This is a genomic window from Aquitalea sp. FJL05, from assembly GCF_003852595.1.
Classification (GTDB): domain Bacteria; phylum Pseudomonadota; class Gammaproteobacteria; order Burkholderiales; family Chromobacteriaceae; genus Aquitalea; species Aquitalea aquatilis.
Map to the genome: position 1 here is coordinate 112,582 of NZ_QAJS01000017.1, position 53,325 is coordinate 165,906.

The 53,325-nt window shown below is 60.5% G+C and carries 62 protein-coding genes, 1 other RNA gene, 1 pseudogene and 1 riboswitch (1 of these 65 only partly in view); of the genes and pseudogenes, 41 read left to right on the top strand and 23 right to left on the bottom strand.

All coding sequences use genetic code 11. The annotated features are described in order from the left end of the window. Positions 1-130 precede the first annotated feature (130 nt). The 3 genes from DBR44_RS19530 to DBR44_RS16110 all read right to left on the bottom strand — a co-directional run bounded on the left by DBR44_RS19530 (position 131) and on the right by DBR44_RS16110 (position 1,884). Entirely contained in the window at positions 131-283 is a 153-nt protein-coding gene (locus tag DBR44_RS19530) for a hypothetical protein (RefSeq protein WP_158604626.1), read from the bottom strand. 11 nt (positions 284-294) lie between these two features. Then, positions 295-735 carry a translesion error-prone DNA polymerase V autoproteolytic subunit gene (locus tag DBR44_RS16105; protein WP_342773795.1) on the bottom strand — a complete coding sequence of 147 codons (441 nt, stop codon included), beginning with the start codon at positions 733-735 and terminating at the stop codon, positions 295-297. Between the two features lie 348 nt (positions 736-1,083). Beyond that, a complete protein-coding gene (locus tag DBR44_RS16110; protein WP_124645035.1) occupies positions 1,084-1,884 on the bottom strand; it encodes a helix-turn-helix transcriptional regulator in 801 nt (266 codons plus the stop codon). Positions 1,885-2,117: 233 nt separating this feature from the next. Between DBR44_RS16110 and DBR44_RS16115 the strand changes: the two genes are divergently transcribed. The 4 genes from DBR44_RS16115 (at position 2,118) to DBR44_RS19535 (ending at position 6,581) form a co-directional block, all read left to right on the top strand. Continuing rightward, entirely contained in the window at positions 2,118-3,611 is a 1,494-nt protein-coding gene (locus DBR44_RS16115) for an aldehyde dehydrogenase (RefSeq protein ID WP_124645036.1), read from the top strand. Positions 3,612-3,638: 27 nt separating this feature from the next. Continuing rightward, a complete protein-coding gene (locus tag DBR44_RS16120; RefSeq protein WP_124645037.1) occupies positions 3,639-5,021 on the top strand; it encodes an aspartate aminotransferase family protein in 1,383 nt (460 codons plus the stop codon). Between the two features lie 147 nt (positions 5,022-5,168). After that, on the top strand, positions 5,169-6,263 hold the full coding sequence (locus tag DBR44_RS16125) for a polyamine ABC transporter substrate-binding protein (RefSeq protein WP_124645038.1): 1,095 nt from the start codon (positions 5,169-5,171) through the stop codon (positions 6,261-6,263). Positions 6,264-6,413: 150 nt separating this feature from the next. After that, positions 6,414-6,581, top strand: coding sequence for a hypothetical protein (locus tag DBR44_RS19535; protein ID WP_158613635.1), 168 nt, complete (start codon positions 6,414-6,416; stop codon positions 6,579-6,581). A gap of 89 nt (positions 6,582-6,670) precedes the next feature. Here DBR44_RS19535 and DBR44_RS16130 read toward each other — a convergent pair whose 3' ends face one another. From DBR44_RS16130 to argE, 4 genes are all read right to left on the bottom strand, one after another. After that, entirely contained in the window at positions 6,671-7,060 is a 390-nt protein-coding gene (locus DBR44_RS16130; protein WP_124645039.1) for a phasin family protein, read from the bottom strand. A gap of 193 nt (positions 7,061-7,253) precedes the next feature. Next, positions 7,254-9,119: a radical SAM protein gene (locus tag DBR44_RS16135; RefSeq protein WP_199731083.1), complete on the bottom strand. Its 1,866-nt coding sequence runs from the start codon at positions 9,117-9,119 to the stop codon at positions 7,254-7,256. Between the two features lie 149 nt (positions 9,120-9,268). Beyond that, positions 9,269-9,607: a thioredoxin family protein gene (locus DBR44_RS16140; protein ID WP_124645040.1), complete on the bottom strand. Its 339-nt coding sequence runs from the start codon at positions 9,605-9,607 to the stop codon at positions 9,269-9,271. Positions 9,608-9,720: 113 nt separating this feature from the next. Then, positions 9,721-10,878 (bottom strand): acetylornithine deacetylase, encoded by a 1,158-nt coding sequence (gene argE / locus DBR44_RS16145; protein ID WP_124645041.1) that lies wholly within the window; start codon positions 10,876-10,878, stop codon positions 9,721-9,723. A 181-nt stretch (positions 10,879-11,059) separates the two neighbouring features. Between argE and DBR44_RS16150 the strand changes: the two genes are divergently transcribed. The 3 genes from DBR44_RS16150 (at position 11,060) to DBR44_RS16160 (ending at position 13,972) form a co-directional block, all read left to right on the top strand. Then, positions 11,060-11,962, top strand: coding sequence for a LysR family transcriptional regulator (locus DBR44_RS16150; RefSeq protein ID WP_124645042.1), 903 nt, complete (start codon positions 11,060-11,062; stop codon positions 11,960-11,962). A gap of 137 nt (positions 11,963-12,099) precedes the next feature. Further along, positions 12,100-13,143, top strand: a complete 1,044-nt coding sequence (locus DBR44_RS16155; protein ID WP_199731078.1) for an ABC transporter substrate-binding protein — start codon at positions 12,100-12,102, stop codon at positions 13,141-13,143. 60 nt (positions 13,144-13,203) lie between these two features. Next, positions 13,204-13,380: riboswitch (yybP-ykoY riboswitch) on the top strand. Between the two features lie 4 nt (positions 13,381-13,384). Next, positions 13,385-13,972, top strand: coding sequence for a TMEM165/GDT1 family protein (locus DBR44_RS16160; RefSeq protein ID WP_124645043.1), 588 nt, complete (start codon positions 13,385-13,387; stop codon positions 13,970-13,972). A 91-nt stretch (positions 13,973-14,063) separates the two neighbouring features. On the opposite strand, the gene fliD (DBR44_RS16165) is transcribed toward DBR44_RS16160, so the two are convergent. From fliD (DBR44_RS16165) to DBR44_RS16180, 4 genes are all read right to left on the bottom strand, one after another. Next, positions 14,064-15,431: a flagellar filament capping protein FliD gene (gene fliD, locus DBR44_RS16165; protein ID WP_124645044.1), complete on the bottom strand. Its 1,368-nt coding sequence runs from the start codon at positions 15,429-15,431 to the stop codon at positions 14,064-14,066. A gap of 170 nt (positions 15,432-15,601) precedes the next feature. Continuing rightward, positions 15,602-17,080 carry a flagellar filament capping protein FliD gene (gene fliD, locus DBR44_RS16170; RefSeq protein WP_233578619.1) on the bottom strand — a complete coding sequence of 493 codons (1,479 nt, stop codon included), beginning with the start codon at positions 17,078-17,080 and terminating at the stop codon, positions 15,602-15,604. Positions 17,081-17,308: 228 nt separating this feature from the next. After that, complete coding sequence (locus DBR44_RS16175; protein ID WP_124645045.1) at positions 17,309-18,592, bottom strand: FAD-binding oxidoreductase; 1,284 nt, start codon at positions 18,590-18,592, stop codon at positions 17,309-17,311. 162 nt (positions 18,593-18,754) lie between these two features. After that, positions 18,755-18,985: a hypothetical protein gene (locus DBR44_RS16180; protein ID WP_124645046.1), complete on the bottom strand. Its 231-nt coding sequence runs from the start codon at positions 18,983-18,985 to the stop codon at positions 18,755-18,757. Positions 18,986-19,322: 337 nt separating this feature from the next. Between DBR44_RS16180 and DBR44_RS16185 the strand changes: the two genes are divergently transcribed. The 3 genes from DBR44_RS16185 (at position 19,323) to DBR44_RS16195 (ending at position 22,289) form a co-directional block, all read left to right on the top strand. Then, positions 19,323-20,342 (top strand): transporter, encoded by a 1,020-nt coding sequence (locus DBR44_RS16185; protein WP_124645047.1) that lies wholly within the window; start codon positions 19,323-19,325, stop codon positions 20,340-20,342. Between the two features lie 145 nt (positions 20,343-20,487). Further along, positions 20,488-20,829 carry a zinc ribbon domain-containing protein YjdM gene (locus tag DBR44_RS16190; RefSeq protein ID WP_124645048.1) on the top strand — a complete coding sequence of 114 codons (342 nt, stop codon included), beginning with the start codon at positions 20,488-20,490 and terminating at the stop codon, positions 20,827-20,829. 122 nt (positions 20,830-20,951) lie between these two features. Further along, complete coding sequence (locus tag DBR44_RS16195; RefSeq protein ID WP_158613636.1) at positions 20,952-22,289, top strand: MATE family efflux transporter; 1,338 nt, start codon at positions 20,952-20,954, stop codon at positions 22,287-22,289. 15 nt (positions 22,290-22,304) lie between these two features. Here the strand turns inward: DBR44_RS16195 and DBR44_RS16200 are convergent, their stop codons facing one another. The 4 genes from DBR44_RS16200 to DBR44_RS16215 all read right to left on the bottom strand — a co-directional run bounded on the left by DBR44_RS16200 (position 22,305) and on the right by DBR44_RS16215 (position 24,742). After that, positions 22,305-23,639 (bottom strand): Y-family DNA polymerase, encoded by a 1,335-nt coding sequence (locus DBR44_RS16200; protein WP_124645050.1) that lies wholly within the window; start codon positions 23,637-23,639, stop codon positions 22,305-22,307. After that, complete coding sequence (locus DBR44_RS16205; RefSeq protein WP_124645051.1) at positions 23,639-24,067, bottom strand: LexA family transcriptional regulator; 429 nt, start codon at positions 24,065-24,067, stop codon at positions 23,639-23,641. Before DBR44_RS16205 ends, DBR44_RS16200 begins: the two co-directional genes overlap by 1 nt. Before the next feature lie 144 nt (positions 24,068-24,211). After that, a complete protein-coding gene (locus DBR44_RS16210) occupies positions 24,212-24,400 on the bottom strand; it encodes a hypothetical protein (protein ID WP_124645052.1) in 189 nt (62 codons plus the stop codon). 78 nt (positions 24,401-24,478) lie between these two features. Continuing rightward, the gene (locus tag DBR44_RS16215; RefSeq protein WP_124645053.1) at positions 24,479-24,742 is read right to left on the bottom strand and encodes a hypothetical protein; all 264 of its coding nucleotides are present in this window, start codon (positions 24,740-24,742) and stop codon (positions 24,479-24,481) included. Between the two features lie 220 nt (positions 24,743-24,962). Here DBR44_RS16215 and DBR44_RS16220 point away from each other — a divergent pair, with 220 nt between their 5' ends. Continuing rightward, on the top strand, positions 24,963-25,598 hold the full coding sequence (locus tag DBR44_RS16220; RefSeq protein ID WP_233578620.1) for a YkgJ family cysteine cluster protein: 636 nt from the start codon (positions 24,963-24,965) through the stop codon (positions 25,596-25,598). Positions 25,599-25,606: 8 nt separating this feature from the next. Here the strand turns inward: DBR44_RS16220 and DBR44_RS16225 are convergent, their stop codons facing one another. Further along, a complete protein-coding gene (locus DBR44_RS16225; RefSeq protein ID WP_124645055.1) occupies positions 25,607-26,242 on the bottom strand; it encodes a LysE family translocator in 636 nt (211 codons plus the stop codon). Between the two features lie 67 nt (positions 26,243-26,309). Continuing rightward, the gene (locus DBR44_RS19975) at positions 26,310-26,444 is read right to left on the bottom strand and encodes a hypothetical protein (protein WP_255424595.1); all 135 of its coding nucleotides are present in this window, start codon (positions 26,442-26,444) and stop codon (positions 26,310-26,312) included. A gap of 95 nt (positions 26,445-26,539) precedes the next feature. Between DBR44_RS19975 and DBR44_RS16230 the strand changes: the two genes are divergently transcribed. Together DBR44_RS16230 and ssrA are read left to right on the top strand one after the other, a co-directional pair. Beyond that, entirely contained in the window at positions 26,540-26,971 is a 432-nt protein-coding gene (locus DBR44_RS16230) for an EamA family transporter (RefSeq protein ID WP_199731085.1), read from the top strand. Positions 26,972-27,071: 100 nt separating this feature from the next. Then, positions 27,072-27,436: a transfer-messenger RNA gene (gene ssrA / locus DBR44_RS16235) on the top strand. A 136-nt stretch (positions 27,437-27,572) separates the two neighbouring features. Here the strand turns inward: ssrA and DBR44_RS16240 are convergent. The 3 genes and pseudogenes from DBR44_RS16240 to DBR44_RS19980 all read right to left on the bottom strand — a co-directional run bounded on the left by DBR44_RS16240 (position 27,573) and on the right by DBR44_RS19980 (position 29,374). Next, a complete protein-coding gene (locus DBR44_RS16240; protein WP_199731079.1) occupies positions 27,573-28,763 on the bottom strand; it encodes an Arm DNA-binding domain-containing protein in 1,191 nt (396 codons plus the stop codon). 286 nt (positions 28,764-29,049) lie between these two features. Continuing rightward, positions 29,050-29,226: pseudogene (locus DBR44_RS16250) on the bottom strand (helix-turn-helix domain-containing protein); the annotation flags it as partial. Between the two features lie 19 nt (positions 29,227-29,245). Further along, complete coding sequence (locus DBR44_RS19980; protein WP_255424596.1) at positions 29,246-29,374, bottom strand: hypothetical protein; 129 nt, start codon at positions 29,372-29,374, stop codon at positions 29,246-29,248. 226 nt (positions 29,375-29,600) lie between these two features. Here DBR44_RS19980 and DBR44_RS19985 point away from each other — a divergent pair, with 226 nt between their 5' ends. The 9 genes from DBR44_RS19985 to DBR44_RS16295 all read left to right on the top strand — a co-directional run bounded on the left by DBR44_RS19985 (position 29,601) and on the right by DBR44_RS16295 (position 37,665). Continuing rightward, entirely contained in the window at positions 29,601-29,888 is a 288-nt protein-coding gene (locus DBR44_RS19985; RefSeq protein ID WP_124645058.1) for an HNH endonuclease signature motif containing protein, read from the top strand. A 365-nt stretch (positions 29,889-30,253) separates the two neighbouring features. Further along, complete coding sequence (locus DBR44_RS16260; protein WP_148090024.1) at positions 30,254-30,925, top strand: hypothetical protein; 672 nt, start codon at positions 30,254-30,256, stop codon at positions 30,923-30,925. 14 nt (positions 30,926-30,939) lie between these two features. Further along, positions 30,940-32,610 carry a terminase large subunit gene (locus DBR44_RS16265; RefSeq protein WP_158613638.1) on the top strand — a complete coding sequence of 557 codons (1,671 nt, stop codon included), beginning with the start codon at positions 30,940-30,942 and terminating at the stop codon, positions 32,608-32,610. Continuing rightward, positions 32,607-32,774 (top strand): hypothetical protein, encoded by a 168-nt coding sequence (locus tag DBR44_RS19540; protein WP_158613639.1) that lies wholly within the window; start codon positions 32,607-32,609, stop codon positions 32,772-32,774. Before DBR44_RS16265 ends, DBR44_RS19540 begins: the two co-directional genes overlap by 4 nt. After that, complete coding sequence (locus DBR44_RS16270; protein WP_124645061.1) at positions 32,774-33,988, top strand: phage portal protein; 1,215 nt, start codon at positions 32,774-32,776, stop codon at positions 33,986-33,988. The genes DBR44_RS19540 and DBR44_RS16270 overlap by 1 nt, the downstream gene beginning before the upstream one ends. After that, positions 33,985-34,911: a S49 family peptidase gene (locus tag DBR44_RS16275; RefSeq protein WP_124645062.1), complete on the top strand. Its 927-nt coding sequence runs from the start codon at positions 33,985-33,987 to the stop codon at positions 34,909-34,911. Before DBR44_RS16270 ends, DBR44_RS16275 begins: the two co-directional genes overlap by 4 nt. A gap of 630 nt (positions 34,912-35,541) precedes the next feature. Further along, the gene (locus DBR44_RS16285; RefSeq protein WP_124645064.1) at positions 35,542-36,861 is read left to right on the top strand and encodes a phage major capsid protein; all 1,320 of its coding nucleotides are present in this window, start codon (positions 35,542-35,544) and stop codon (positions 36,859-36,861) included. A gap of 45 nt (positions 36,862-36,906) precedes the next feature. After that, positions 36,907-37,107, top strand: coding sequence for a hypothetical protein (locus DBR44_RS16290; protein ID WP_124645065.1), 201 nt, complete (start codon positions 36,907-36,909; stop codon positions 37,105-37,107). Positions 37,108-37,110: 3 nt separating this feature from the next. Beyond that, positions 37,111-37,665 (top strand): head-tail connector protein, encoded by a 555-nt coding sequence (locus DBR44_RS16295; protein WP_124645066.1) that lies wholly within the window; start codon positions 37,111-37,113, stop codon positions 37,663-37,665. On the opposite strand, the gene DBR44_RS16300 is transcribed toward DBR44_RS16295, so the two are convergent. Further along, positions 37,660-38,172, bottom strand: coding sequence for a hypothetical protein (locus DBR44_RS16300; RefSeq protein WP_233578622.1), 513 nt, complete (start codon positions 38,170-38,172; stop codon positions 37,660-37,662). The genes DBR44_RS16295 and DBR44_RS16300 overlap by 6 nt on opposite strands. 57 nt (positions 38,173-38,229) lie before the next feature. Here DBR44_RS16300 and DBR44_RS16305 point away from each other — a divergent pair, with 57 nt between their 5' ends. The 15 genes from DBR44_RS16305 to DBR44_RS16375 all read left to right on the top strand — a co-directional run bounded on the left by DBR44_RS16305 (position 38,230) and on the right by DBR44_RS16375 (position 49,406). Further along, complete coding sequence (locus tag DBR44_RS16305; protein WP_124645068.1) at positions 38,230-38,559, top strand: phage head closure protein; 330 nt, start codon at positions 38,230-38,232, stop codon at positions 38,557-38,559. Then, positions 38,546-39,019 (top strand): HK97-gp10 family putative phage morphogenesis protein, encoded by a 474-nt coding sequence (locus tag DBR44_RS16310; protein WP_124645069.1) that lies wholly within the window; start codon positions 38,546-38,548, stop codon positions 39,017-39,019. Before DBR44_RS16305 ends, DBR44_RS16310 begins: the two co-directional genes overlap by 14 nt. Then, on the top strand, positions 39,016-39,804 hold the full coding sequence (locus tag DBR44_RS16315; protein WP_158613640.1) for a DUF3168 domain-containing protein: 789 nt from the start codon (positions 39,016-39,018) through the stop codon (positions 39,802-39,804). Before DBR44_RS16310 ends, DBR44_RS16315 begins: the two co-directional genes overlap by 4 nt. Before the next feature lie 11 nt (positions 39,805-39,815). Beyond that, a complete protein-coding gene (locus tag DBR44_RS16320; protein ID WP_124645071.1) occupies positions 39,816-40,748 on the top strand; it encodes a phage tail tube protein in 933 nt (310 codons plus the stop codon). Positions 40,749-40,831: 83 nt separating this feature from the next. After that, positions 40,832-41,074, top strand: a complete 243-nt coding sequence (locus DBR44_RS16325) for a hypothetical protein (protein WP_124645072.1) — start codon at positions 40,832-40,834, stop codon at positions 41,072-41,074. A gap of 66 nt (positions 41,075-41,140) precedes the next feature. Next, positions 41,141-41,524 (top strand): hypothetical protein, encoded by a 384-nt coding sequence (locus DBR44_RS16330; RefSeq protein ID WP_124645073.1) that lies wholly within the window; start codon positions 41,141-41,143, stop codon positions 41,522-41,524. A 77-nt stretch (positions 41,525-41,601) separates the two neighbouring features. Further along, on the top strand, positions 41,602-41,877 hold the full coding sequence (locus DBR44_RS16335; protein ID WP_158613642.1) for a DUF1799 domain-containing protein: 276 nt from the start codon (positions 41,602-41,604) through the stop codon (positions 41,875-41,877). A gap of 83 nt (positions 41,878-41,960) precedes the next feature. Further along, complete coding sequence (locus tag DBR44_RS16340; protein ID WP_124645075.1) at positions 41,961-42,503, top strand: hypothetical protein; 543 nt, start codon at positions 41,961-41,963, stop codon at positions 42,501-42,503. Positions 42,504-42,558: 55 nt separating this feature from the next. Then, positions 42,559-46,173 (top strand): phage tail protein, encoded by a 3,615-nt coding sequence (locus DBR44_RS16345; RefSeq protein WP_124645076.1) that lies wholly within the window; start codon positions 42,559-42,561, stop codon positions 46,171-46,173. Next, entirely contained in the window at positions 46,170-46,559 is a 390-nt protein-coding gene (locus DBR44_RS16350; protein ID WP_124645077.1) for a hypothetical protein, read from the top strand. Before DBR44_RS16345 ends, DBR44_RS16350 begins: the two co-directional genes overlap by 4 nt. Next, positions 46,540-46,755 (top strand): hypothetical protein, encoded by a 216-nt coding sequence (locus DBR44_RS16355; RefSeq protein ID WP_124645078.1) that lies wholly within the window; start codon positions 46,540-46,542, stop codon positions 46,753-46,755. The genes DBR44_RS16350 and DBR44_RS16355 overlap by 20 nt, the downstream gene beginning before the upstream one ends. Continuing rightward, positions 46,752-47,306, top strand: a complete 555-nt coding sequence (locus DBR44_RS16360) for a hypothetical protein (RefSeq protein WP_124645079.1) — start codon at positions 46,752-46,754, stop codon at positions 47,304-47,306. The genes DBR44_RS16355 and DBR44_RS16360 overlap by 4 nt, the downstream gene beginning before the upstream one ends. Before the next feature lie 3 nt (positions 47,307-47,309). After that, positions 47,310-48,704 carry an SUMF1/EgtB/PvdO family nonheme iron enzyme gene (locus DBR44_RS20040; protein ID WP_124645080.1) on the top strand — a complete coding sequence of 465 codons (1,395 nt, stop codon included), beginning with the start codon at positions 47,310-47,312 and terminating at the stop codon, positions 48,702-48,704. 34 nt (positions 48,705-48,738) lie between these two features. Further along, positions 48,739-49,095 carry a putative holin gene (locus tag DBR44_RS16370; protein WP_124645081.1) on the top strand — a complete coding sequence of 119 codons (357 nt, stop codon included), beginning with the start codon at positions 48,739-48,741 and terminating at the stop codon, positions 49,093-49,095. Further along, entirely contained in the window at positions 49,092-49,406 is a 315-nt protein-coding gene (locus tag DBR44_RS16375) for a phage holin family protein (RefSeq protein WP_124645082.1), read from the top strand. Before DBR44_RS16370 ends, DBR44_RS16375 begins: the two co-directional genes overlap by 4 nt. Before the next feature lie 380 nt (positions 49,407-49,786). Here the strand turns inward: DBR44_RS16375 and DBR44_RS16380 are convergent, their stop codons facing one another. Both DBR44_RS16380 and DBR44_RS16385 read right to left on the bottom strand, forming a co-directional pair. Beyond that, a complete protein-coding gene (locus tag DBR44_RS16380) occupies positions 49,787-50,212 on the bottom strand; it encodes a type II toxin-antitoxin system HicB family antitoxin (protein ID WP_124645083.1) in 426 nt (141 codons plus the stop codon). Between the two features lie 51 nt (positions 50,213-50,263). Continuing rightward, complete coding sequence (locus DBR44_RS16385; RefSeq protein ID WP_124645084.1) at positions 50,264-50,443, bottom strand: type II toxin-antitoxin system HicA family toxin; 180 nt, start codon at positions 50,441-50,443, stop codon at positions 50,264-50,266. Between the two features lie 127 nt (positions 50,444-50,570). Here DBR44_RS16385 and DBR44_RS16390 point away from each other — a divergent pair, with 127 nt between their 5' ends. The 4 genes from DBR44_RS16390 to DBR44_RS16405 all read left to right on the top strand — a co-directional run. Continuing rightward, on the top strand, positions 50,571-51,047 hold the full coding sequence (locus DBR44_RS16390) for a D-Ala-D-Ala carboxypeptidase family metallohydrolase (RefSeq protein ID WP_124645085.1): 477 nt from the start codon (positions 50,571-50,573) through the stop codon (positions 51,045-51,047). Then, on the top strand, positions 51,044-51,424 hold the full coding sequence (locus DBR44_RS16395) for a hypothetical protein (RefSeq protein ID WP_124645086.1): 381 nt from the start codon (positions 51,044-51,046) through the stop codon (positions 51,422-51,424). The genes DBR44_RS16390 and DBR44_RS16395 overlap by 4 nt, the downstream gene beginning before the upstream one ends. A 194-nt stretch (positions 51,425-51,618) precedes the next feature. Further along, the gene (locus DBR44_RS16400) at positions 51,619-52,299 is read left to right on the top strand and encodes a hypothetical protein (protein ID WP_124645087.1); all 681 of its coding nucleotides are present in this window, start codon (positions 51,619-51,621) and stop codon (positions 52,297-52,299) included. A gap of 15 nt (positions 52,300-52,314) precedes the next feature. Next, a protein-coding gene (locus DBR44_RS16405) for an ImmA/IrrE family metallo-endopeptidase (protein ID WP_124645088.1) crosses the window boundary here: on the top strand, positions 52,315-53,325 show its 5' portion. It continues 93 nt past the right edge of the window; only the first 1,011 of its 1,104 coding nucleotides appear in the window; the start codon lies at positions 52,315-52,317; the stop codon falls past the right edge of the window.

Below are 53,325 nucleotides of genomic sequence, written 5' to 3' on the forward strand. Positions count from 1 at the left end.
GTAGCGGTCAGTTGTCAGCTGCTGTGTTTAGCCGGATTGATGGCTACGCTTGCCCTGCGCTTCTGCTAGGTGGGGTTGTTTACCACAAGACCGGCAGGGCGCCGGTCTTGTGGCGTTGTGCGTTGTGGCTTCAGACAAACTGCACCGGAACAAAGTAGCTGCGACCGGTACGGGACACCAGCACTTGCGGCTGGCCGGCGCGCACTTCGCGAAAGGCGCGCGGCAGGCGGCGCCAGTCCATGAACTTCATTTTGATCAGGCTTTCATCGATTTGCATTTGCATCTTGCTCTCCTTTACGAGACCGGATGGATGACATTGGTCACCACACCCCAGATAAACAGCGCCGCTTCTTCCGACACCTCAATCGGCGCGTAGGCCGGGTTTTCCGGCATCAGAAACAGCCCGCTCGCCGTTTTTTCCAGCCGCTTTACTGTCAGTTCACCATTGATGACCGCTACCACCACCTTGCCGCTGCGGGCCTGCAAGGAGCGGTCGACAATCAGCAGGTCGCCATCGTGGATGCCAGCGTTGATCATGGAGTCACCCTTGACCGTCACCATGAAGGTGCTGGCCGGGTGGCTGACCAGATGGGCGTTCAGGTCAATGTCGGCTTCCTTCAAGTCATCTGCTGCCACTGGCGAACCGGCCGGTACCCGGCTGGCAAACAGCGGCAGGGACAGCTGGCTGAGGGTGTCGGACAGGGTGCGGATATCCTGCGTGTCTGCCGTTTTCACCGAGCGCAGCTGGCGGTATTCGGCCAGCCAGCCTTCCAGCAGGGGGCGCAGTGGTTCCGGCACCCGCATGGCCACGGTCTTGTCGCCACCAAATGCGGATTTGCGCCCTGCGCCATCGCGTTTACCACCTTGGGCCATGCCGGCTTCCTTTGCTGTTGCTGTAATATTGATTGTGTACAAATTCAAATTGCTTGGCAACCTGCATTGGGAAAATGTCTTGTTTTGCCGTGGCTTACTGTGTCATTCCTGTCGCATGTCACTCTGCTGCAACAGCGAAAACCATTGAATGGCAATGCTTTTCGTCAGTGCTGGTGGACAAGGCAGACCAGGGTGATGCCCTTGCTGGCATCAATCGGCTGCGGCAGCGCTGGGGGCGGAAAACAGCAGAAACAGGCCAGCCTGATTGCTGACGCCCAGCTTGGCGTAGAGATTGCGCCGGTGCACTTTGGCGGTATCCAGCGAGATGCCCAGTTCGCGTGCCACCGCCTTGGTGGAGTGGCCGGCCAGCACCAGCAGGGCGACTTGCACTTCGCGCTCGGTGAGGTGAGGTTCACCGCGCTGCCGCAGCGCATCTTCCAGCCGCATCTGGCGTTCGGCCGGGTTGTGACGCAGCTGCTCGGCCAGATAGGCATCCAGCCGGATGGCCTTGCCCATCAGCGGCAAGAGCCAGGGGCTGAACAGCTGGCAGGCGCCGATTTCGGCATTGGTAAAGCGCCGACGGCTGCCCAGCGACAAGGACAACACGCCCTGGCCGGGTATGGGCAGCAGGAATTGCAGCTCGTCGGCCCCGACATTGCGGCTGAAGTACTGACGGAAATACTCGGTGTCACGGAATGAGTCGGGTGCCACATCATCCAGCCGGTACAGGCCGCTGGCCGGCTGCTGCTGGCTGAACGCGTAGAAGGGGTCGATGCGGTAGAGCTGGGCGCGGTAATCAGCAAACAGGTCGGCGGCGGCCAGATTGGCGGCGTGATCGGCCAGGATGTGCGGTGCTTGTTCCGGCTGAAACAGCAGTACCACCCAGGTATCGAAGGTGATGACATCGGCCAGCAGCCGCGCCAGCGCCGGCCAGAAACCGGGTTCGCCCAGTTTTTCCATCAATCGGCCCAGCCTCTGGTGAAAGGCCAGGTCTGCCACTGCAAGCTGCATGTTCATTCCTTTGTTGATGCCGTCCATCTGCCTGGATTGTCCAGATTGCCTGACATGATGCCGCAAGACAGCTTGTGTCTCGCTACCCCGCGGGGGTTAGCCAGCTAACCCATCAAGGCTATGTTGCTTGGGCAGGCCCCTGCCTAGACTGGCCGGCAATGAGTAGCAAGCCTGCCAACGGCCATCGGCCAGTTCCCGGCGCAGGCCTTGCATCCCGACAGGAGAGTAGCACGATGCATGCACGAGATACGGCTTTCTGGACGGCAAGTGCCGCCACCTTGCGGCCTGCCGCCCAGGCTTATATCAATGGCCGGCTGCAAGATGCGGCAGACGGCCGCCAGTTTGCCAGCGTTTGTCCGCATACCGGCCAGACGCTGGCCATGGTGGCACGCTGCGACCGGGCGGATGTTGATGCTGCGGTGGTTGCGGCCCGGCGCAGTTTCGACGCAGGTAGCTGGTCGCGCTGTCATCCGCGTGAGCGCAAGGTGGTGTTGCAAAGGCTGGCACAACTGTTGCGCGACAATGCCGATGATCTGGCCCTGCTGGATTGCCTGGACATGGGCAAGCCCATCTCGGACGCCCTGAATATCGATGTGCCAGCCACGGCAGGCTTGTTCGACTGGTATGCCGAAGCCTGCGACAAGTTGTATGACGAAGTTGCCCCCACCGGGCCGGATGCGCTGGCGCTGGTCACGCGTGAGCCGGTGGGCGTGGTGGCGGCGGTGATTCCGTGGAATTTCCCGCTGGACATGGCGGCGTGGAAAGTGGCCCCAGCACTGGCTGCCGGCAATAGTGTGCTGCTCAAGCCGGCCGAGCAGTCGCCGCTGTCGGCCATCCGGCTGGCACAACTGGCCAGTGAGGCCGGCCTGCCCGATGGTGTGCTGAATGTGCTGCCCGGCTATGGCGAAGAGGCCGGCCAGGCCATGGGCCTGCACCCGGATATCGATTGCCTGTCGTTTACCGGCAGTACCGAAATCGGCAAGCGCTTTCTGGCTTATTCCGCCGCTTCCAATATGAAGATGGTGTGGCTGGAGTGCGGTGGTAAAAGCCCGAATCTGGTGTTTGCCGATTGTGCCGACCTGGACGCGGCAGCGCGCAAGGCGGCCTTTGGCATCTATTTCAATCAGGGCCAGGTGTGCTCGGCCAGTTCGCGCCTGCTGGTGGAATCCAGCATCCACGACTGTTTTGTCGAAAAACTGCTGACTGAAATGGCCGCCTTCCAGCCGGGCAATCCGCTGGACCCGGCAACGCGGCAGGGGACGCTGGTGGATGCCGGCCATACCGCGCGAGTGCAGGGCTTCATTGCCAGCGGCCTGCAACAAGGTGCCAGCCTGCTCTCTGGCGGCGAACGGCTGCACATAGGCAATAGCGATTGCTATCTGCAACCCACGCTGTTCACCGGCGTCACCCCGGACATGCGCATTGCCCGTGAGGAAATCTTTGGCCCGGTGCTGTCGGTGCTGCGTTTCGACAGCGAAGCCGAGGCCATTGCCATGGCCAATGACAGCATCTATGGCCTGGCCGCAGCGGTATGGACCGACCAGCTGCGCCGCGCCCATCGCGTGGCGCGTGCCCTGCGCGCGGGCACGGTGTCGGTGAATACCGTGGATGCCCTCGACCCCGGCGTACCGTTTGGCGGCTGCAAGCAGTCCGGCTTTGGCCGCGACCTGTCCTTGCATGCGCTGGACAAGTTCAGCCAGCTCAAGACTACCTGGATCAGCCTGTAAGCCGGTGCACCCGGCATGGAGACCTCAATGCACAGTAATCAGACCACACGCAGTACCGCCGAATACCAGGCGATGGACGCGGCCCATCATATTCATGCTTTTCTCGATCAGAAAGCCTTGAACGAGGAGGGCGCACGCGTCATCACCCGTGGGCAGGGCCTGTATTTATGGGATAGCGAGGGTAAGAAATACCTGGATGGCATGTCTGGCCTGTGGTGCACCAATGTCGGTTATGGCCGGCCGGAGCTGATCGATGCAGCCACGCGCCAGCTGCAACAGCTGAGCTATTACAACCTGTTTTTCCATACCACCCATCCGGCGGTGCTGGAATTGTCCGAACGGCTGTTTGCCCTGCTGCCGGGGCAGTACAGCCATGTGATCTATACCAATTCCGGCTCCGAGGCCAATGAGGTGCTGATCCGCACCGTGCGTCGCTTCTGGGATGTGATGGGGCAGCCGGACAAGAAAATCTTCATCGGCCGCCACAACGGTTATCACGGCTCCACCGTGGGCAGCGCCTCGCTCGGTGGCATGGCCTTCATGCACGAGATGGGTAATCTGCCCATTCCCGGTGTCGAGCACATTGCCGAGCCTTACTGGTACGCCCATGGCGGCAAGCTGAGCCCGGCCGAGTTTGGCCTCAAGTGCGCGCAGGAGCTGGAGACGAAAATCCTGCAACTGGGCGCGGACAAGGTGGCTGCCTTTGTTGCCGAGCCCTTCCAGGGTGCGGGCGGGATGATTTTCCCGCCGGAAAGCTATTGGCCGGAAATCCAGCGCATCTGCCGCAAATACGATGTGCTGCTGTGTGCCGACGAGGTGATCGGTGGCTTTGGCCGCACCGGCGAGTGGTTTGCCCACCAGCATTTCGATTTCCAGCCGGATACCCTGAGCATCGCCAAGGGGCTGACCTCCGGCTACATCCCCATGGGTGGGCTGGTGCTGTCGCGGCGCATGGCCGAGGCGCTGGTCGCCAAGGGCGGGGTGTTCGCCCATGGCCTGACCTATTCCGGCCATCCGGTGGCCGCCGCCGTGGCGCTGGCCAATCTGGATGTGCTGCAGGGCGAGGGCATGGTAGAGGCGGTGAAGCAGGATACCGGCCCCTATCTGCAAGCCTGCCTGCGCCAGCTATTTGCCGAGCACCCGCTGGTGGGCGACATCCAGGGGACCGGCATGGTGGCAGCCTTGCAGTTTGCCCAGGACAAGAGCAGCCGCCAGCTGTTTGCTGATGAAGATGACATTACCTGGCGCTGCCGCAGCCACGGCTTTGACGAGGGGGTGATCATCCGCTCCACCCATGGCCGCATGATCATGGCACCGGCGCTGGCCATTACCCGCAGCGAAATCGACGAACTGCTGGACAAGACCCGCCGCGCGGTGGACCGCACCGCACAGGAGCTGGGTCTGCTCTAAATTCCGGGCGGCTGCCGCCGCCCTGCCAGACCCTGACAAACGGCCATCCAGAGCCGGCATGACTCATTCCCAGTTGCGCCATTTACCCCGCAGGCCAGCCATGCGCCGGCCTGCGGATTTCGTCACAGGAATATCGGGAGTCCCATCATGAGCCGTAAACCCACCACGCGCCTGCTATTGTCCGGCGCGGCACTCTGTCTCGGCCTGACCGCGCAGGCTGCCGAGCTGCACGTGTACAACTGGTCCGATTATATCGGTGAGCAGACCATCGCCAGCTTCGAGAAACAGACCAGCATCAAGGTCAAATACGATGTCTACGACAGTGACGACACCCTGCAAGCCAAGCTGCTGACCGGCAAGGCGGGCTACGATATTGTCGTGCCCACCTCCAACTACATGGCCCGTCAGGCGGCAGCCGGCATCTACCTGCCGCTCAACAAGGCATTGCTGCCCAATCTGGCCAATCTGGATCCGCAGTTGATGAAGATGATCGCCAGCGCCGACCCCGGTAACAAATACGGTGTGCCATATGCCTGGTTTACCGATGGCCTGGGCCTGAACCTGAATAAGGTGAAGGCGGCGCTGGGCAAGGATGTGGCGCTGGATAGCTGGGATGTGCTGTTCGAGCCGGCCACGCTGGGCAAGCTGAAAGGCTGTGGGGTGTCCATGCTGGATCAGGCCAGCGATGTGTTCGCCATCACCCTGCATTACCTGCACAAAGACCCCAACAGCAAGAACCCGGCCGATTATCAGGCGGCATTCGAAGCCCTGAGGAAGATCCGCCCCTATATCACCCAGTTCAACTCTTCCGGCTATATCAATGATTTGGCCAATGGCGATATCTGCCTTGCCGTTGGCTGGTCCGGCGATATCGGCATTGCCCGCCGTCGTGCGGCCGATGCCGGCAAGCATTACCAGATCAGCTATGTCATTCCCAAAAGCGGGGCACCGTTTTCCGTCGACATGATGGCCATTCCCAAAGATGCGCCCAACCCGGCCGCTGCTCATCAGTGGATCAACCACATCCTGCAGCCGGATGTCGCTGCCGGCATTACCAACAAGGTGTTCTACCCCACGCCCAACCTGCCGGCACGCAAGCTGGTACAAGCGGCCATTGCCAGTGATGGCGGTATTTATCCGTCGCCGGCGGTCATGCAGACACTGTTTCTGTTACAGCCCTTGCCCACGGACATCCTGCGCTTGCAAAACCGGCTGTGGACGCAGTTAAAGACCGGGCGTTGAGCCTGATATTGATGCGGCAGATGGCTGTATTCGTGACGACTGGCGTTGAATCGGCCGCCGACTCAGGGTAGTCTCTGCCCCTTGCTGGCCGACGTGGCCGAGCGGCCGGTCATGCCAAGGTGGCGGTGACGGGTTTATCTGGGGAAGACAATGCGAGTACAGGCGAATCCGGCCGATATCGGTCGTTGTGGTTGTGGACGACGTGATTATTGCGATGGCAGCCATGGTCTGAGTGAAGAGCAATGGCAGGCCAGGCTGGCCGAAGAGCAAAAACAGGCCCAGCAACTGACCGAGCAAGCCGATTTCGGCGACGACTGAGCAGCGTAGCCGCTCACATCGAAACAGCCCGCACATCCTTGCAGATGGCGGGCTGTTTGTTTGGCTACGGTAGGTTGCCGTGGCCAGGCTTATTTCTTCTTGCTGGTGGTGGCTGGCTGCTGCAGATAGCTGGCCATGCCCTGCAGCGAGTCCTGCACGCTGCCCAGGTGTTCCAGCGCCAGGCCTTGCAGCTCTTCCTGTGCCTTGGACAAGATGCCGCAGAATTCGCCGGAACATTCCATGGCCTGGTTGGCATTTTCCTTGGCGATGCTGCTGATCTGGCTGAGTGCTTCTTGCGGCGTTTCGGCCTGGCTCAGTGCTTGCAGCGACTTGGCATAGTTGTCCAGCTGGATGCGGCTGGTGCTGATCTGGAAATTCATCAGTTGCTCGACATTGTTCATCGAAACTTGCAGAAACTTCAGCGTGATATCGAGGCTGGGTTGCTGTGGGAAGCGGGCATTCTTCGGGGCGGATGACATGGGCGTTCTCCTGGGCTGGCGCAGCGGCTTGGGAAATCAAGGGGATGATTCTCAAGGTCATCGCTGCAGCAGCTTGGATGCACGGTAGCGGGCAAACGTTCAGTGCGCTGGCCGCTGCCGGGCCGGCCAGCCCGGCAGATGAAGGGTGTGCAAGCGGAAAAGCCGGCCTTTGGAGTAGTGTTGGTGCCGGTGTTCAGCCCAGGGCGCGCGCGATGAAATTGCGCGGCACACGGGTTTTCGGTACCCGGCCGGCAAACCAGCTGCGTACGTCTTCTTCCAGCCCGATGCCGTGCATGTAGTTGTACAGCGCCTTGTTGAGCGCCTTGCCCATGGCGTCGTGGTCGGTGCCGGTGGGGTCGATGAAGCCGATATCGTTCTTGGCGAAACTGACTGGCGGCAAGGGGCGCAGGCTGACGCCGTATTCTTCCGGGTTCTGCCCCACTGGCGAGTGTACCGTGCAGGCAAAACGGTGAAAGAAGCCGGACTGGATGCAGCCGGTGTCAAACAGCTGGCGCACGTATTCCAGTGCGTCCACCGTGTCCTGCACCGTCTGCGTGGGGAAGCCGTACATCAAATAGGCATGCACCAGCACCCCGGCCTCGGTAAAGCCCTGGGTGACGCGGGCCACCTGTTCCACCGACACGCCTTTTTTCATCAGCTTGAGCAGGCGGTCCGAGGCCACTTCCAGCCCGCCGGAAATGGCGATGCAGCCGCTTTCCGCCAGCAGCTGGCATAGCTCGGGGGTGAAGGATTTTTCGAAGCGGATATTGCCCCACCAGGAAATGGCCACATTGCGGCGCAGCAGTTCTTCGGCCAGCGCGCGCAGCATCTTGGGCGGGGCGGCTTCGTCGACGAAATGGAAGCCGGTCTGGCCGGTTTCGGCAATGATGGCCTCGATGCGATCCACCAGCGTGCTGGCCGAGGCGGTTTCATAGCGTGAGATGTAGTCCAGCGTCACATCACAGAAGCTGCACTTTTTCCAGTAGCAGCCATGCGCCACGGTTAGCTTGTTCCAGCGCCCGTCGCTCCATAGCCGGTGCATGGGGTTGAGCATGTCGAGCAGCGACAGGTAACGGTCGATGGGCAGGCCATCCCAGGTGGGGGTGCCGACCTCTTCGAAAGGGATGTCCGCTTCCATCATATTGATGTAGCGCACCTGGCCATCTTCGCGCACAAAAGTGCGGACCAGCCGCGACACCGAGCGCTTGCCGGCCAGATGCTCCAGCAGGGCTAGCAGCGGCTTTTCGCCATCGTCCAGGGTGATGAAGTCGAAGTAGTCGAATACGCGCGGCTCGGTGAGTTCGCGCAGTTCGGTATTGACGAAGCCCCCGCCCAGCACGGTGCGGATGGCCGGCCAGCGCGCCTTGATGGTCTGGGCGATGCGAAAGGCGGCATACACCGAACCGGGGAAGGGGACCGACAGCAGCACGATGTCCGGCTGATGGCGGGCAATGGCTTCTTCCACCAGTTGTTGCAGTGTGTCGTCCACCAGCGAGGGCTTGCCGGCCAGGGCGTGGGCCAGCGGGTCGAAGGTGGGCTGGCTCATGGCTAACGATTCGGCATAGCGCACGAATTCAAAGCGCTCGTCCACTGCTTCGCGCAGCACATCGGCAATATCGTTCAGGTAGAGCGTGGCCAGATGACGGGCGCGATCCTGCTGGCCCAGTGCGCCAAAAGCCCAGGCCAGCGGGTCGCCACCATAGGGGTCGTCCGGGTCGACATACACTTCCAGCGAGGCAAAGCGTTCACCCTCCGGCAGAAAGTTGCGGCCGCAAATACGGTGGGCCACGGTGGAGTCGCGCCCCTGCAAAAAAGCGATGGCCGGGCCGATGGTGGCCAGATAGCGTTCGAACTGGCCGACAAAGCCGTGCAGCTGGTTGCTGCGTTTTTTCGGTGGAATGGCGTCAATCTGCTGGCGCACCGCTTGCAGACCACTCACGGAAAACAGCCGTAATACCAGTTCTAGCGCCAGGTCTTCCTGAAAGGCGCTGACATCGCGTGAGCGCAAAAAGCCGGTGATATAGGCGGTGGAGGGGTAGGGCGTATTCAGCTGCGTCATCGGCGGGATGAGCGACAGGATACGGGGTGAGCGCGGCGACTCGGCGTGGGTGAACTGCATGACATCCATTTCCTGCGGCGGCGGGTTGGCCACTGCCTTGTACTGCCCGCCGCGCAAGCGTGGCAGGGGCGAAATCATAAAATAATGCTTCAGCTGTTGGCTGCGGCCTGGTTCAGCAACTGGCTGATGGCGGCGGCACTGTCAGGTCGCACCAGTCGGCCTGCCTCCTGCCCATCGTGCAACAGGATGAGGGTAGGCCAGAGCTTGACGGCAAAGGTGCGGCCCAGCCGGCGGCCTTTGCCGTCTTCAATCTTGAGGTGGGCGAGGTCCGGGTGGGCTTGCATGGCAGCGGCCAGCAGGGGCTGCGCCGCCTGGCAGTGGCCACACCAGGGCGCACCGAATTCCAGCAATAGCCAGCCACGCTGGCCGGCCAGCTGTTCGGCACTGGCTTCCTGGTCTTGCGGGGTAAATGCGCTGTGATAGGCCATGGTGGCTTCCTGTCTGCTTGTGCAGCAGGAGGATAGCATTCCTTGGCAAAATCGGCCCGGCTTCCTTGTGCCAAGCAGCGGGCCGGGCCTTGCGCTGATGCGATGTCGCTGACTCAGCCCGCGCTCAGTTGCGCCACCAGCCGGCCCAGAAAGGCATCGCAGGCGGCCAGCTGATCCAGCGCCAGCCATTCGTCCGGCTGGTGAGCCTGGGCGATGTCGCCGGGGCCGCACACCACGGTGGGGATGCCGCAGCGTTCGCTGAACAAGCCGGCCTCGGTACCAAAGGCTATTTTGCGTGGCGGGCTGCTGTCTTGCAGCAGGCCTTGCACAAAGCGCACCACCTCGGCGTCCGGTGGTGTGAGCAGGCCGGGGTAGCTGGTTTTCTCGCTGAAACTGAAACCACAGTCGGCATCCACCGCCTGCATTTCCGGCTGCAATACCTGGGTGGCGTGCTGGCGGATGGCGGCCAGCAGCGGTGCGGGCTGGTCTTGCGGCAGGTGGCGGATTTCAAAGTCGAAATGGCAGCTGGCGGGGATGATGTTGAGGGCGGTGCCGCCCTGCATGGTGCCGACATGCAGGGTGCTGTACGGCACTTCATACAAGGGGTCGAATGGCCCGTGCTGGCGGCGCTGGCGGGCGAGACTGCGGATGAAGCTGACCAGCTCGGCCGCGTACTCCACTGCATTGACGCCGGCTTGCGGGTTGCTGGAATGGCCCTCATGCCCGCGTGCGGTGACGCGCCAGGCGGTCTTGCCCTTGTGCTCGGCCACCAGCTGCATGCGGGTTGGTTCGCCGATGATGCCCATGGCTGGCAAGACCGGCAGGCCGCCCAGCACTTCCAGCAGGCGGCGCACGCCGATGCAGCCGATTTCCTCGTCATAGGTAAAAGCCAGGTGCAATGGGGTGTGCAGCTGGCTGCGTGCCAGTTGCGGCACCTGCGCCAGTACGCTGGCGATAAAGCCTTTCATGTCGGCGCTGCCACGGCCATAGGCGCGGCCATCGCGCACATCCAGCTGGAAGGGATTGCTGTGCCAGTGCTGGCCGTCTACCGGGACCACATCGGTATGCCCGGCCAGCATCACCCCGGGACGGTCGGTGGGGCCGATGGTGGCGTAGAGGTTAGCCTTGCTGCCATCTTCGTTTTCCACGATCTGGCTGCTCACGCCAAAACCGGCCAGATAGTTTTTGACGAAGCGAATCAGCTGCAGATTGCTCAGCCGGCTGGTGGTGTCGAAACCGGCCAGGGTATTCAGCAGGGTGAGGGATTCCATTGGGGTTCTTTCCGTAGCGGGCAGGGAGAGGCCGGAGACTGCCGGCTGTCTTGTTGCCGGGTGCAAGTCTAGCATCTGGCTGTGGTGCCGGGGCTTGGCAGTCTGGTTGACAAGGCGAGTGTAGGTGGTCACAGTAAATACTGAAAATATTATTATTTTTCCAATTGGATCGATAAATATTATGCAATACACCCTGCGGCAATTGGCTTATCTGGTGGCAGTGGCCGACCACGGCAGTGTGACGGCGGCAGCCAATGCGCTGTACACCTCGCAGCCAGGTATTTCCAGCGCCATTGCCCAGCTGGAGGCGCAGTTCGGCCTGCAGTTCTTTATCCGGCACCATGCCAAGGGCGTCTCGCTGACGCCGGCCGGGCAAAGCTTTGTCGCCGCGGCGCGCAATCTGCTGGCGCATGCCGAGGACCTGAGCCAGCACGCCAGTGCGCTCAGTCAGTCCTTGCAGGGCAATCTGGAGCTGGGTTGCTTTACCACCATCGCGCCGATTTTCCTGCCGCGACTGCTGGCGGCCATGCGCGAAGATTATCCGGACATCTCGGTGCGGCTGCACGAAGGGGATACCGAGCAGTTGCAGCAGGCTTTGCTGAGCGGCCAGACTGAGCTGGCCTTGCTGTACGACCTGGACCTGGCACCCAGCCTGTACCGGCAGACGCTGCAGACCGTGCTGCCCTATGTCTTGCTGCCGGCCACGCACCCGCTGGCCGGGCGGGCGGCGGTTTCGCTGCAGGATCTTGCCCCCTTGCCCATGGTGCTGCTGGACTTGCCGCATAGCCGCGAGTATTTCCTGTCGGTGTTTCGCCTGCAGGGGCTGGAGGCGCGGGTGCGCCACAAGACTGTCAATTTCGAGCTGGTACGCGGACTGGTAGCCGCTGGCAACGGCTATGCCTTGCTGAACCTGCGGCCGCAGACGCCGCAAACTTACGCCGGGGATGCGCTGGTGTGCCTGCCCATCGTGGAGGAGGTGCCGGCCTTGAATATCGTACTGGCCTGGCCGCAGGAGTTGCGTCTGACCCGCCGGGCCGAGGCTTTTGTCACGCTGTGCGAGCGCAATATCAGTCGCTTGGGCTGAGCCAGGCTACGGCGCTTTCTTGCATCGTAAAAATCGATGCAGTTGACAGGGTAAAGCTATTTTACCTATTGCCGGACTTGTCCCTAGAGTAAGTCACACAGCCGCCCACCTGGCTGTGCAACTTTCAGGGGATAGTCATGCCTTCATCCATGCGTTTTCCAAGTGTTTTCCTGTACGCCGGGCTACTGTTGGCCCCGGTGCTGTCGGCGGCCGAGCTGACCGTGGTGTCGTTTGGCGGTGCCAACAAGGACGCCCAGCAGAAAGCCTATTACCAGCCCTTTGCCGCCGGCAGCGGCATCAAGGTGGTCAGCGGTGATTACAACGGCGAAATGGCGCGGGTGCGGGCCATGGTCGACAGCAAGCGGGTGAGCTGGGATGTGCTGGACGTGGAGTCGCCCGACCTGCTGCGCGGTTGCGACGAGGGCATGTTCGAGAAGCTGGACTATCGCCGCATCATCAAGCCGGCCGAACTGCTGCCGGGCGCGGCCCAGCCCTGTGGCATGGCGGCTTATGCCTGGAGCACAGTGCTGGCCTACAACGCCGACAAGCTCAAGACGGCTCCGCGTTCCTGGGCTGATTTCTGGGATGTGAAGAAATATCCCGGCAAGCGTGCGCTGCGCAAAGGGGCCAAATACACGCTGGAAATCGCCCTGATGGCCGATGGCGTGGCTGCGCACGATGTATACAAGGTGCTGAACACACCGGCCGGGCTGAATCGCGCCTTTGCCAAGCTGGATCAGCTCAAGCCGTATATCCAGTGGTGGGAGGCCGGTGCCCAGCCGGCACAGTATCTGGCGGCTGGCGATGTGGTGATGAGCTCCGCCTATAACGGACGCATCAGCGCTGCGCAAAAAGAGGGTGGCAAGCAGCTGCAAATGGTGTGGAACGGCAATATCTACGATTACGACTACTGGACCATCCCCAAGGGCAGCGCCAATCTGGATGCCGCTTACAAGTTTCTGGCTTTCGTCAGCCAGCCTGCTGCCCAGGCTGAGTATGTGAAAGGTATCAGCTATGGGGTAAGCCATCGCAAGGCGGCAGCGCTGATCGACAAGGCTATCCTGGCCAACCTGCCCACCGCACCGCAAAACCTGAAGCAGGGCGTGGCCATTGACAGCAGTTTCTGGGTGGATCACGGCGAAAACCTGGAGCAGCGTTTCAACGCCTGGGCTGCACGCTGACGGGATAAACGCAGAAAACCGGCAATGGGGCTTGCCAAATGGCATGGCTGCTTTACAATGCCACCCGTCATTAGGGAGTAGCCGCCCTCCGCATGTGAGAGGGACGTGTGTCAACAGACTTGCCGGTTCCGGCATGGCACACGTGGTCCGAGACTTGGCGAGACTTTTGACCGTAATGCTCTGCATGGCCGGGACGCATTGCGGTCACTCGTTTTCGCGTCCCGGCCATGGAGAATTCTCGATGCAGTCCTTTCTGGTATCCACCGGTGTGGTGGCCCTGGCCGAAATCGGCGACAAAACCCAACTGCTTTCCCTGATTCTGGCTGCACGCTATCGCAAGCCGGTCCCCATCATTCTGGGCATCCTGCTGGCCACGCTGGTCAATCATGCCGGTGCCGGTGGCATCGGTGCCTGGCTGTCTACCGCGCTCAGTCCCAATATCCTCAACTGGGCCGTGGTGGCGTCATTTGCGCTGATGGCCGGCTGGATCCTGATTCCCGACAAGCTGGACGAAGGCGAAATCGTCATGCCCAAGCGGCAGATGGGCGTATTCGCCACCACGGTGTTCGCGTTTTTTCTGGCCGAAATGGGCGACAAGACGCAAGTGGTCACCATTGCGCTGGCGGCCCGTTTTCATGACTTCCTGCCGGTGGTGGCCGGCACCACGCTGGGCATGATGCTGGCCAATGTGCCGGTCATCTACCTGGGTAGCCGCTTCGCCGACCGTCTGCCTACCAAGGCCGTACACATCATTGCATCCATCATTTTCCTGGTATTGGGCGGGCTGGCGCTGGCCAATGCCATCAATGGAAACCAGCTGCTGGGCTGATCAGGCTAGGTTATTTCGGCTAGGTCATTCACGATGAACGCCGCCACGGTTTGCACCGGGCGGCGTTTTTTTGATGGTCGGCTGCGTTTTATCAGGCCAGCAGGCTGGCCAGGTTGCTGGTGGATTGCTGCATTTGCGCCAGCGTGGCATTCAGCGTGGTGTATTGCTGCACGTAAGAGCTGCGCAGCGCATCCAGATTGGTCTGGATTTCGGTCTGGTGGTTGGTTTCGTCAGTCACGCTCTGGTTCAGATCGTTCTGTTTGGTGGTTACGATGCCGGTTGGCCCCAGCAGATTGTTGATGGTGGTGTTGAAGCGGTCGGCAAAGCCGGTGCTGCTGCTATTGCCGAACAGATTGGCCACGGCAGTCGGGTTGCTGGTCAGCGCCTTGTTGAAGGCGGTCTGGTCCAGTGCCAGGGTGCCGTCTTTTTGCAGGGAAATGCCGACCTGCGAGAGATAGGCATAGGAGCTGGCGGCATTCACGCCGGCCACCTGCGTCTGCAGCACCGAGCTGAGCTGGTCCTGAATCGATAGCAGTGAGTCGTCGCCCTTCATGTCGCTACTGAAGGCGCTGCTGGTGGTGCTGTGCACCTTGTTATAGGCATCGACAAAGCTTTGCAGGCTGGAGGCGATGCCCGAGGTGTCCTGGCTCATGCCGATGGAAACCTGCCCGGTTTTTTCCAGGTTGACGGTTGCGCCGCTAATGACCCCGGTCACGCTATTGCTGCTGGATGAAACATTGACGCCGTTGACGGTCATCAGGGCATCGCTGGCGGCAAAGGATTCGGTCGCCGCGGTACTGCTTTGCCGTAGTCCGGCCAGGGTATTGCCGCTGGTGTTGCCACTGTCGCTGCCGCCAGCGGTGACGCTGAAGGCATTGGCCGAGCCGGAGTTGGCCGAGGCGATCACCAGCGAGTAATTGCCGTTGTACTGCACGATGGAGGCATTGACGCCGGCATTGGCACTGTTGATGGCATCGGAAATGTTTTGCAGGCTTTCGCCACCACTGCCGCCGTTGTTGAGGTTTACCGTGGTGCTGGTGCCGGCCACGCTGAAGGTGAGCGAGGCGGGGACGCTACTCAGTGCAGTGGTGGCGCTGCTGATGGACTGGCCGGTACTGTTCTGGTCGAACACCAGTTGACGCGACTGGGCCAGTTTGCTGACATCCAGCTGGTAGCTGCCGGCAATGCCGCCGGTGCTGGTGGCCACGCTGGCAATCGTGCTGTCTGATGTGGTGGCTTTGTAAGTTTGCAGGAAGGCACCGGATGACAGGCTGCTGACCGAGGTTTGCAGCGCAGACAGGGCGGAGCTGATCTGGCCCATATCGCTCAGATCGGTCTTGTAGGTGGAGACCTTGTTCTGGCTGTCGGTCAGCGGCTGCTGTTCCACGGTCATCAGCTGGCTGACGATGGATTGCACGTCTAGCGGGCCGGCGGTGGTGGTGATGGATGCTGCGGTCATGCTGTTCTCCCTGCGGCCTGCGGCTGAATCCGGCCTGCCTTGATATGCTCTGCTGGCATTATCGACGGGAAAGGCCTGCCGCTTGATGGCAAAACAGGGTTAAACAATGTTGCCGAATGTTAAGGCTGTCACACAGCGTCATGATCGCCTGCGGCGGCCTGCGTGCTCTGCTATTTGCTGGATGTGGCCAGTAGCCCGGACAGATTGCTGGTGGATTGCTGCATTTTGGCCAGCGTGGCGTTCAGGCTGGTGTACTGGTGCAGATAGTCGGCCTGTTTGCTGCTGACTTTGGTTTGCAACTGCGTCTGGTGCGTGGTTTCGTCGCTGACGTTCTGGCTCAGGTCTTGTTGTTTGGTCACGATGATTCCCGCAGGTCCCAGCAAATTGTTGATGGTGCTGTTGAAACGGTCGGCAAAGCCGGTATTGCTGCTGTTGCCGAACAGGTTGGCCACGGCCGCAGGCTTGCTGGCCAGCGCCTTGCTGAAGCTGCTCTGGTCCAGCGCCAGGGTGCCGTCTTTCTGAATGGCAATGCCCACCTGGGACAGATAGGCATAAGAGCTGAGCGGGTCGGCACCGCTGACCGGGGTTTGCAGTACGGCGCTGAGCTGGCTGCGGATCGAGGTGAGCGCGGCATCGCCTTTCAGGGTGCCGGCTGCAGCGCTGCCGATGGCGGTTTGCACCTTGTTATAGGCGTCGACAAAGGCTTGCAGGCTGCTGGTGATGCTGCTGTTGTCCTGGGTCATGCCTATGCTTGCCTGACCGGTTTTTTGCAGCAGGACCGAAGCGCCGCTGATGACATCGTCCAGGGTGTTGCTGCTGGAGGAGACGTTGATGCCATTGACAGTCAGCGTCGCATCGCTGGCATCGTTTGATTCGCCGATGGCGGTGTTGCTCTGCACCAGGCCAGCCAGGGTGTTGGTGGCGGTTTCATCCACACTGCTGTCGCTACCGCCGGCCGTGATGCTGAAAGCGTGGTCGGAGCCGGATTCGGCCGCAGCAATTACCAGCGAATAGCTCCCCTTGTATTGCACGATGGAGGCATTGACGCTGGCATTGGCACTATTGATCTTGTCGGCGATGTTTTGCAGGCTGACACTGGCTGGCGTGGTGGCCGTGGTTGTCGAGCTGTCGCTGCTGGCCGTTGCGCTACTGGCGGCATCGCGCAGTTGCACGGTTGTGCTGCTGCCCGCCACTTCGAAGGTCAGTGCGTCCGGCACGTTGTCCAGTGGGCTGTTGGCGCTGCTGATGCTTTGCCCGGCGGCGGTCTGGTCAAACACCAGTTGTCGTGGTTTGGCCAGTTCGCTGATGTCCAGCAGGTAATTGCCGGCTGCGCCATTGCCACTGGCATGGACGGTGGCCACCGTGGGGTCGGAGCTGCTGGCCTTGAGGGTGTGCAGGAATGCGCCCGACGACAGGCTGCTGACCGAGGTCTGTAGCCCTGACAAGGCCGAGCCGACCTGGCCGATATCGCTAAGCTTGCTATTGAAGGAGCTGATCTTGCTCTGGCTGCTGGAAAGCGGCTGCTTTTCAACAGTCATCAGCTGGCTGACGATGTTTTGCACATCCAGCGGGCCGGCGGATGTGGTGATGGACGCGGTGCTCATCGGGTCGGTAACTGCCTTGTGCGTGACGGTGGGCTGTGCGGTCAATTATCCGCGACCGGCCGCTGCTTGCCGCTGCTGGTTCAGGTCAAAAAATGTTTGCTTTTGCAAACAAGGTAAAGAGGCGTAAGGATAGTGGCCGGATCGGCGCTGTTGCGTCTGGCAGAAGGATGGCGAACGGCAGGAGGAGGGTGGTATGACAACAAGAGCCGGGTGTAACGCCGGCTCTTGTTGTCATACTATGCGCGGTCGGCAGGTTGCAGACCGCGTGGAAACTCAGATACCCAGTTTGTCACGCAGCGAATAGTACCAGGCACCGATGGCGGTGAAGGGTACACGCATCAGCTCGCCGCCCGGGAAGGGGTAGTGCGGCAGGGTGGCAAAGGCGTCGAAGCGTTCGGCCTGGCCGCGCAGTGCCTCGGCCATGATCTTGCCCGCCAGATGGGTGTAGGTGACACCATGGCCGCTGCAGCCTTGCGAGTAATAGATGTTGTCGCCAATGCGGCCAACCTGCGGCAGGCGCGACAGCGTCAGCAGGAAGTTGCCGGTCCAGGCGTAGTCGATCTTTACCTTGGCCAGTTGCGGGAATACCTTCAGCATTTTCGGGCGGATGATGGCCTCGATATTGGCCGGGTCACGTGCGCCGTACACCACGCCGCCACCGAAAATCAGCCGTTTGTCCTGGCTCAGGCGGTAGTAGTCGAGCAGGTAGTTGCAGTCTTCCACACAGTAGTCTTGCGGCAGCAGGCTGGCAGCCAGTTCGTCGCCCAGCGGCTCGGTGGTGATCACCTGAGTGCCGCAAGGCATGGATTTGGCGGCCAGTTCCGGCAGCAGATTGCCCAGATAGGCATTGCCGGCCACCACCAGGAATTTCGCCTTGACCCGCCCTTGCGGTGTGCTCACCACGGGTTGCTGGCCGCGCTCAATGCTCAGTGCCGGGGATTGCTCGTAAATCACGCCGCCCAGCGACTCCACCGCAGCGGCTTCGCCCAGTGCCAGGTTCAGCGGGTGAATATGGCCGCCGCTCATGTCCAGCATGCCGCCCACGTAGCTGTCGGTGGCCACGATGCCGCGCATGTCATCCTTGCCCAGCATTTGCAGCTGGCGGTGGCCATAACGCTCCCACAAGGCTTTTTGTGATCGCAGATGGCCCATCTGCTTTTCGCTCAGTGCAGCAAACACGCCGCCGTCTTTCAGGGCGCAGTCGATGCCGTAGCGGGCGACCCGCTCGCGGATGATGCGGCCGCCTTCGAAGGCCATGTCGCCCAGCAGTTTGGCTTGCTTGCTGCCCACCGTGCGTTCGATCACATCGATGTCGCGGCTGTAGCTGTTGACGATCTGGCCACCATTGCGGCCGGATGCGCCAAAACCAACCCTGGCGGCCTCCAGCACGGTGACCTTGAAACCGTTTTCCAGCAGGAAGAGTGCAGTGGACAGGCCGGTATAGCCGGCACCGATAATGCAGACGTCGGTTTCGATTTCGCCTTGCAGGGCCGGGCGCGCAGGCACCGGATTGGCAGAGGCGGCGTAGTAGGATTCGGGGTAGCTGGTTTGTGGCATTTCGTTAAACTTTTCGTTTAATATTTTGCACATGCCAGCTGATTCTAGCGCAGGGTGGCTGCGTTTGCCAAATTATTTGATCAAATGTTTGGTGGTGGGCGCTAATGGTGACGACGTGCCGAAGCTGAGTCAGCATCCGGCAAGCGGACGCTGACAGTGTGCTTACTTATTGTGTTCGTGTCCGCCTACGGTTTCCTTCACCTGATGCTTGGTGCCGGATGCGGACTTTTTCCGGTGCTGCTGCTTTTTGTGTGTGCCCTGTTTTTTGATCTTGTCCTGATCTGCCTTCCAGGCTTTTACTTCGCTGGCAGTCGGGGATTCCTGGTGCAGCTTGTTGGCGAGGGCGGGGCCGGCCAGCAGTACTCCAGCTACAGTCCATGCAATCAGTTTCATGATGGTTTTCCTGAGTAAAAGACTTGGGTGGGCTAGGGATGTCCGCAAGAGGACACGAGCCAGTCTATGAACTCCCATCGTGGCGAATAAGGGATGCATTCTTAATAAAATTGCTCTTGTTTCTTCTTGTCGCCAGGGAATTTTCTTTAGCGCAGAGGGGCTGTGTCAGTTGCCCGCTCGGCAGCTGAGGACGTTGGTATTTTGCTGTTTGCGGCAGGTCGAAATTGTCATCTGCCTTGGGTAAAGTGAGGCCGGGCGGGATGTTATCCTGCATGGCAGGGTGTTTGCTGACGGCCGGCCAGCATGGGGCTGGTGGTATTACAGGAAGGTATATTGCATGAGCGTGTCGATTTCCGAGGGAATGTATGGTGCCGATCAGGTCGGGCTGATCAGTGGCTTCCGTTTTCTGCCAGGGCAGACCGGCCAGCCCATTGCGTCGGAAGAGGCGGTACGCTTTTTGCAGCAGCCCGCACAGGATGATGGCTTTGTCTGGTTGCATTTCAATCTGGCGCATGTGGCCTGCGAGCGCTGGCTCAGGGCGCAACTGCCCTTGAACGATGATTTTTTTGAAATGCTGCATGCTGGCAGCAGTTCCACCCGCATCGAACCCTCGGACGGCATGCTGCTGGCGGTGATCAATGATGTGGCACTGGGTTTTGGTGTGGTGACGTCGGATGTTGCCACGCTGTGGGTGGCCGCCGGTTCGCGCTTGCTGGTCACCGCGCGCGTACGCCCCTTGCGCTCGGTGGATCGCCTGCGGGCGGCGGTGAAAAGCGGTGAGGTGTTTCCCTCGGCCCGCTCCTTGCTGTTTCATCTGATGCAGGATCAGGCCGATGTCATGGCCAGCATCGTGCGCGAGTCTGCACGCAAGGTGGATCATATCGAAGATCGTTTCCTGGCCGAGCATTTGCAGGATCACCGTGCCGAGCTGTCCGGCATGCGCCGCACCCTGGTGCGCATGCAGCGCCTGCTGGCACCGGAGCCCGGCGCGTTGTTCCGCCTGCTGAACCGGCCGCCGGCCTGGCTGGCCGAGCACGATGTGCAGACCCTGCGCGAATCGACCGAGGAATTTTCGCTGGTGCTGAACGACCTGGCCACCCTGGTTGAACGCATCAAGCTGCTGCAGGAAGAACTGGCCGCCAAGCTGAACGAGCAGACCAACCGCACCCTGTTCACCCTGACGATGGTGACGGTGCTGGCTTTGCCTATCAATATCGTGGCAGGTTTTTTCGGCATGAATGTGGGCGGCGTGCCGCTGGCCAACCATCCGCATGGCTTCTGGGTGCTGGTGGTGCTGGTTGCCAGCTTCACCTTTCTGGCCGGCCGGTGGGCATTCAGCCGGCAGAAGCCGCGTTAGGCTGACGGCGGATGGCGCAGGCCGTGCTGACGAGACCATGAGCGCAGTGGGTGATCTTGCCGGCGTGGTGGCGTACAATACCGGCTTTGCGCCCATCGGCAGTTGTCGATGGATTTGATTTTTCTGTTAGCGAGCAAGGTATAGCATGAGCGGTTTGCCCAATTGTCCCCAGTGCGGTTCCCAATTCACCTACGAAGACGGTGCCATGCTGGTCTGCCCGGAATGTGCGCACGAGTGGTCGGCCCAGGCCGATGCCGCTGGTGAAGAACAAGGGCGCGAAGTGCGTGATTCCAATGGCAATCTGCTGCAGGATGGCGACACGGTGACGGTGATCAAGGATCTCAAGGTCAAGGGCTCGTCGCTGGTGGTCAAGGTGGGTACCAAGGTGAAGAATATCCGGCTGGTGGACGGTGACCATGATATCGATTGCAAGATCGACGGCATCGGCGCCATGAGCCTGAAGTCGGAGTTCGTGAAAAAGGTCTGAGCCTGCTCAGCACTCCGCCGAACGAAAAGCACCCCGCGCGGGTGCTTTTTCATTGCTGCTCTGCCGGGCAGGGCCGGCTGGGCTTTGTTACCATGCTGTTTTCCCGTTTGCCTGCTTGCCTCATGTCCGACTCCACTGTTTCTGCTGCTGCGCCTTCTCCATGGCAATTGATTGCCTTTGCCGTGCCGGTGATGCTGGCGGCACTGGCCACGCCCTTGATGGGGCTGGTGGATACGGCCGTGCTGGCGCGGCTGGGCAATCCGGTGGCGCTGGCGGCAGTGGCGGTGGGTGGCAGCATTTTCAATGTGGTGTACTGGTGCTTCAGCTTTCTGCGCTTTACCACCACCGGGCTGGTGGCCCAGGCTGCCGGTGGGCAGGGGCGGGAGGCGGTGGTGCTGGCAGGTTTGCGGCCCATGCTGGCGGCCTTGCTGGGCGGCGTGGGCTTGCTGTTGCTGCAGCAGCCGATTGCCTGGCTGTCCTTGCACCTGCTGGCCCCGCCGGCCGAGGTGGCCGAGCTGACCCGGCAGTATTTTGACGCCCGCATCTGGTCGGCTCCGTTTACCTTGCTGGCCTATGCCCAGTTTGCCTGGCTGCTGGGTCTGGGCCATTCCCGTCAGGTCATGCTGCTGCAGTTGCTGATGAATGCCCTGAATGCGGCGCTGGCCATTACTTTTGTATCTGGGCTGGGCTGGGGCGTGTCCGGTGCCGGCTGGGCGACGGCCATCAGTGAAATGACTGCCAGTGTGCTGGCGGGCCGGGTGATGCTGCGACAGGTGCCGTGGCAACCGTGGCGTGTGGCCTGGCAGCAGCTGGGTGGCATGGCACCGTGGCGGCGGCTGTTTGCTGCCAATCTGGACATCATGGTGCGGACCTTGCTGCTGACGGTGTCGTTTGCCTTGATGACGCGCAGCGCGGCCCAACTGGGCACGCTGACGCTGGCGGCCAATCAGCTGTTGCTGCAAGCCTTCATGGTATGTGTCAGCCTGCTGGACGGATTCGCCGTGGCGGCTGAGGTGTATGGCGCACGGTCCATTGGCGCTGGCTCGCGCGCCGGGCTGGTGCTGGTGGTGCGGCGTTGTGGCTGGCTGTCGCTGGGCTGGAGTGGCCTGCTGGCGCTGGCCATGGCAGTGCTGGGCTTGTTTTACCTGCCGCTGATGACGCCGGATGTGCAGTTGCAGCGCATGGCGGCAGCCTTCTGGCCCTGGCTGGTGCTGTTGCCGCCGGTGTGCATCTGGGCCTTTTTCTGGGATGGCGTGTTCATGGGAGCCATGCAAACGCGGGTATTGCGCAATGGCATGTTGCAGAGCTTCGCCGTCTATGTGCCGACCTTGTGGCTGCTGCAGCGCGGTTTTGGCAATCATGGCATCTGGGCGGCCTTGCTGGTGTTGATGGCCATGCGTGGCCTGCTGCTGACCCTGGCCTGGCCGGCGCTGCGTGATGGAGTGGGGCAGCCGCGCTGAGTTCTTGCCAGTCTCTCAATCGCCGCTGCGGTGCCGGCTGCGCGGCCAGTGCAGGCGGTAGCCGGCTGGTGCGCTGGCATACGACGGCTGATGGGCCGTGATGGCCTGCTGTGGGTCGGTGCTGTAGCAGGGCGAGCGTATGGCCTGGCGCATCTGCCAATCCTGGCTGATATCTTCGATGGCCAGCCGGATGCTGCCTTTGCCCAGTCGTCGGTTGAGTTGGTCGATGGTGGCCATCAGCCGGGCACGGCGCGGGTCTGGCGCAGGGGCGAACATATCCTGCTGCTGGATGGTCTTGTCACCGATTTTCATCAATACCACCCCGGCCTTGTGATAACGCAGGCTGGGCCGGAACAACTGACGCAGCGCGGTCTGTGCTGCCTGGTTCAGGCTGAGGGTGTCGTCGCTGGCCTGCAGTAGCGGAATGCAGGTATAGCCGTGATAGGGGGCCGCGCTACCATAAGCGTTGGTCTGGATGCTCACGCCTATCATCGCTGCCGTGCTGCCCTGGGCGCGCAGCTTTTCTGCCGCGCGGGCAATGTGATGGGCGATGCTGGCCGCTAGCGGTGGCAGGCTGCTGACCTGGCGGCTGAAGCTGCGGCTGGAAATGATGTGCTGCTTGCTGCTGGCGACATCATCCAGTGCCAGGCAGGATACGCCGTTGAGCTCGGCCACTGTGCGTTCCAGCACCACGTTGAAGTGGCGCTTGAGCTGGCGGGCGTCAGCCCTTTGCAGATCCAGTGCGCTGCGGATGCGCAACTGGTGCAGTTTTTCCGCCAGTCGTCGTCCCACGCCCCATACTTCGCGCACATCCATGCTGGCCAGCAGGCGTTCTGCCTCGGCCGGTGTCAGATCGTCCCAGTCGAACACGCCTTGCCAGTGTGCTTGTTGCTTGGCTACATGGTTGGCCAGCTTGGCCAGCGTCTTGCTGGGGCCAATGCCCACGCAGCTGGGCAGGCCCAGCTTGTCCAGCAGGGTCTGGCGGATGCACTGGCCATGGGCCTGAGGAGAGGCCATGCCGCTCAGTTCCAGAAAACACTCATCGATGCTGTAAATGTCCTGCTGCGGCGCGAAGCGCGCCAGGATATTCATCATGCGGCGCGACATGTCGCCATACAGGGTGTAATTGCTGGAAAACACCGTGACCCGGTGTTTGCGGCACAGGCCCTGGACCTGGTAGTAGGGCAGGAAGGCCGGGATGCCGATGGACTTGGCCTCGGCTGAGCGCGCCACCACGCAGCCATCGTTATTCGACAGCACGATGATGGGCTTGCCGATCAGGTCGGGCCGGAATACCCGCTCGCAGCTGGTATAGAAGCTGTTGCCATCCACCAGGGCGAAGCGGGGCATCAGTAGCGGCGGACGCAGCCGCACACCACGCCCCAGATCAGCAGTTCCTGCTCGTTTTGTGGCACCAGTATGGGATAGGCCGGATTTTCCGGCCGCAAAGCCAGCCGGCCATCGCGGCGGTGCAGGCGCTTGACGGTGAAGTCGCCATCCACCACCGCCACCACGATATCGCCATGCAGCGCCGGGCGGCCCTTGTCGACGATCAGCAAGTCACCCTCCATGATGCCGGCTCCGCTCATCGAGTCGCCCTGTACCCGCACCACAAAGCAGGCATCGGGATCGCTCATCAGGTAGCCATTGAGGTCGATGCTGCTGTCGAGGTAGTCGTCAGCCGGGGAAGGGAAACCGGCGCGGATGCCGGTGCCGGCCAGTGGCAAGCTGCAGGGCTGGGCGGTCGTGATGCGGCCGCACAGGGTGATGTCAGACATGGCGGATGGTTTTGAAAATGTACATAATCAAAATATAGCAGATGAGCACGCGGCCCGGGCCGATTTTTTCATGCGGAGATGATGGCGGCGGACAGAAAAAAGCCCGCACAAGCGGGCCGGGTGTGGCGGGGATTCGCAGGAATCTCAGGCCGTGGTGTTGATGGTATTGCCGATGGTGGCAGAAACCGGGCGGTTTTTGCTTTCTGCTACACCAGGCTTACTGCCGTCACTGTCGCCATCGCTATCCTTGCCACGGTTGGCCAATGGCTGGCTGACGGGGCGCAAGGGCTGGGAGGGCGCAGTACTACCGATATTGCCGATACCCGATACCATGATTGATCTCCTGAAGGGGCTTATTCCCCGCGCGGATTATCACCGGGGATGGCTTAAGGCAGGCTTAAGCTTGCCGGATCAGGTCTGGCTGGTGGTGGTGAGGATGGCCAGCAGGGCGCCCGTGGTGTTGGCGCTGAACGGCTGCTGGGCCTGTGCGCCAATCAGTTCGCAGAGTTCATTGAAAACGCTGCGCGCCGGATGGCTGAGTGTTTGCAGATCGTCCAGCTTGAGCTGGCTGCCCAGATGGCTGGCACCCAGCAGCAGAGCCAGCTCGGCCAGAATGGCCCGCTCAGTGGCAGTATCGAGATCCCGGATCAGTCGGACAATGTCGGTTTCCGTCATGGCTTGTTGTGCTTTACTTTGTCATTGGCATTATTTTAACCATGCCCGCTCGGGCTGCATGCGCTGCCTGCAGCCGGCATGATCATGATCAAGAAATTAAAACATGCGTTGGTTTTGCTGCCGGAACTGGCGCTGGATCACCGCGTTCAGCCGGCCCGCTGCGCGCTATAATCAGCCGCAGACCCTGGCTGGAATGACTGAAACGATAGGGAGGATGGCTATGTTGCACGCCGACGAAGCGGCTGCCTTGCAGGCTTCAATAGAGCGGGTGGGGGCGCGGGTGGCTGCTGAGTTACAAGCCAATCCTGGCGTCGCTTATGCCGTTGCATTTGTCGGCAATCTGCATCGTGGCATCGATCAAACCATGGCGCAGGCGGCCTTGCGTGGCGAGCCGGTGGCCTGCCGCGCGGGGTGTGCCAGCTGCTGCAGCCTGCGGGTGGAGGTGGCACCGGCTGAAGCCTTGCTGATTGCGCAGCAGTTGCGAAGTGGGCCGGCCGACCGTCTCGAGCAGTTGCTGCAGGCGCTGCGCCAGCAGCAGTTTTTGCTGGGGCAGGGTGGTGCTGTACGGCCACCTTGTGCGTTCTTGCAGGATGCGCTGTGCAGTATTTATCCGTGGCGGCCGGCCGGCTGCCGCAAGGCCCACTCGTTTTCTGCCACGGCTTGCCAGAGCGCAGCGGCAGAGCTGCCGCAGGATCTGGCCATTACCCTGGCGGCGGAAGCCTTGCAGCGCGGCACGGCACTGGGCTATCGCCAGCATGGACTGGATGGCGCAGTGCAGGAGTTAAGCGCTGCTGTATTACAGGCACTGGAAGATGACATGGCGGCAAGCCGCTGGTATGCCGACGCTATCGATTGAGCCCTGGTTCAGGGCTGGCCCGGTCGTTGCAGCAGTAGCAGTCGGGCGGCCAGGCCGAGAAACACCAGCGTCAGCGCCCGCCCTTGCCACAGCGCAAAGCGCGGTTGCGACTGCAAATAGCGGCCCAATGCCCCGCTGAACTGCGCCAGTACTGCATTGAAAGCAAGGCCGGTCACCGCCAGCACCAGTCCCAGCAGCAATACCTGCTGCGCAACATGGCCCTGAGCGATGTTGACAAATTGCGGCAGGAATACCATGAAAAACAGCAGCGCCTTGGGGTTGAGCAGGCTGTTCAACATCGCCATGCGTACCACCTGGCGGTGGCTGCGACGCTCGCCGCCCAGCAGGGCCAGCATGCCGCCAGCCCGCCAGGATTTCCATGCCAGCCATAGCAGATAGGCCGCCCCGCCCAAGCGCAGCAGGTCGAACATCGGCGGCCAGCCCGCCAGCATGGCGGTAATACCGCTGGCGGTCAGGATGGTGAACACCATGTCGGCCACGGCAATGCCCAGTGCGGCAGCCAGCCCGCCGGAACGGCCCATGGTGGTGGAATAGGACAGCACAAAAGCCATATTCGGCCCCGGCGACAAAAACAGCAGCAGTACGGTCACCATAAACAGCAACAGGGTGGAAGCAGAAATCATGGTCTGTCCTTGATGTTTCTCGCCATGGGGCAGTGCCTGTTACTGGCCATGCCGTGCGCGTTGTGCATTACAGAATGCGAATGATGTTCTTGATCAGCCGGGTTTGTGCTGGGCTGGCCGGCTTGTTTTCCTGGCGGTGCCCGGCCAGCAAAGCCAGCGCCACTAGCAGGGCAAGCAGGAGTATGGTTCTGGATTGAGACATGCCGGCAGCTAAATGATGTAATGTTTGAGCGCCCATTTTAGGCCGGACGGCGCTGGCCGGATAGCGCACGCTTCAATGAAGGAGAGAAAATCATGATGGGAACGGCCAGCTGGTTGTTCTGGGCCTTGTTGTCGGCGGTGTTTGCCGCGCTGACGGCTATTTTTGCCAAGGTAGGCATCCGTGGTGTGGATTCCGACCTGGCCACGCTGATCCGCACCGGCATCATCGCCGTGGTGTTGTCGCTGTTTGTCTGGCTTGGCGGCAAATGGAGCAATCCCTTGCAGCTGCCGGGAAAAACCTGGTTGTTTCTGGGCCTGTCCGGCATTGCAACCGGCCTGTCCTGGGCCTGTTATTTCCGTGCGCTGCAAATGGGCGAGGCATCGAAAGTGGCCCCGGTCGACAAGCTAAGCCTGGTGCTGGTAGCGGTGTTCGCTGTGGTCTTTCTGGGCGAACGCCCAGCCCCGCGAGAATGGCTGGGCATCGCTCTGGTGGCCTGCGGGGTAGTGGTGCTGGCCTTCAAGCGCTAAGCCCACTGTGGGCTGCGGGACGGCTTGCCGTGGGTTGATCCCAGACGGCTGGCGGACTAGCCGCAGCGAGTGTTTGGCTGTATACTTGTCAGTCTTATCTGGGGGCGACCTGGTTTCGACGGGGGTTGCGAAGCGGATGAGGGCATACCGGGATTTCAGTCACCCCGTAAAAAGCTGAATTTTTTTAGTCGCAAACGACGAAACTTACGCTCTAGCAGCCTAACGGCCGGCTAGACACTACAACGGTTCGCAGATGGGCCGGGGGCGTCAAAACCCTGTAGTGTCACTCTACATCTGCTAGTGCTGTGCCGGGTTACTTGGTACTGTGCGAAACTCAAGGTAACTCGCCAAAGTCCAGCCTGTCCGTCGGCGTGGCAGAGGTTAAATCCAAATGACACGACTAAGTATGTAGAACTCACCGTAGAGGACTTTCGGACGCGGGTTCGATTCCCGCCGCCTCCACCAAATGCAGTACAACGGCAGACAACGCTAAACAGTCGCAATGCAGTACCGGCGCGGCTTTGAGGCTAGTCTGCCGTTTTCATTTGTTGCGCTGTACTGCCTGTTGTTGCCTCTGAAATGCCCCAAATTGGCCCCAAATTTATGAGGCGTTTGTTTTGCTGGCTGATGGGTGTTGCGCCAGGTTTCCGGTGGTAGGTATCCAGCGCCCGTAGTGGCGAATGATCATCTCAGTGGTTTCGTGACCCATTTGCTGCGCTAGCCAAAAAAGGTTTGCTCCACTGCTTACGCGGTGTGAGGCGTAGGTGTGCCGTATCTGATAGGGGTTACGATAACGGACTCCCGCTCTTTTCAGTAGGGGCTGCCATGATGTGCGCCGAATCTGCTGCTCGACCTCCCATGGCCGGTGTTTGCGCGGATTCAAAAATACCCTTCCACCCATTAGCCATGTCACTGATTTCTGCCTGAGTAATGCTTCTAGTGCGACAGGACTCAGTTCGATAGTGCGCACCCCCGCAGCGGTCTTTGGCCCTTTTGTTATCCTTGCTACCACGTTTGCATCAATCCGTACCGTGGCATGGACAAAGTCTACCTTGCTCCAGTCCAGGGCAATCAGCTCTCCAGGGCGCAGGCCAGTCTCAAACCAGAACTGATACATGTTTGATTCCTGTTCTGAGCCATGCTTCAGGATTGCGGCGATCTCCTTTGCAGAGAATGGGTCCACCTCATAGGTGGACTTCTCCGATGTCTGGGTAAGCAGCTTCTTGAGTGCTACCCGGTCCAGTGGGTTAAATTCGATCAGGCCATCATTCATTGCATCATCCAGTACCGAGCGAAGTGGACTGATGATGTTGCGAGCAGCTTTCGCTGTTACTCCAAGTGCTCCGATCCAGTTACGCAGACGGGCTGGCGTAATATCCCTGACGCGCTCCATGCCGAATTCCGGCAGCAAGTGCCCATTGATGATTTTACGGTATCCAATCAGCGTGGTGGGGGATAGTGTCCCGTTAGCTACGGCCTGCTCATATCCTGCCAGCGCTGCCTGGAGCAGATCGGCCATCTTGTGAGTCGTCACGATGTGACCGAACACCTTTGCCCGTTTGCTATCCGGAAAATATTCCGGGTACTTGAACGTGTCGAATTCTATGGCGTTGATGATCTCGCCGCGCAATCGTGCCGCGAATGCCAGATTGGCCTTCGTAGGCGGGAGTTTCAGCGTCTCTCGACACTTGACGCCTTTGTACATGAACTGGATCCGGATGGTTGCTCCCTTGGCCCCATCCCTCACTTCTATGCCGCTCGGGACGGTTGCGGCTTGCTTTTTTCGATCCATTTTTCGACTGCCTCTGTGTTTACCCAAATATTGCCTTGGACTACTTTGCATTCTCTGCCGTCCAGCCATATCCCATTCCGTCTGCGGTTATAGATGGCGTCCTTGGTGTCGCCACTTACCGCACAATATTTTTCCAGCTTTAGCCATTTCATATTTTCATTCCTTTAGATATTCACAAACACGGATTACCCACCGTTTATTGAGCCGATAGGTGCCCTCGCCATTGGCGCTCTCACCGTGACGGTTCTTGCGTGGTAACTGAATCTGGCGTGAATGGCTTGATGCTTTCTTTCAGGTAGACCGCACCAAGCAGCCGGCGTACCGGTTTGGGCATGGGGCGGCCGCTTTCGTAGCGGCTGCCGCCGGATTGGGTGACGTCGATACGGCTCCAGAATTCGGATTGGTTCATGCCTAGCTGGCGGCGCAGTTGGCGAGGGTCTATCTGGGGGAGTTTCGTGTTCATGGCGTGTCCTTTGTCGGGATTACAGGGGGAGCCAGCCGTGGCGGCTGGCGAGTTCGGCCAAGCCGTCTACGACAATCAGCGCCAGGGCGGCGAGGATGCCGAAGAGCAGGCCTCGGGTGAGGATGTAGAGCAGGACTTCGCGCAGCATCAGGCTGGCTCCGGGGTCGGGCTGGTGATGGCGCTGGTGCAGATGTATTGCACTGGACCGTTGCGCACCATGCAGAGGTTGCGGCGGCCATATTGGTCGTCGGCGTGCCAGCTGTGGATGTACTCGATCAACGGCAGATTCTGTTGTAGGGCGATCAGTAGTGCATCCGGGTGGGTGTCGGGAGTTCTCGCTACCCGGATCGAGCAAGTGCAGTCAGCATGAGGCGGTGCGTCGGCAGCAAGTTGAGGCCCGACGGGCTGCTGATGCGGATCAGGCCAGATACCGGCGCTGGTACAAGTTGCGGATCTGGTATGCGCGGCGCCACGATTGTCTCAAGGTCGCGCTGTTTCGTTGCGCAACACCGGGCTGCCTGGAGCGTGCGACGGATGTGGATCACATCAAGCCGCATCGAGGGAATTGGGATTTGTTTGTGGACCGGGACAACCTGCAGGCGTTGTGTAAGGGCTGCCATAGCCGCAAGACAGCAGCGGAAGATGGTGGCTTTGGTCGTTAGTTGACTGGTTTCGCCTTCCGATTTCATCCCGGAATCGTCTGAGGGTGGGGGGCTGAAATCCTCCGGCACACCCGGGTAGCGCGGACCGCATGCCTAACCACGTGTTTTCTTTTGGTGAAAAATCATAGGGGGGGGTCTAAACCCCTCCAGCAAGCTCCGATCGGAGCTTTTTTCGTTTTTGATGCTCCGTTTGCCGAGAAAGGCTGGCTATGGTCCCCACAAGCCCCAACACGGCGGCTTCTGTGGTCATACCCAAGCCGCCTGCATTTTTAAAGACCAGACGTGCCCGCGAAGTCTGGCGCTACATCATCCGAGCCCTGGCCCAGGCCGGGTTTGACTACCAATCCGCCTTGCTGCAGATCGCGATGCTGGCCGATAAAGTCGACACCTGGCGCAGCCATGTCGATGCCATCGATCTGGCTGGCTGGCGATACGACGAAGACAGCAATGGTGGCTCGCTGGAAACGGACGAATCCCGGGCCGAGCGCCGCGCTCGCAGTGAGGTGCTGAAGGATCTGGACGAAGGCGGCCTCACCGTCATCGCGGCTGGACGGGTCCGTGCCATCAACAACCTGCTGACGGGCGACCTGTTCGCCGCAGACCCATTTGCCATGCTCGACAACATTGGTCAGAGCGGAGCGCTCTTGCCAGAAGAACCACCCTGGCGGCTGACACGTGCGGAACGGAAGTTATGGAAGGATCTGCAGCCCCTGCTGGCTGGGAGCGGTTTTGATTTTTCCACTGCCGGCATCGCCCTTGGGCTGATCTGCGCCGCCATTGTGGACTGGCTGGCCTGCAAGGAGTGGATGGAGGCCAACAAGGGCAGGGTATTTGCCATTGCCAAAGACACCGGCCGCCCCTATGAAGTCAGCGCCAGCTATAACCGGCCCAAGATTGCCAGCCAGATCCGGCTCATGTTGAAGAAAAACGGAATGACGGTCAGCGCATGTGCCAGAAACAAGCTACTCAGCAAGGGCAGGGTGCTCAGCGAAGAACTGGTCGAACTGCTCAACTTCATCAACGACCGGCCAGACTGATTCCAACAGGCTACGTGCTGCAGCCCTGGGACCAGTACGGCCTGGATGTACTGGAAGGGCGCATCAAGACCGGTCGCTACACCCGTCTTGCCGTCGAACGTCATTACCGCGATCTGTCGCAACAAACACAGCGCCAACTGGTATGGCGACCGGAAATGGCCCGCCACGTGCTGGAATTCTTCCCGCGCTACTGCCGCCATTTCGATGGCCAATGGAACGGCAAGCCGGTCGAGCTGGCTCCCTGGCAAGCTTTCTGGCTGGCGGTGGAATTCGGCTGGTATCGCGAAGACGGCCGCCGCCGCTTTCGCACCTGGTACGAAGAAGTCGCCCGCAAGAACGGCAAATCCACCAAGTTGGCTGGATTGGGCATCTACCTGTTTGCCCTGGACAAGGAAGCCGGCGCGCAGGTCTACACCGCTGCCACCAAGTTGGATCAGGCCAAGATTACCCACTCGGCCGCAGAAATGATGGTGGCCAAATCACCGGCACTGCGCCAGCTGGTGCAGAACAACAAAAACATCCTGCGCATACCTGGTACCGCCAACCGCTATGTCCCGCTGGGTGCGGATGCCAACACCCTTGATGGCCTCAATGTGCACGGTGCCATCATGGACGAACTGCACGCCCACCCCACGCGGGCCTTGTGGGACGTGATCGACACCGGCCGTGGCTCGCGTCGCAACAGCATCATGCACGCCATCACCACCGCCGGTTTCAATCAGGAAGGTTCCATCTGCCTGGAGCAGCGTGGCTACCTGATCCAGATACTGGAAGGCCAGCTGGACGACGACAGCTACGGCGGCGTCATCTACACCCTGGACGAAGGCGACGACTGGTTCGACCAGGCTAACTGGGTCAAGGCCAATCCCAATCTGGCGGTTTCGGTCAATCTGGAAGAGCTGGACAGCCAGGCCCAGAAAGCCCGGCACGAACCGGCAGCACTCAACAACTTTCTGACCAAGCGGCTCAACATCTGGACGCAGGTCGAACGCAGCTGGCTGTCGCTGGATGCCTGGAACAACAACGCCCAGCCAGTCGATGTCGAAGCCCTGAAAGGGCGAACCTGTTTCGGAGGCCTCGATCTGGCCAACAAGATCGACATCGCTGCCTGGGTACTACTGTTTCCACCGGTCGAACCCGGTGACAAATGGGCCATTCTGCCGCGCTTCTTTGTACCGGCCGACAACATCGCCCTGCGCGACCGGCAAGACCGCGTGCCCTATACCAGCTGGGCCCGGCAAGGCTTCATCACCGCCACCGCCGGGGTGCAGATCAACCAGGACGCCATCCGTGCGCAAATCCTGCAGGACGCAGCCGACTTCGACATCCAGTCCATCGGCTTCGACGAATGGAACGCCGGCAAGCTGGCCAGTGAGCTGATCGAGGACGGACTGGAACTGGTGGCACTCAGCCAGAACTTCCAGAACCTGTCAGAGCCCTCGAAAGAACTGGAAGCCCGCTTGCTGGCGGGCGACTTCGCCCACGGCGGCAACCCGGTACTGCGCTGGATGGCCGGCAACGTGGTCGTCATCAGTGACAGCAACGGCAATTACCGCCCCAGCAAAAAGAAATCGCGCGAAAAGATCGACGGCATCGTCGGCCTCATCATGGCCCTCAACCGCGCCCTGTACCACAAACCCGCCGCACCCTACGTGTCGGCCTACGAAAACGAGGTCTGCCTGTGAGCAAACTGGACATCGCCACCTTGCTGGTCGGTCTGAGTGGCGCCGCTGCCGTCACCACCGGCACAGCCATGCTCCATCCGGCAGCAGGCTGGGTCTGCGGCGGCAGCTTCGCGCTGCTCTGGTCCTACCGCACCGCCCGTGCTGCAGCACAGAAAGGCCAATAATGTTCACCACCCAGCAGTTCGGTCCGCAAAGTGCCGCCAGTCCGGACAAAGGCTGGATTTCCAGCCTGTTTGGCCATGCAGCCCGCAGCGCCGCCGGCATGCAGGTGAGCCCGGACACCGCGCTGGCCCTCACCACCTACCAGGCTTGCGTCTCACTGATTGCCGAATCCGTCGCCCAGCTGCCGTGCGAGTTGTACCGCCGCCAGGGCGATCAGCGCGAGCGCGCCACCGACCATCCGGTCTATCAGCTGGTGCACCACCAGCCCAACGCCTGGCAAACCGCATTTGAATACCTGGAGCAGCAGCAAATCGCCAATGGTCTGCGCGGTAACAGCTATGCCTTCATCGAGCGCGACCGGGCAGGGCGACCCACAGCACTGTTGCCGCTGGATACCGACAAAGTGCAGGTGCTCAAGGGCAGCGACAACCTGCCTTATTACCGCCTCAACGGTGGCAGCCCGCTGCCCAAGCGCATGATTCACCATGTGCGCTGGTTCACCCTCAACGGCTACACCGGCGTCAGTCCGGTACAACTGCACTGCAACACCCTCGGCCTGGCCATGGCCACCCAGAACCACGCCAGCAAGGTGTTTGCCAACGGCACCCACCTGGCCGGTGTGCTGGAACGCCCCGCCATGGTCGGCCAGCAAGAACTCAAACCACTCACCAGCGACAAGATCCAGAAGGTCAAAGAAGCCTGGAAAAACGAATACAGCGGCGCGGACAACGCCATGAAGGTCGCCGTACTGCAAGACGGCATGAGCTTCCGCGCCCTGTCCATGACCAACGAAGACGCCCAGTTGCTAGACAGCCGCAAGCTATCCGCGCTGGAAGTGGCGCAAATCCTCAAGGTACCGCCACACAAGGTCGGCCTGCTGGAGCGCGCCACCAACAACAACATCGAGCACCAGGGCATTGAATACGTTATCTACTGCCTCATGCCCTGGCTTAAACGCTTCGAACAGGCGCTGATGCGCGACCTGTTGCTGCCTGACGAACGCGCCGACTACTACATCGAATTCAACGTCGGCGGCCTGCTGCGCGGCGACCAGTCCAGCCGCTACGAAGCTTACGCCAAAGGCCGCCAATGGGGCTGGCTGTCAGTTAACGACATCCGCCGCCTGGAAAACCTGCCACCGGTCCCCGGCGGCGACATCTACCTGCAGCCGCTCAATATGGTGCCGGCCGGCAGTACCCCGGAGCTACAACCATGAAAAAACACCTGTTCCTGCACCAGCTGTTCAACCAGCCGCTGCTGGTCCTGCCCGACGTACTGCACGAAGCCGTAGCCTGGGCGGGTGGCCGCATGGGCATCAACCTGCAACAGGTCAATATCCAGCTCCCGGCACTGGCCGGTGCTGATCTCGGCCAGCCTGCCATGCAAGCCCCGGCTCAGCCCACTGCCAGCAAGCAGCAGGGCGTCCTCACCATCCCGGTGCACGGCATCTTGGTGCCACGCGCCAACGATGTCGGCCTGTGCAGCAACCAGACCAGCTACGAAAGCATCCGCCAGCAACTCAATGCCGGGCTGGCCGACCCCGCCATCGGCCACATCGTGCTGGATCTGGCCACCCCCGGTGGCGCTGCCGTCGGCTGCTACGAGCTGGCCGCCGACATCCGCGCTGCCACCGCCCGCAAACCGGTCACCGCCATCGTGCATTACAGCGCCTACAGCGCCGGCTACGCACTGGCCAGTGCCTGCAGCGAAATCGTGCTGTCCCAATCTGCAGGCGTCGGCAGCATTGGCGTCATCATCAAGCACCTGGACATCAGCCAGCAACTGGCCGAAAAGGGCATCGTCGTCACCACCCTGTACCGTGGCGAACACAAAAACGACATGGCCAGCGAAGCCCCGCTCAGCGAAGCCGCACTGGCCACTGTCAACAGCCTGCTGGATCGCCACTACCAGCAATTTTGCCAGCAGGTAGCAGCCTTCCGTGGGCTGGACGTCGGTGCGGTACAAGCCACCCAGGCCGGGCTGTTCTTCGGTGCTGACGCCCTCGCCGCTGGCCTGGCCGACCGGGTGGAAACCCAGCAGCAAACCATCGACCGTATTTCGAGAACGCTTATACAACCGCATGAGCAAGCTGGGCTTAAGGTGAAGGCGCGATCAGTGGCAATGATGATAAACATCTAGTAAGCGCGGATGGAAATGACGTTAGAATGTTAAGTATTGTTAAGATCCATTAACATTTTGACGTGGAGAAAAAATGAAACTTTGTATCGCGCTCGCCCTGATTTCGTTCTCTTCAGTTGCAATGGCTAGTGGCAGCCATAGCAGTGGTTATTCTAGTCATTCATCTCCTTCGGCCTATGGAAGCACTGGTTCGCACAGTGTTAGCGGTTATACGCGACAGGATGGAACCTATGTAGCCCCGCATATGCAGACCAACCCCAATAGTACGAAAAACGACAACTGGTCGACCCGAGGCAATGTCAATCCATACACTGGTGTATACGGCAGCAAACCGGGTGATGATGAATAATTGGACATACGCATGAAAAAATTCGTGATCACATTGCTGGCAGCAATCCTGGTACTACCTGTTACCGCCGAAGCTCATTCTTACGGTGGTGGTCACTATGCCAGTGGCCATGGGTCCTCTCATAAGGGCGGACACTACAAGAACAGCGCAACTCATGACCATTATCGGAAACGCCACTAAGTAATTGGCAATAAAGAGAAACCCCGCACTGGCGGGGTTTTTTTCGTCACAAATTTATCCCACACCGCCCCCGAGGCGGTTTTTTTACGTCTGGAGAAACCATGCCCACCATTCTTGAAATGAAAGCCCGCCGTGCCGATATCGCCGCCCAGGTCCAACAACTGGCCGAGCAGGAACAGGCCGGTACCGAACTGACTGCCGAGCAGCTGCAACAAGTCACCGAACTGCAGCAGGAATTCACCATGCTGGGCAACAAGCTGGCGCGGGCCGAAGCCGCCGAACAGATGCAGGCCGCCGCTGCCCAGCAAGTGGAAACGCTCAACGCCCAGGGCGCGCCGCCAGTCTTGCTGCCAGCCACCCCGGCCGCACCGCGCGTCAAGGGTGCCGCTGTTGCACGCATGGCCATGGCGCTGATTCAGGCCCAGGGCAATTACCAGCTGGCAGCCGATATCGCCGACAAGGGCGGCTACGGTGGCGAAGTCGCCGCCGCGCTCAACAGCGCTACCCCGTCCGCTGGTGGCGTGCTGATTCCCAGCAATCTGGCCAGCGAAGTCATCGAACTGCTGCGCCCCAAGGCCGTGGTGCGTCGCATGGGTACCCGCTCGCTTCCGCTCAACAATGGCAACCTCACCTTGCCACGCCTGAAGGGCGGGGCCGCTGTTGGCTACATCGGCAGCGATACCGATGCCCCGGTTACCGGTGCCGAATTCGACGACCTCAAGCTGTCGTCCAAGAAAATGGCCGCATTGGTGCCCATCAGCAATGACCTGCTCGGCCATGCCGGTATCAGCCCCAATGTCGATCAGGTGGTGGTGGACGACCTAACCGCCGCCATCGGCGCCCGCGAGGACAAGGCCTTCATCCGTGACAACGGCAGCGGCAACCTGCCCAAGGGCCTGCGCTTCTGGGTACTGGACGGCAATGTGTTCAAAGCCCCTGAAATCAAGGCCATCGACGCCCCGGCGCTGCAAGCCATCGAAAACTACCTCAACCAGCTCATCCTGGCGCTGGAAGGGGTGGACGCCAATATGGTCACGCCCGGCTGGCTGATGTCGCCGCGCACCTTCCGCTTCCTGGAAGGCTTGAAGGACATGAAGGGTAACAAGGTCTACCCGGAACTGGCCACCGGCCAGCTCAAGGGCTACCCGGTCGGTCGCACCACCCAGATTCCCAACAATCTGGGCGAGACCGGTGACGAATCCGAACTGTACTTCGCCGACTTTGCCGATTGCTTCATCGGTGAGGACCAGTCCCTGCTCATCGATTTCAGCAAGGAAGCCACCTACAAGGACAACGACGGCCAGGTCATCAGCGCCTTCCAGCGTGACCAGACGCTGATCCGCGTCATCGCCAAACACGACTTCGGCCCGCGCCACCGCGAATCCATCGCCATCGGTGTCGGCATCAAGTGGGGCAAGTAAACCACCCGGCCAGTCGGCAGCGGCTGGCCACTCCAGGAGAGCACCATGCGCAGCATCATCTTCCTCAAGCCACACGGCATCTATACCCCCGGCGATATCGCCGGTTTCGCCGACGAAGTACGCGCCGGCCAGCTGGTCGAGTCCGGTATTGCTACCGACCACACGCCAGAGGGGCAGGGCAGTACCACTCCCGCCAATGGCAAAAAAGGCAAACCGGCAGCAGACGCTGACAAGGGCGGAGGCTGAATAATGGCCGCCATCCTGATGCTGGATGAAATCAAGCAGCAATGCCGTATCGAGCCGGACCAGACCGAAGAAGACGACTTGCTGCAGCAGATGGAAGCGGCGGCCGTGCGCGCTTGCGAAGACAAGATCGGCGGGCCGCTGCTGCACACGCCGCGCCAGTTGGTGCTCAGCCGCTGGCCCTTGCAGGGCTTCCTGTTGCTACCCACCCCCAATGCTTTCCAGGTGGACCGGGTAGAGATTTTGCAGCAGGGCGTCATGCAGGAGTGGACTAGCTGGAGCGCACGCGCCGAGCCGGAAAGCAATGCCCTCTACCTCTATTGCCGTCAGGCCTGGCCGCTGGTGGATCAGGATAGCGACGCCATCCGCATCCGTTATCAGGCCGGGCTGGCAGCCAGTGGCGAGGGCGTCCCGGAAGCCGTGCGACAGTGGCTGCGCTTTCGCGTGGCCACTTACTACCAGTATCGCGAGCAATTCGTCAGCGGCAACGTGGCCAATCTGGGTACGGCACTGGTGGACAGCTTGCTGCATGCCTACCAGTTTCAGGAGGTGGTGCTATGACTTGCTGTCAGGTGGGCGTCCGGCTTTTCCGGCTACTTGCAGCCAGGAGAATACACACGCCAGAACTGAAAAATGTGCGGTGATCGCTCCTCCTATGAACAGGCCAATAAACACCCGAAGTGTTGCTGCCGCCCGGTCACACCGTACCGAGTCCGCCACGATGCCGCTGATAAACAGCGCTGACATTGCGGTGGTAATCAGTGCAGCCAGCACCATGGAGCCAAAACTGGCGTTTGAGCGAAAGCGGTAAATGGCCGGGCCAATTTCAAACAGGCCTGTTAACACAATCACCGCTGTCAGCAGTAGTGAAATCTCAGAAAACAACCTGCTCAGGCCATTCAAGCCATTGGGTACTGGTGGTGGGCAGTTTTTCATGTTGAGCACAGCAAGCCCATCCAGCCAGCCCAATGGTAGCCAGCCCAGCCAGAAGGGCAGCATGGTGAATATGGTCACGGCAGTCAGTGCAGCGTGCGGTTTCCAGAAGATAGACCAGTCATCTTTGCGCATGGAGGAATCAATCATGTGTATGCGAAATGAATTTATCAGTTTTGGGGCAAAAGAGCCATGAACCCCGGCGCAGGTCCCCTGCGCGACCGTCTGCTCATCCTGCGGCAGGTAGACCGTGCCCATCCTTCAGGCGCGCCTTGCGACAGCTGGCAGCCAGTTCGCCGCATCTGGGGCGCATTCGAAGGCTTTACCGGCCGACTGTATCTGGCAGCACTGGCCGAGCAAAGCGGTCTGTCGGCCCGTGCCCGTATTCGCCGCCGCACAGACATTCTGCCCGGCATGCGGCTGCAGGCGCGTGGCGATCTTTATCACATCCAGGCGGTGCAGCCCGATCCGGACCCGGCCTGGCTGTGGCTGTTACTGGAGCGTATCGATGGCAACGGTTGAAATACACGGCATGCAGGAATTGCTGGCCAATCTGCAGCAGTTGCCGGATGGCCTGCGGCGCAAGGTATTGCGCCGGGCCTTGCGGCAAGGTGCGGCCATGGTGCGTGATGAGGCGCGGCGCATTGTCAGGCGTAAAAGCGGGGCGCTAGCGCGTGGCATTCAGGTGGTCAGCTCTCGCGGCAATGGCCAGCGCGGTACGGTGGCTTTCAAGGTGGGTCTGCGCCGTGCCGTGTTCTATGGCCGGTTTCTGGAGTTCGGTCACATTGCACGTGGCCCGGGCCGGCGACTGAAAGGAGGAGAGCGCCGCAAGGCAGCCCAGCGTCAGGCTGCCATCGCTGGTGGGCAGTTTGTCCCGCCTTACCCCTTCATGCGTCCTGCAGCAGCCACCAAGCTGGATGCTGCCTTGAATCATGTAGCCAGTGCGGTGCGCTCGGCGCTGCAGCATGGAGAATGGCGATGATCGGTTCCGCCTTGTTTGCTCTCCTTACCGGCCCGCCGGCACTGCGTCAGCTGCTGGAAAGCCGGGTCTATCCCTTGCGCCTGCCGCCGGAGCCGCAGTTGCCTGCCGTGGCCTACCAGCTCATCGGCGAAACCCGCGCCCGCGGGCCGCGCCGCAATCCCGGTCTGGTCACCAGCCGGGTGCAGCTCAGCATTGTTGGCCGCCATTACGACGAAGCCCATCTGCTGGCCAGCCTCATCCGCCAACAGCTCTCGCGCTATCGCGGCCAGATTGTCGGTCTGGATATACGCGACATGCAGGAAACCGACAGCCACGACCAGGACGATGTCCAGGCCCCCCATCTGCTGGCGTATCGACTGGAAACAGCCATGAGCCATATCGAAACCATCATGCAGCAGCTGGAGCAAACCCTGTCGGGCCAGACCCCGGCCGGGCCGCGCATCAGCCGCAGCCTGGAGCGGGGTTACAGCTACGACGATTTTCCCGTCATCGTACTGCACCAGCACAACGACCTGCCCGCGGAGGGCAGTCCGCTGGGCATGGCCTACCGCCAGTTGCAGGTAGAGCTGGAAATCCTGGCGGAAGGCGATACCCCGCATGCCGCCTGCGATCCGGTACTGAGCGCCGCCCATCTGGCCTTGCAGCCACTGCCCGTCAAACTGCCCGGCTGCCATAGCCTGGTGCTGGACAGCTTGCAGTGGGAGTACGACGAAGACAACCCGGCACTCGGTATCTGCCGGGCACATTACCGTATTCATTATCGCCGCCCGGAAGCGGAGTTATAGAAAGGAACACCATGCCCCTAGCTGCCAAACGTATCGCCATTCTGGCCAAGCCGGAAGCCCAGTATGGCAAAGACGCCATTCCCACCGGGGCTGCCAACGCCATCCTGGTCAGCAATCCCAGCCTCACCCCCATGGAAGCGGATCGTGCTGAACGCGACGTGGTGCGGCCATACTTCGGCAACAGCGAAGGTATCCCGACAGGTCTGCGCATGAAGCTGGAAATGGAAGTGGAAATCGCCGGTGCCGGTGCCAAGGGTAATGCCCCGGCCTGGGCACCGCTGCTGTTGGCCTGCGGCTTTGCCGAAAAGCTCACGGCAGGCGTCAAGGCCGATTACACCTTGCTGTCCGACGGCTTCAAGTCGCTGTCGCTGTACTGCAATTTTGACGGGGTCAACCACAAGCTGCTGGGGGCCCGCGGCACACTGGCACTCGACTTCAAGAACAAGTCCATCCCCAAGTTCAAGTTCACGCTGACCGGCCTGTATGGCGGCATCGTTGATGCCGCCATACCCAACGTGGTGCTGAACAAGTTCATTACTCCTGTGCCGTTCGATCTGGCCAATGTTGGCAGCCTCAACCTGCACGGTTACAGCCCGGCCGTAGAAAGTCTCTCCCTGGATCTGGCCAACGAAGTCACCCATCGCGCCTTGCCCGGTGGCAGCGAGTCGGTGCTGATTACCGGACGCAAGCCGAGCGGCCAGCTGGTAATGGAGTCGGTCAAAGTAGGGGAGAAAGACTGGTGGAGCGCCATTCGCCTGGCCAGCAGTGGCCCACTGCAACTTGGCCACGGCAAGGTGGATGGCAATATCGTCGATATCAGCTGCCCGGCAGTGCAGTTGGGTAATGCCAGCTACAGCGACAGCGACGGTCTGCTCATGCTCAATGCACCACTCACCCCGGTACCGCTGGCCGGGGATGATGAGCTGGTCATCAGTGTGCGCTAATTCGCAACTTCGGCCAGTTTGCACCGATAGCCGGGCTGGCTAGGCTGGTGCTGTTCACCTTTGTTCAATCCGGGAGGAAAAGCATGGGCTTGCTGCTGATTCTCGGTATTGCCCTGTTATGCGTACTCGGTAATATCGCCTTGTGGCTGTATGGGCCGCAGTTTTTCCTGTACCTGCTGCTGTTTGCCGGCTTTATCTTCTTCGCAGTTGTCGATATCCCCTGGGACTTGGTCTTGCAATATGGCCTCATCACGCTGGGCATCGTTCTCCTGCTGACATTGCTATACCACGGCTGGAAACGCTGGTTCTCTTTGCCACGCTTGTAAACCATATCCACCCACATTCACCGCACACCGCCGCCCAAGGCGGTTTTTTTACGTCCGGAGTTCACCATGTTTGTCATTTCCCAAGCCACATCCGCCCGCCTGCCGGTCACCGTTCAGCAGTACGACACCGCTGGCCGTCTGCAGCAGCACCAGTTTCCTGTCGAAATCAAGCGACTTACCCAGCAACAATGGGATGCCCTGTTTGCGCATCATCAGGTCACCGGCGAAAGCGGCCAGACTGTCAGTGAGAATCTGCAGGCCAATGCGGCCTTGCTGGCCGAAGCCATCACAGGTTGGGACGAGGTCAATGACATGCAGGGCCAGTCAGTGCCGTATAGCGCCACCACACTGCGCGAGCTGCTGTTGGGTCCGGACGGTCCCGCACTGTCGCGCGGCATGTTCGATGCCATCTTCAGCCTGCGTTACGGAACGGCCGCACAAAAAAACTGATGGAGGCGGTGCGGCGGCAATGCGGGCGCAGCCCGCCGGACCGCACCGCCGACATACAGGCCCTGCGCAATGCCGGTATGTCCGAGCAGCAAATCAGCCAGCTGCTGCCAACTTCATCCGCCCCGGCAGCATTTGCACTGTGGCCGGAAAACGAAACCGCCTTCCGGCTATGGTGCAGCCTGCAAACCCAATGGCGTGTCGGGCCAGCCGGGCTCATCGGCCTCGATTACGCGGTCATTCCCGCTGTGATGGAGTTGCAAGGCATCCAGCCGGAGCAGCGCTCCACGCTGTTTGCCGCCCTGCAGCAGTGTGAGGCCGTCGCGCTGGAGGAGATGCAACGCATCACAGCATGATTTTGGGAGAGCATGCAGTGAATCAATATCTAGTTGGAGTAGCATGATGACGACTTCATCAATATGTGGCAGCAAAATCGACTATGCGTCCTTTACGCCTTTATGCCTGGATTTGTCTGGTCATGCTCCTGTGCTGGTTTCTGTTTGTTATCGCTGCTGGGCCCACTGCTTTCTGGAAACCTTGGGCTATTGGTGCTGGCGTGATTGTTTTTTGCTGCATGGCCGCCGCCTATTATTTCTACACAATACTGAAGTCTATCAGGGGTAATTTTCAGGGAAGGCAACCCTGTCGGGTTTGGGATGGCAAGAGTATGGGTTTCAAGAGCCCCAGGGCAGTGTGTATCGGTCTTTATCTGCGGGACAGGCTGGCACGGAAGTATTCCATACTGCCGGAAGCACTTTATCCGCAGGATGACTTGCGCAAGATGTTTCTGTATCACCAACGGTACAGTCGTAGTGGAGAGCTGCCTGGCCTGGTACTGCTGCGTTTTGCCAGATTGATTCCCCTGGAACAATGGCATCAGATGACCACAATTGTTGATGTTGCCAATTACATTGATGCCACGGTTCCGGATGCCGTGCTCCGGCAAAATAAAATAATGCTGGCTTCACCAGCACGTGATTGAACCAAACACCGCCTTCGGGCGGTTTTTTTATGCCTGATGTTTTTGGGAGTCAGCTATGTCCACCACCCAGGTCGGTTCACTGGTCATCAGTCTCGAAGCCGGTGTCGCCCGCATCCAGCGGGACATGGATGCCGTGCGCAACAATGTCAGCAGCAATATGGCTGCGGTGCGCAAGGATTCCACCCAGGCCATGCAGGTCATCGAGCAGACCAGCCAGCGCATGGCGGCGCAAGTGGATCTGTCATTCGGTCGTGCTGGTAACGCAGTACGCGGCTTGATCGCCACCTATGCCGGTAGCCGTCTGGTCGAATTCGCCAAGGAGGCCACGCTGGCCGCGGCCCAGTACAACACCATGGGCGTGGTCATGCAGCAGGTGGGCCACAATGCCGGATACAGCACCGCCCAGTTGCAGCAGCTGGAAGGCCGGCTGCGCGATACCGGCATCAGCGCCATGGAGTCGCGCAACAACATTACCCGCGTCATTCAGGCCCATATTGATCTGGCAGATGCCAGCAAGCTGGCGCGGGTGGCACAGGACGCTGCCGTCATCGGCAACCTCAACTCCTCGGAATCCTTTGCCAATCTGATTCACGGCGTGCAGTCAGCCCAGACCGATGTCTTGCGTGGCATTGGCATCAATGCCGATTTCGAGGGCAGCTACGCCCGGCTGGCCGTGCAACTGGGCAAAACCACAGCCCAGCTGACCGAGAATGAAAAGATGCAGGCCCGGGTCAACGAGGTGCTGCTGCGTGGCAAGGACATCGCCGGCACATACGAAGCTGCCATGGGCGAAGCCGGCAAACAGCTCAATTCCATGAAGCGTTACGCAGATGACCTGAAAGTCGCTTTAGGCCAGCACTTCATGGGTCAGTTTACCCAAGGGGTCGCACTCACCAGCGATGCCCTCAAAACGCTATCCCAGCATGCTGATCTGGTGGGCAGGACTCTGGAATACAGCCTGGTCGGCGTCGGTATGGTTGCAGCGGCCAAGGCCGCGGGAGGTATCCAGCATTTCACCCAGGAAATCTGGGCCAGCCGTAACGCCACCATTGCCGACGCGCAGGCTCAGCTTGCTGCTGCTGCAGCCAGCGAACAGCGCAGCTACGCCAGCGTGATGGCTGCTAAAAGCAGCCAGGCCTCGGTCTTGGCCGAAGCCGAGAAGGCAGCAGTACTGTTGCAAAGTGCCCGGGCGGAAACAGTACTGGCGGAGCAGGAAGTCGCCCGTGCCGGCCTGCAGGCACGGCTCGCCGAGGGAACCGCCGCTCACTCAGCCCAACTGGCGGTACTCAGCAGCGCGGAACAGCGCCTGACGCTAGCCCGAGAGGCAGAAACAGCGGCCTCTGCCGCGCTGACCCAGGCAGAAAGTCGCCTGGCTACTGCGCGCACGGCAGCAGGGAGTGATGGCTGGAAGCGCGGTACCGAATATGTCGAGCATCCGGCCGGCCTGTCCCGCTATGGCTTTCAGCCGGCCAAGGTCGTAGCCATGGGCTGTACCAGTCGTGCCCAGGCCCAGCAATACGGGCGCTATCTGCTGGAAACCGCGCAGAACGAAACCGAGACTGTCAGCTTTACTGCAGGGCTGTATGGCAGCGACCTGCTGCTGGGCGAAACCTTCACCATTGCCGACCCGGTTACGGCCGGCCGGCGCATGGGTGGACGCCTGCTTACCGTGGCAGGCAAAGCAGTGACGCTGGATGCTCCAGTGCTGCTTGAGCCTGGCGTGCGCTACAGCCTGGAATGCCCGATGGCTGATGGCACACTAGCGCGGCGGGCTGTAGCCAATGCTGCCGGACAGACTGATCAGCTAAGTCTGGTCGCTGCCTTTCCCGCAACGCCGGTGACCGGAACCACCTGGACGTTACTGGCCAGTAACCTGCAACCCACACTCTGGCGCTGCGTCGGCCATCGCGAACGTGAGCCGGGCGTTTATGAAATCACCGGCATCCAGCACTTTGCCGGCAAGTGGCAAGCGATCGAGCAGGGGCTGTATCTGTCCCCGCCGCCAGTCAGCCAGCAGCCGGATGCCTTGCAACTGCCGCCAGTCGGGCCGGTCAGCCTGCGCGAAACGGTCTACACCACCGGCGACCGGCGCCGCGCTGTGCGATTGGAAGCCGACTGGGCAGCACTCTCTCATCCCTTGCTGCGGGGCTACATTGTGGCCTGCCGCCAGGAAGCGGGCGACTGGATCGAGCAGCCAGAGCAAAGCGCCAACCATGCCCAACTGGAAGGCCTGGCCATAGGCAGCTGGCAGGTACGGGTGGTGGCGGTATCGGTCACCGGCCTGCGTAGTGTGCCGGTGCTGGCCAACATCAAGGTGCAGGGGCCAACGGCCAAGCCGCCCACTCCACAGCTTGCTGCTACGGGAGGTGCCATGCTGGTGGATCTGGGCTGGCGCTTTCCTCCCGGCGTACCGGATATCACCACGGTGGAGCTGCGCTATGGCACCCGCGCTGATGATCCGAGCCCGGCATTGCTGGCACAGCTGGCTTACCCCTGCGACCGCTTTGTCCACCTTGGTGTGGGGATTGGTGTGAAGTACTGGTATTGGCTGCGTGTGCAGGACAGCTGGGGCAACTGGTCGGATAGCGCCCGTGCCAGCGCCAGTGCAACCAAGGACCCGGCGGCTTTGCTGGAACAACTGCAAGGCAGCATCACCGGGGCGGCGCTGGCCGACAGCTTGCGGCAGCCCATCGAGTCGATTGGCCCCACCGGTAAAGCCGTAGCAGCGCTCAGCCAGCGCGTGGACAGTGTCAGCAACGATATTACGGCCAGCCTGCGCAGGATCGATCAGGTGCAGAGCAGCCTGAACGGCCAGACCGCTGTGGTCGAAACCATCAGCAAGGCCGTCGATGGTGTGCTGGCCGAACAAACCATCAAGGTCACTGCTGGCGGCAAGATCGCTGGTATCGGGCTGCGCGCGGACAAGAATGGCAGCGCGCTGGATGTGCTGGCCGACCGCTTCGCGGTATCCCTGCCGGATGGCAGCGGCAGCGGCAGCAAGCAAGTGTTTACCGTCGGCCAGATCAATGGCCAGCCCGCAGTGGGTATCGCCGGCGCGGTGATTACCGATGGTTCGCTGGTCGGCAAGCGGGTACTGGCATCGGAATCGGTAGAGGCCGCCCAGATCAACACCCGTGGCCTCACCATTCGCGATGCCGCAGGCAATGTGGTGGTGGACATGAACGGCATGGGCGCTGCCCATATCAAGGGCCAGTTGACGGCCGGGCAGATCGATAGCCGTGGCCTGGTGGTACGGGATCAGAACGGCAACATCATTCTGGATAGTGGCGGTATCAATGGCAGCTACATCAAGGATCTGACGGTCGGTACGCTCAAGATTGCCAACGGTGCCATCAGTTGGACCCACTTTGTAGTTTATGCCTCTGATAGTGGTCGGTTTACTGTGGGACAGATTGATGCGGCAGCCCGCAACGGTTTTGATTTTTACACGCCAAACCCGGCATCGCTGACTATTCAGATAACAGCAGTTTCTCCAACAGCCACCACGGTATATCTGAATGGCACGGCAATCGCCACTGGAGTTAATGGAATTTACAACCAGATTGCCATTCAGGCTGTGGGGGCTGGGTCTCACCGTATCAATGCCAATAATCAGCATGGTAATGCAATCACCAATTTTACGATTCGTATCCTGGGAGTCATGCGATGAATATCCCTTACTGCAAGGCCGACGATACCGGCCGCATCATGGAGTATGGCAGCTTGTCGCCATATACCTTCCTGCACCGCCTCGACCCGGCCTATGTGTACGACCCGGTCGGCGTTACACCGGAAACCCACTACGTCAGCGACGGCATGGTGCGCGAGCGCCCGCGCATGGCACTGCAACGGCAGGGCCAAGCCCTCAGCGGCCTGCCGGACCCTTGTGCCGTCACCATCAACGGCCAGCCCTATGCCGTGACTGGCGGACAGGTCGAGCTGGACTTCCCCCAACCGGGCCAATATCAGCTCGTTCTGTCTGCCTGGCCGTGGCAGGAGGTTGCACTGGATATCACCATCTCAGGGCCGGACAACAATGAAACTGACCCATCTTGATCCTTACGACAGCCGCCGCGCTGCAGCCTATCCGGATGTTGGCGACCAGCTGGACGCCATCTGGAAAGCCCTGGAACAGCTACCCACCTTGCCACCGGATACATCCGCCATGCTGCAGCAGATCCGGCAAGTGAAAGCCGACTACCCCAAGCCCCCGCCCAGTGCGGGGGCTTCGCTTTCCGGAGAGCCAACATGATCACCATCAGTCGTGGCGATGGCTGGCAGCGCGTGCTGAGGCTGGAAGCTGGCCAAGTTTGCAGCCTGCCATTGCAAGGCATTCAGTCAGGACCGTGTGGGGAAGCCCTCCTGCAGGTGAAAGCCCATGGTTTGCCACCCCGCTGGCGGGTAGCAATTCAGGGGCTGGACTGGCCGGGCGTGGCCAGCCGCCACAGTGTGCCAGGGCCGGATGACTGGCACAGCGTTACTGCGCTGGATGCCGACCACCTGCAACTGGTCAGCGCTGGCCCCTTGCCTGCATATCGGGCGGGGGCAGCTATCCGGTATCGCCAGCCACTGGCATTTGATGGTGTGCAACTGAGCGTCCAGTTCTCCCGTCGTGGTGGTTTGCCTCTCGCCACACCCGTGGATATCTGCCCTGACCATGCAGCTGCCAGCGTCAGACTCACAGTCGCCCCTGCCCATACCCGGCAATGGCCGCTGGGAGAGTTGCAATGCCGGCTGCTGTTGCATTGGCCGGATGGCCGCCAGCGCAGCCACACGCTGTGCAAAATTTACGTGGAGAACTGAAACATGCAAGACGAGCTGTATTGCGTGGAAGGCATCCCCGGCCCACCGGGGCCGGTTGGCACACGTGGTGAAACCGGTGCCCGGGGTGATATCGGCCCGCAGGGTGAAGTCGGACCAAAAGGCGAACGTGGCGAGCAGGGGCCAATGGGCTTGCAAGGTGTACAAGGGCCAGTCGGCCCGCGCGGTGAATACGGTGGACCAGGTCCGCGCGGTGAAACTGGTCTGCAAGGCGAACGTGGGCCGCAGGGAGAGCAGGGCATGGCTGGCCCACGCGGCGAGCGCGGCGAAGTGGGGCCGCCTGGCGCGGTGGGTCCGCGTGGCGATATCGGCCCGCCCGGCCCGCTCAATCTGCTGCCCGGTGGGTTCGCCAAACAAGACTACACCACCCACTGCTGGCGCAAGACCGGTCCGCTCAGCATCAGCCTGCTGGGCGGTACCGCCATCATGGTGGGTGGAACGCTGGTGGAGTTCAGGCAGGATACGCCGGTGCAGATGCCGGCAGAGCTCACTCCCGGCAGCGATCTGGCCTTCTATGCCTGCGCCGATGGCAGCGTGCGTGCTTCCACCGGCTTCGATGGCCTGCCCGATCTTCCCGCCGGTCAGTGGCGGCTGATGGGGGGAGCGCACTTCAGTTTGATCGATGCGGGTAGCACCCCCCGGTCTGGTGAGTTTCATGGAGTTCTCTGGACCCAGGCAGATGTGGATGCCCTGGCCGGCTTCAACCAGTGGAGCCTGTGGGACTTGCTCTACCGTCCTGTTAGCGACCCGCGCGGCATGGTGTGTGTAGCTGGGGCCTACTGGGTCGACATCTATCTGTGCGCACAGGACTATGTAATGGGCAGTAGCCGGGCAGGCGTCAGCGTAGCCAATGGCCGCAACAAGCCGCCTCGTCCCGTCATGCAGAGCTGGGTCTGGCCGGAGAGCCAACCCGCATTTTCTACAGGCTGGTACGAAGCCCAGGCTATTGCACTCACCCTGCGCAAACGCCTGCCTACCCAGCACGAATTTGCGGCGGCCGCATTTGGCGTGACAGAACAACAAAGCGTGGCGTATTTCGAATCGCGACGTTCGGGGCGCAACCCGGGTTACACCTCGCGCTGGGGATTGGAGCAGGCGACGGGCCACTTGTGGGTATGGGGGCAGGAACTGTTGACCGATCCGCGCGCTGGCCAATGGGAATGGCGCTGGCAGCCATATACCAATCCACTCAACAACAATCGCGGCTGGATTTACGCCCAGACAGGGTTTGAACCCAGCTTGCGGGCAGTGGTGCTGGGAGGTAGCTGGAGCACGGGGCAGTACAGTGGGTCCTGCTGCGTCAGTCTGATCGCCAGCCCGTTTTCGGTGAGTGACGACACCGGCATCCGCCTGTTCAGTGACCACCGCCAACACTTCTGAACCTGGCCATCTGCCAGGGAATAAGGAAAACATCATGACTGAACCGAACGGAAGCCTGGCGCTGGTAGCGCTGGCCGGTGTCGGCACGGTGGCCGGCATCGATGCCGGCGTGCTGTTTGGCACCTTTGCCGGTGCTGCGGTATTTGTGCTGTCCGAACGCTGCAGCCAGGACCCGCGCTGGGTGCGTTGGCTCTATCTGGTTATCTCGGTGGTGTGCGGTGTATTGCTGGCCGGTTTTGTCGCCAGTCTGCTGGACCGCATCCTGCCGGATGGCGTGGAAGTGCCGGCAGCACTGGGTGGCATGCTGGCTGCAGCCTTGGCAGTAAAACTGCTACGCGCAGCCATCACCCGTACCGAACTGGAACACCTGCTGGGAAAGGGCAAGCCATGAGCCACCACATCAACCTGCTGGCACTGGCCCACGCTGCTGTGTGCGCAGTCCTGTGCTTCAGCCTGCTCAACTACCAGCGCGACGGAGCACGTTACCGCCGCTGGGCCTCGCTACTGTCCTACGTGATGATCGTCGCCTCCGGTGGCGTGGTGATCCGAGTCCTCACCGGCAGCTATGTCGATATCGACCTGGCGGAATTCGTCCTGAATACCGCCCTGTGCGCCGGTGTGGTGGCCATGCGAGGCAATGTCAGCCGTTTGCTCAAGCCCTTTGGTGTCAGGGCCGGGGATAAAGACGAACACCCCTCCTGACAGGGCCGTGTGTCCTGCCGTAGCTGATGCGCACGGTCAATTTGCAGTTTTACGCTGCGCCCAAGCTCCAGCGCGCCATACAACAGCAGCAGGGCTAGCACCGTTAGCAGCAGCAAGGGACGTAAAAGGTGCATGGTCGGTTCCTCGGCAAGAGAGTATGGCCATGCTAGGTCTGAGTTTCCTTGTTCTGCTACCGGTCAAAAGGCGCAATACCTTTTCCAGGCACAGGTCCAGATACACGCGCAGCGAGGTGCGACACTCGGCTTCCAGCCCGGCAATATCGTGCCTGTAAAAGTCTGCGCCACCATTTTGCCTCCGGGTCGTACACCACCGTTGCCCGTGTCCATCAATCTACAGGGTATCAATCGCATGCCCTTTGCTCAGGCAGCTAGATCCACTACCTGTGCTTGCACGTCCTTGCCCAGTGCATGCAAGGCCTCCTCAATCAAGGGCAGGCGCGACTGGTAACGCGGGTCCAGCACCCGTTCCACCTGCGAATTGGCCCAGCCCAAGGCCCGCGCCAGATCCACCTTGCGCCAGCCTTTTTCCACCATGGCATTGTGTAGAAACACCTTTAGCGCCGCCATCATCGGCAAGTCCACTGCATCCAAGGTGCTGGGGGCAGAGGGCAGGGCAAACACCCGGCGCTCCTGCTGGCAAATCATCAACTGGGTCAGCAAGGCATCCCGGCCTTGCGCCAGCGCATCCTCGCGGCTGTCGCCGTAGGTCAGTACATCCGGGTGATCGGGAAAGCTCACCGTCACCATCCCGCCCTCGCGGGCGAGGCAAGCTGCATAACGCAACATGGTCAGTCCTTTCATGAAAGTCGGATGAAGAGGGGCTTGCGCCCCTCTGTACTACTTGAGTCCCAGCTTCTTTTTGATGCCTTCTGCCGTGCCAATCGGAATTTCCTTGCCCTTGTGGTTCGGTACCCCGATGGAATGGCCATTCAGCATCGCAATCAGGTGGCTACCCTTGCCGGGCCGAAACTGCACGCCCTGCTGTTGTAGCCACTTGATGAACTCGCTGTTTTTCATCCGCCCTCCGTGTTGTTCATCACGGAAGGATAGTAACAATACTGTTACTTCATTCTAACTGCCAGAAAGACCAGCTGTCACCCAACCCGCCCGCCCCGAGCGGGCTTTTTTACGTCTGGAGTCCACCATGCAACTCACCCCGCACTTCACCCTGCGCGAGCTCACCTACAGCGCCACCGCCGCCCGTCAGGGCCTGGCCAATCTGCCAGCTCAGGCCGACATCGAGCACATCCGCCACACCGCCCAGCGCATGGAACAGGTGCGAAGCCTGCTGGGCGATGTGCCCATCACCGTGCTGTCCTGCTATCGCAGCGAACAGGTCAACAAAGCCGTCGGCGGCTCGCCCACCAGCGCCCACCGCCACGGCCTGGCCTGTGACTTTGTCGCGCCCAAATTTGGCAGCCCGCTGGCCATCTGCCAGGCCATCGAAGCGGCCCGCGCAGTAGGCCACATCGCTTTCGACCAGCTCATTTGCGAATTTCCGCACAGCGGCGGCTGGGTGCATATCGGCTTCCGCCTGCCACCCGCCCACGGCCGCAGTCAGCTTCTCACTGCCATCAAGCGCGATGGCCACACTGTCTACCTGCCGGGCCTGCAGCCATGAAGCCGCTACCCCTCACCGCCCTGGGCGCAGCGCTGCTGGCTGCCAGCTGGTGGCACGGCTGGCATAGCAAGGGCGACCAGCTCGCCAGCCAGGCCAACGCCCAACAGCTGCAACAAGCCCGGCAGGCTCTGGCCGACTACGCTACTCAAACCCAACGCCTGGCCACCATCGCCGACCGGGTACAACAACAAACCACCCGACTGGCCAGCACCAGCGCCCGCCAACAACAGGACTACCTCCGCCATGCCCAAACCACGCCACTGCCTGCTGATTGCCATCTCGATGCTGGCCGCCTGCAGCAACTTCAAACCGCCATCGCCACTATCAACCACACCATCACCACCGCCCAGCCTGACCCGCCCGCTGCCGACCATTGAACTGCCAGACAGCAACAACTGGGACGACCTGGCCCAGCGCTACCTGCAACTGGCAGCGCAGTACGGGCAATGCGTGGTGGAGAGGGCGGGACTAATACGAGCAGCAGATGGGCAATAACCGGCTCACTTCTTGTTTTCACCTCAGAAATGAGGTAAAAAGAAGAACCTCATAGCAAATGTATGGTTCAAAAAGTATGAATACCCAATCCGTCACATCCATCCTGTTTGAGCAAGATGATGTTGAAAGCAGTCTTCGCCAGCTTGGCCTCACTAAGTCCAAGCTGGAAGATGCCCTCATGTGGGGCGTGCAAGAACGCTTAAACTGTGGCCCTTTGTTGCCGACGACCTTCCCAGGCGCTGCGCAATGGGCCTACACCATTGAAGGTTTCCGACATCAAGTAGGAGCAGATGGCTGGACAGTGGAAAGCCACCAGAATTTACCGGTGACCATCGCCCCGGATGAGAGCTTTGCCATTGTGGTCTACACCGGTGATAAAGATACCGGGTTGCGCCATGGGCACCCGACGAACAAGGCTAAAAAGGGGTTGAAAGCCCAGCAGGCTGTCCTGCGAAACACAAAGAGTGGCGAGCTGTTTCCTGAAACGCTGCAACCTCAGCAAGAGCCAGCTAAAAATGTTCTAAAAACATGGGTCTTGCTTTACCATCTCGACGCAACCAATCCCAAGCAGCCTGTGCTTCGCTCTGAGTTGTCGCTGCCGTCGAAGTTTGATCAGAAACTTGGCAAGATTTTGGATTGGGAAATCAGAATAATCCTGGATGAGATTGACCTTAGCGATGACCCGGAAATCGTCAAGACATATGTCGACGAACCGGAAATTCCGCTGGACATTCCTGTCCGCAGAAAAACTGCATAACACACTTGGTAGCACATGTTTAACCCCTCACGCTTGACTGTTGCACGGCAACGACGAGGCCTGACCAAACGCCAGTTGGCCAGCCAGATTGAAACTACCGAAAAAACAGTTCAGAACTACGAAAGCGGAGAGATGAGCCCGTCAGAGGAGAGCCTTGTCCGGCTCTCCTCGGTTCTAGGCTTCCCACCAGCCTTCTTTGAAGGTGATGATCTCGAAATACTGACGCCAGATATAGCCAGCTTTCGCTCTTTGAAAAGGATGAAGGCCGCTCAGCGGGACATGGCACTGTCTGCTGGCTCTATTGCCCTTGTATTCAGCAAATGGATCGACCAGCACTTTGATTTGCCACCTCCAGCCTTGCCGCGTTTTGAGCCCGGAATTGAGCCGGAGGCTGCCGCAATGGCATTGCGGCGCGAGTGGGGTCTGGGTGCGCGTGGCATTCGTAACATGGTCCATCTGCTGGAGTCCAAAGGCATCAAAGTGTTCTCGCTGGACATTGCTGCGGTCGAAGTTGATGCCTTCTCGATGTGGTATGGCGAGCAACCTTATGTATTCCTGAACACCCAAAAAACCGCTGAGCACAGCCGTTTTGATGCGGCGCATGAGCTAGGCCACCTCGTACTTCATCGTCATGGGCAGAACCAGGGTGCTGACGCAGAGAAAGAGGCCAATGAATTTGCAGCGGCATTTCTCATGCCCCGTGACAGCGTACAAGCCAAAGCACCGCGCTTTGTGACCATTTCCTCATTGATTGCTATGAAAAAGGAATGGGGAGTGTCTGTTGCTGCTCTTAATTACCGTTTGCACAGCTTGGGCTTAACATCTGAGTGGGTAAACCGCTCGATATGTATCGAGTTATCAAAGATGGGTTACCGTACTTCCGAGCCTGAACCCATACCGCATGAGAACTCTCAAGTTCTGCAAAAGGTACTTTCTGCTATGAGAGCCGAGGGCATGGGGCGGGTTGATATCGCTAGGTCCTTGAATTTGCAGGTGAGCGAGATTGATAAGCTGACTTTCGGATTG

What these genes read in the sequence shown, in the direction of transcription:
- DBR44_RS16125 (WP_124645038.1), top strand. Translation starts at nt 5,169, where the DNA reads ATGAGCCGTAAACCCACCACGCGCCTGCTATTGTCCGGCGCGGCACTC.
- DBR44_RS16345 (WP_124645076.1), top strand. Translation starts at nt 42,559, where the DNA reads ATGTCCACCACCCAGGTCGGTTCACTGGTCATCAGTCTCGAAGCCGGT.
- DBR44_RS16385 (WP_124645084.1), bottom strand. Translation starts at nt 50,443, where the DNA reads ATGAAAAACAGCGAGTTCATCAAGTGGCTACAACAGCAGGGCGTGCAG.
- DBR44_RS16200 (WP_124645050.1), bottom strand. Translation starts at nt 23,639, where the DNA reads ATGCCCCGCTTCGCCCTGGTGGATGGCAACAGCTTCTATACCAGCTGC.
- DBR44_RS16330 (WP_124645073.1), top strand. Translation starts at nt 41,141, where the DNA reads ATGTTTGTCATTTCCCAAGCCACATCCGCCCGCCTGCCGGTCACCGTT.
- DBR44_RS16120 (WP_124645037.1), top strand. Translation starts at nt 3,639, where the DNA reads ATGCACAGTAATCAGACCACACGCAGTACCGCCGAATACCAGGCGATG.
- DBR44_RS19980 (WP_255424596.1), bottom strand. Translation starts at nt 29,374, where the DNA reads ATGCTGCGCGAAGTCCTGCTCTACATCCTCACCCGAGGCCTGCTCTTC.
- DBR44_RS16130 (WP_124645039.1), bottom strand. Translation starts at nt 7,060, where the DNA reads ATGTCATCCGCCCCGAAGAATGCCCGCTTCCCACAGCAACCCAGCCTC.
- DBR44_RS16360 (WP_124645079.1), top strand. Translation starts at nt 46,752, where the DNA reads ATGATCACCATCAGTCGTGGCGATGGCTGGCAGCGCGTGCTGAGGCTG.
- DBR44_RS16285 (WP_124645064.1), top strand. Translation starts at nt 35,542, where the DNA reads ATGCCCACCATTCTTGAAATGAAAGCCCGCCGTGCCGATATCGCCGCC.
- DBR44_RS16295 (WP_124645066.1), top strand. Translation starts at nt 37,111, where the DNA reads ATGGCCGCCATCCTGATGCTGGATGAAATCAAGCAGCAATGCCGTATC.
- fliD (WP_124645044.1), bottom strand. Translation starts at nt 15,431, where the DNA reads ATGACCGCAGCATCCATCACCACCACCGCCGGCCCGCTAGACGTGCAA.
- DBR44_RS16260 (WP_148090024.1), top strand. Translation starts at nt 30,254, where the DNA reads ATGCTGGCCGATAAAGTCGACACCTGGCGCAGCCATGTCGATGCCATC.
- DBR44_RS16220 (WP_233578620.1), top strand. Translation starts at nt 24,963, where the DNA reads ATGTTGCACGCCGACGAAGCGGCTGCCTTGCAGGCTTCAATAGAGCGG.
- DBR44_RS16310 (WP_124645069.1), top strand. Translation starts at nt 38,546, where the DNA reads ATGGCAACGGTTGAAATACACGGCATGCAGGAATTGCTGGCCAATCTG.
- DBR44_RS16180 (WP_124645046.1), bottom strand. Translation starts at nt 18,985, where the DNA reads ATGAAACTGATTGCATGGACTGTAGCTGGAGTACTGCTGGCCGGCCCC.
- DBR44_RS16340 (WP_124645075.1), top strand. Translation starts at nt 41,961, where the DNA reads ATGCGTCCTTTACGCCTTTATGCCTGGATTTGTCTGGTCATGCTCCTG.
- DBR44_RS20040 (WP_124645080.1), top strand. Translation starts at nt 47,310, where the DNA reads ATGCAAGACGAGCTGTATTGCGTGGAAGGCATCCCCGGCCCACCGGGG.
- DBR44_RS19530 (WP_158604626.1), bottom strand. Translation starts at nt 283, where the DNA reads ATGCAAATGCAAATCGATGAAAGCCTGATCAAAATGAAGTTCATGGAC.
- DBR44_RS16205 (WP_124645051.1), bottom strand. Translation starts at nt 24,067, where the DNA reads ATGTCTGACATCACCCTGTGCGGCCGCATCACGACCGCCCAGCCCTGC.
- DBR44_RS16335 (WP_158613642.1), top strand. Translation starts at nt 41,602, where the DNA reads ATGTCCGAGCAGCAAATCAGCCAGCTGCTGCCAACTTCATCCGCCCCG.
- DBR44_RS16305 (WP_124645068.1), top strand. Translation starts at nt 38,230, where the DNA reads ATGAACCCCGGCGCAGGTCCCCTGCGCGACCGTCTGCTCATCCTGCGG.
- DBR44_RS16395 (WP_124645086.1), top strand. Translation starts at nt 51,044, where the DNA reads ATGAAGCCGCTACCCCTCACCGCCCTGGGCGCAGCGCTGCTGGCTGCC.
- DBR44_RS19975 (WP_255424595.1), bottom strand. Translation starts at nt 26,444, where the DNA reads ATGTCTCAATCCAGAACCATACTCCTGCTTGCCCTGCTAGTGGCGCTG.
- DBR44_RS16140 (WP_124645040.1), bottom strand. Translation starts at nt 9,607, where the DNA reads ATGGCCTATCACAGCGCATTTACCCCGCAAGACCAGGAAGCCAGTGCC.
- DBR44_RS16240 (WP_199731079.1), bottom strand. Translation starts at nt 28,763, where the DNA reads ATGGATCGAAAAAAGCAAGCCGCAACCGTCCCGAGCGGCATAGAAGTG.
- DBR44_RS16160 (WP_124645043.1), top strand. Translation starts at nt 13,385, where the DNA reads ATGCAGTCCTTTCTGGTATCCACCGGTGTGGTGGCCCTGGCCGAAATC.
- DBR44_RS16300 (WP_233578622.1), bottom strand. Translation starts at nt 38,172, where the DNA reads ATGCGCAAAGATGACTGGTCTATCTTCTGGAAACCGCACGCTGCACTG.
- DBR44_RS16275 (WP_124645062.1), top strand. Translation starts at nt 33,985, where the DNA reads ATGAAAAAACACCTGTTCCTGCACCAGCTGTTCAACCAGCCGCTGCTG.
- DBR44_RS16230 (WP_199731085.1), top strand. Translation starts at nt 26,540, where the DNA reads ATGGGAACGGCCAGCTGGTTGTTCTGGGCCTTGTTGTCGGCGGTGTTT.
- argE (WP_124645041.1), bottom strand. Translation starts at nt 10,878, where the DNA reads ATGGAATCCCTCACCCTGCTGAATACCCTGGCCGGTTTCGACACCACC.
- DBR44_RS16150 (WP_124645042.1), top strand. Translation starts at nt 11,060, where the DNA reads ATGCAATACACCCTGCGGCAATTGGCTTATCTGGTGGCAGTGGCCGAC.
- DBR44_RS16390 (WP_124645085.1), top strand. Translation starts at nt 50,571, where the DNA reads ATGCAACTCACCCCGCACTTCACCCTGCGCGAGCTCACCTACAGCGCC.
- DBR44_RS16185 (WP_124645047.1), top strand. Translation starts at nt 19,323, where the DNA reads ATGAGCGTGTCGATTTCCGAGGGAATGTATGGTGCCGATCAGGTCGGG.
- DBR44_RS16175 (WP_124645045.1), bottom strand. Translation starts at nt 18,592, where the DNA reads ATGCCACAAACCAGCTACCCCGAATCCTACTACGCCGCCTCTGCCAAT.
- DBR44_RS16115 (WP_124645036.1), top strand. Translation starts at nt 2,118, where the DNA reads ATGCATGCACGAGATACGGCTTTCTGGACGGCAAGTGCCGCCACCTTG.
- DBR44_RS16210 (WP_124645052.1), bottom strand. Translation starts at nt 24,400, where the DNA reads ATGGTATCGGGTATCGGCAATATCGGTAGTACTGCGCCCTCCCAGCCC.
- DBR44_RS16380 (WP_124645083.1), bottom strand. Translation starts at nt 50,212, where the DNA reads ATGTTGCGTTATGCAGCTTGCCTCGCCCGCGAGGGCGGGATGGTGACG.
- DBR44_RS16155 (WP_199731078.1), top strand. Translation starts at nt 12,100, where the DNA reads ATGCCTTCATCCATGCGTTTTCCAAGTGTTTTCCTGTACGCCGGGCTA.
- DBR44_RS16320 (WP_124645071.1), top strand. Translation starts at nt 39,816, where the DNA reads ATGCCCCTAGCTGCCAAACGTATCGCCATTCTGGCCAAGCCGGAAGCC.
- DBR44_RS16325 (WP_124645072.1), top strand. Translation starts at nt 40,832, where the DNA reads ATGGGCTTGCTGCTGATTCTCGGTATTGCCCTGTTATGCGTACTCGGT.
- DBR44_RS16315 (WP_158613640.1), top strand. Translation starts at nt 39,016, where the DNA reads ATGATCGGTTCCGCCTTGTTTGCTCTCCTTACCGGCCCGCCGGCACTG.
- DBR44_RS16135 (WP_199731083.1), bottom strand. Translation starts at nt 9,119, where the DNA reads ATGACGCAGCTGAATACGCCCTACCCCTCCACCGCCTATATCACCGGC.
- DBR44_RS16290 (WP_124645065.1), top strand. Translation starts at nt 36,907, where the DNA reads ATGCGCAGCATCATCTTCCTCAAGCCACACGGCATCTATACCCCCGGC.
- DBR44_RS16110 (WP_124645035.1), bottom strand. Translation starts at nt 1,884, where the DNA reads ATGCAGCTTGCAGTGGCAGACCTGGCCTTTCACCAGAGGCTGGGCCGA.
- DBR44_RS16400 (WP_124645087.1), top strand. Translation starts at nt 51,619, where the DNA reads ATGAATACCCAATCCGTCACATCCATCCTGTTTGAGCAAGATGATGTT.
- DBR44_RS16190 (WP_124645048.1), top strand. Translation starts at nt 20,488, where the DNA reads ATGAGCGGTTTGCCCAATTGTCCCCAGTGCGGTTCCCAATTCACCTAC.
- DBR44_RS16350 (WP_124645077.1), top strand. Translation starts at nt 46,170, where the DNA reads ATGAATATCCCTTACTGCAAGGCCGACGATACCGGCCGCATCATGGAG.
- DBR44_RS16215 (WP_124645053.1), bottom strand. Translation starts at nt 24,742, where the DNA reads ATGACGGAAACCGACATTGTCCGACTGATCCGGGATCTCGATACTGCC.
- DBR44_RS16195 (WP_158613636.1), top strand. Translation starts at nt 20,952, where the DNA reads ATGTCCGACTCCACTGTTTCTGCTGCTGCGCCTTCTCCATGGCAATTG.
- DBR44_RS16375 (WP_124645082.1), top strand. Translation starts at nt 49,092, where the DNA reads ATGAGCCACCACATCAACCTGCTGGCACTGGCCCACGCTGCTGTGTGC.
- DBR44_RS19535 (WP_158613635.1), top strand. Translation starts at nt 6,414, where the DNA reads ATGCGAGTACAGGCGAATCCGGCCGATATCGGTCGTTGTGGTTGTGGA.
- DBR44_RS16355 (WP_124645078.1), top strand. Translation starts at nt 46,540, where the DNA reads ATGAAACTGACCCATCTTGATCCTTACGACAGCCGCCGCGCTGCAGCC.
- DBR44_RS16225 (WP_124645055.1), bottom strand. Translation starts at nt 26,242, where the DNA reads ATGATTTCTGCTTCCACCCTGTTGCTGTTTATGGTGACCGTACTGCTG.
- DBR44_RS16270 (WP_124645061.1), top strand. Translation starts at nt 32,774, where the DNA reads ATGTTCACCACCCAGCAGTTCGGTCCGCAAAGTGCCGCCAGTCCGGAC.
- DBR44_RS16370 (WP_124645081.1), top strand. Translation starts at nt 48,739, where the DNA reads ATGACTGAACCGAACGGAAGCCTGGCGCTGGTAGCGCTGGCCGGTGTC.